Annotated in this window: 58 protein-coding genes and 2 pseudogenes (1 of these 60 running past the window's edge); 34 read left to right on the forward strand and 26 right to left on the reverse strand. The window is 63.4% G+C overall.

Going from position 1 to position 54441, the window contains the following annotated elements:
* The 3 genes and pseudogenes from SE91_RS07880 to SE91_RS34865 form a co-directional block, all read right to left on the reverse strand.
* Positions 1–212: pseudogene (locus tag SE91_RS07880) on the reverse strand (hypothetical protein); the annotation flags it as partial.
* Positions 213–231: 19 nt separating this feature from the next.
* Positions 232–558, reverse strand: coding sequence for a hypothetical protein (locus tag SE91_RS07885; RefSeq protein ID WP_008555682.1), 327 nt, complete (start codon positions 556–558; stop codon positions 232–234).
* 120 nt (positions 559–678) lie between these two features.
* Positions 679–879: a hypothetical protein gene (locus SE91_RS34865; RefSeq protein ID WP_063921345.1), complete on the reverse strand. Its 201-nt coding sequence runs from the start codon at positions 877–879 to the stop codon at positions 679–681.
* 129 nt (positions 880–1008) lie between these two features.
* On the opposite strand from SE91_RS34865, the gene SE91_RS07890 reads away from it, so the two are divergent.
* Positions 1009–1236, forward strand: coding sequence for a hypothetical protein (locus SE91_RS07890; RefSeq protein WP_008555679.1), 228 nt, complete (start codon positions 1009–1011; stop codon positions 1234–1236).
* A gap of 135 nt (positions 1237–1371) precedes the next feature.
* A complete protein-coding gene (locus SE91_RS07895; protein ID WP_061847167.1) occupies positions 1372–1563 on the forward strand; it encodes a Myb-like DNA-binding domain-containing protein in 192 nt (63 codons plus the stop codon).
* Between the two features lie 34 nt (positions 1564–1597).
* On the opposite strand, the gene SE91_RS07900 is transcribed toward SE91_RS07895, so the two are convergent.
* Entirely contained in the window at positions 1598–2368 is a 771-nt protein-coding gene (locus SE91_RS07900; RefSeq protein WP_061847168.1) for an EAL domain-containing protein, read from the reverse strand.
* A 333-nt stretch (positions 2369–2701) separates the two neighbouring features.
* On the opposite strand from SE91_RS07900, the gene SE91_RS07905 reads away from it, so the two are divergent.
* Positions 2702–2950 carry a hypothetical protein gene (locus SE91_RS07905; protein ID WP_061851038.1) on the forward strand — a complete coding sequence of 83 codons (249 nt, stop codon included), beginning with the start codon at positions 2702–2704 and terminating at the stop codon, positions 2948–2950.
* A 126-nt stretch (positions 2951–3076) separates the two neighbouring features.
* The gene (locus tag SE91_RS07910; protein WP_061851039.1) at positions 3077–3346 is read left to right on the forward strand and encodes a DUF6894 family protein; all 270 of its coding nucleotides are present in this window, start codon (positions 3077–3079) and stop codon (positions 3344–3346) included.
* Here SE91_RS07910 and SE91_RS07915 read toward each other — a convergent pair.
* Positions 3340–3546 (reverse strand): hypothetical protein, encoded by a 207-nt coding sequence (locus SE91_RS07915; protein WP_061847169.1) that lies wholly within the window; start codon positions 3544–3546, stop codon positions 3340–3342. The genes SE91_RS07910 and SE91_RS07915 overlap by 7 nt on opposite strands.
* The gene (locus tag SE91_RS07920) at positions 3543–3743 is read right to left on the reverse strand and encodes a hypothetical protein (RefSeq protein ID WP_061847170.1); all 201 of its coding nucleotides are present in this window, start codon (positions 3741–3743) and stop codon (positions 3543–3545) included. The genes SE91_RS07915 and SE91_RS07920 overlap by 4 nt, the downstream gene beginning before the upstream one ends.
* 342 nt (positions 3744–4085) lie before the next feature.
* Here SE91_RS07920 and SE91_RS07925 point away from each other — a divergent pair, with 342 nt between their 5' ends.
* Complete coding sequence (locus SE91_RS07925; protein WP_061847171.1) at positions 4086–4283, forward strand: hypothetical protein; 198 nt, start codon at positions 4086–4088, stop codon at positions 4281–4283.
* Here the strand turns inward: SE91_RS07925 and SE91_RS07930 are convergent.
* Complete coding sequence (locus SE91_RS07930; protein WP_061847172.1) at positions 4255–4452, reverse strand: hypothetical protein; 198 nt, start codon at positions 4450–4452, stop codon at positions 4255–4257. The two genes, SE91_RS07925 and SE91_RS07930, sit on opposite strands and share 29 nt — an antisense overlap.
* A 183-nt stretch (positions 4453–4635) precedes the next feature.
* Here SE91_RS07930 and SE91_RS07935 point away from each other — a divergent pair, with 183 nt between their 5' ends.
* Entirely contained in the window at positions 4636–5124 is a 489-nt protein-coding gene (locus SE91_RS07935; protein WP_061847173.1) for a DUF417 family protein, read from the forward strand.
* Here SE91_RS07935 and SE91_RS07940 read toward each other — a convergent pair.
* The 3 genes from SE91_RS07940 to ligD form a co-directional block, all read right to left on the reverse strand.
* Positions 5121–5783 (reverse strand): SOS response-associated peptidase, encoded by a 663-nt coding sequence (locus SE91_RS07940; RefSeq protein ID WP_061847174.1) that lies wholly within the window; start codon positions 5781–5783, stop codon positions 5121–5123. The genes SE91_RS07935 and SE91_RS07940 overlap by 4 nt on opposite strands.
* Before the next feature lie 15 nt (positions 5784–5798).
* The gene (locus tag SE91_RS07945) at positions 5799–6212 is read right to left on the reverse strand and encodes a hypothetical protein (RefSeq protein WP_061847175.1); all 414 of its coding nucleotides are present in this window, start codon (positions 6210–6212) and stop codon (positions 5799–5801) included.
* 541 nt (positions 6213–6753) lie between these two features.
* The gene (ligD, locus tag SE91_RS07950) at positions 6754–7677 is read right to left on the reverse strand and encodes a non-homologous end-joining DNA ligase (protein ID WP_061851040.1); all 924 of its coding nucleotides are present in this window, start codon (positions 7675–7677) and stop codon (positions 6754–6756) included.
* A 134-nt stretch (positions 7678–7811) separates the two neighbouring features.
* On the opposite strand from ligD, the gene SE91_RS07955 reads away from it, so the two are divergent.
* From SE91_RS07955 to SE91_RS07970, 4 genes are all read left to right on the forward strand, one after another.
* Complete coding sequence (locus SE91_RS07955) at positions 7812–8000, forward strand: DUF3606 domain-containing protein (RefSeq protein WP_061847176.1); 189 nt, start codon at positions 7812–7814, stop codon at positions 7998–8000.
* Between the two features lie 343 nt (positions 8001–8343).
* On the forward strand, positions 8344–8703 hold the full coding sequence (locus tag SE91_RS07960) for a hypothetical protein (protein ID WP_061847177.1): 360 nt from the start codon (positions 8344–8346) through the stop codon (positions 8701–8703).
* 870 nt (positions 8704–9573) lie between these two features.
* On the forward strand, positions 9574–10017 hold the full coding sequence (locus SE91_RS37525) for a hypothetical protein (RefSeq protein WP_063921291.1): 444 nt from the start codon (positions 9574–9576) through the stop codon (positions 10015–10017).
* A 772-nt stretch (positions 10018–10789) separates the two neighbouring features.
* Entirely contained in the window at positions 10790–12760 is a 1971-nt protein-coding gene (locus tag SE91_RS07970; protein WP_061847178.1) for a hybrid sensor histidine kinase/response regulator, read from the forward strand.
* A gap of 26 nt (positions 12761–12786) precedes the next feature.
* Here the strand turns inward: SE91_RS07970 and SE91_RS07975 are convergent, their stop codons facing one another.
* The 3 genes from SE91_RS07975 to SE91_RS07985 form a co-directional block, all read right to left on the reverse strand.
* Positions 12787–14319, reverse strand: a complete 1533-nt coding sequence (locus SE91_RS07975) for an FAD-dependent monooxygenase (protein ID WP_061847179.1) — start codon at positions 14317–14319, stop codon at positions 12787–12789.
* Positions 14320–14566: 247 nt separating this feature from the next.
* Complete coding sequence (locus tag SE91_RS07980; RefSeq protein WP_061847180.1) at positions 14567–14911, reverse strand: response regulator; 345 nt, start codon at positions 14909–14911, stop codon at positions 14567–14569.
* Between the two features lie 63 nt (positions 14912–14974).
* Positions 14975–15193, reverse strand: coding sequence for a hypothetical protein (locus SE91_RS07985; protein WP_061847181.1), 219 nt, complete (start codon positions 15191–15193; stop codon positions 14975–14977).
* Positions 15194–15614: 421 nt separating this feature from the next.
* On the opposite strand from SE91_RS07985, the pseudogene SE91_RS38135 reads away from it, so the two are divergent.
* The 6 genes and pseudogenes from SE91_RS38135 to SE91_RS08015 form a co-directional block, all read left to right on the forward strand.
* Positions 15615–15809: pseudogene (locus SE91_RS38135) on the forward strand (hypothetical protein); the annotation flags it as partial.
* Positions 15806–16105: a hypothetical protein gene (locus tag SE91_RS07995; protein WP_060737835.1), complete on the forward strand. Its 300-nt coding sequence runs from the start codon at positions 15806–15808 to the stop codon at positions 16103–16105. The pseudogene SE91_RS38135 and the gene SE91_RS07995, both read left to right, overlap by 4 nt.
* Positions 16106–16147: 42 nt before the next feature.
* Positions 16148–16576, forward strand: coding sequence for a GNAT family N-acetyltransferase (locus SE91_RS08000; protein ID WP_061847182.1), 429 nt, complete (start codon positions 16148–16150; stop codon positions 16574–16576).
* A 243-nt stretch (positions 16577–16819) separates the two neighbouring features.
* Positions 16820–18085, forward strand: a complete 1266-nt coding sequence (locus SE91_RS08005) for a CaiB/BaiF CoA transferase family protein (protein WP_061847183.1) — start codon at positions 16820–16822, stop codon at positions 18083–18085.
* Positions 18086–18231: 146 nt separating this feature from the next.
* The gene (locus SE91_RS08010; RefSeq protein WP_061847184.1) at positions 18232–19461 is read left to right on the forward strand and encodes an acyl-CoA dehydrogenase family protein; all 1230 of its coding nucleotides are present in this window, start codon (positions 18232–18234) and stop codon (positions 19459–19461) included.
* Positions 19462–19470: 9 nt separating this feature from the next.
* Positions 19471–20034 carry a flavin reductase family protein gene (locus SE91_RS08015; protein WP_061847185.1) on the forward strand — a complete coding sequence of 188 codons (564 nt, stop codon included), beginning with the start codon at positions 19471–19473 and terminating at the stop codon, positions 20032–20034.
* A 6-nt stretch (positions 20035–20040) separates the two neighbouring features.
* On the opposite strand, the gene SE91_RS08020 is transcribed toward SE91_RS08015, so the two are convergent.
* Positions 20041–20964 carry an NAD(P)-dependent oxidoreductase gene (locus SE91_RS08020; RefSeq protein ID WP_061847186.1) on the reverse strand — a complete coding sequence of 308 codons (924 nt, stop codon included), beginning with the start codon at positions 20962–20964 and terminating at the stop codon, positions 20041–20043.
* A 175-nt stretch (positions 20965–21139) separates the two neighbouring features.
* On the opposite strand from SE91_RS08020, the gene SE91_RS08025 reads away from it, so the two are divergent.
* The 6 genes from SE91_RS08025 (at position 21140) to SE91_RS08050 (ending at position 27485) form a co-directional block, all read left to right on the forward strand.
* A complete protein-coding gene (locus tag SE91_RS08025) occupies positions 21140–22123 on the forward strand; it encodes an ABC transporter substrate-binding protein (RefSeq protein WP_060736639.1) in 984 nt (327 codons plus the stop codon).
* A 72-nt stretch (positions 22124–22195) separates the two neighbouring features.
* Complete coding sequence (gene ilvD, locus SE91_RS08030) at positions 22196–23890, forward strand: dihydroxy-acid dehydratase (RefSeq protein ID WP_061847187.1); 1695 nt, start codon at positions 22196–22198, stop codon at positions 23888–23890.
* A gap of 125 nt (positions 23891–24015) precedes the next feature.
* Positions 24016–24861 (forward strand): ABC transporter ATP-binding protein, encoded by an 846-nt coding sequence (locus SE91_RS08035; protein WP_061847188.1) that lies wholly within the window; start codon positions 24016–24018, stop codon positions 24859–24861.
* Positions 24858–25643: an ABC transporter permease gene (locus tag SE91_RS08040; RefSeq protein WP_061847189.1), complete on the forward strand. Its 786-nt coding sequence runs from the start codon at positions 24858–24860 to the stop codon at positions 25641–25643. The genes SE91_RS08035 and SE91_RS08040 overlap by 4 nt, the downstream gene beginning before the upstream one ends.
* A complete protein-coding gene (locus tag SE91_RS08045; protein WP_061847190.1) occupies positions 25640–26407 on the forward strand; it encodes an ABC transporter permease in 768 nt (255 codons plus the stop codon). The genes SE91_RS08040 and SE91_RS08045 overlap by 4 nt, the downstream gene beginning before the upstream one ends.
* 31 nt (positions 26408–26438) lie before the next feature.
* Positions 26439–27485 (forward strand): 2,5-dihydroxypyridine 5,6-dioxygenase NicX family protein, encoded by a 1047-nt coding sequence (locus SE91_RS08050; RefSeq protein WP_061847191.1) that lies wholly within the window; start codon positions 26439–26441, stop codon positions 27483–27485.
* Here the strand turns inward: SE91_RS08050 and SE91_RS08055 are convergent.
* Genes SE91_RS08055 through SE91_RS08075 form a run of 5 tightly spaced genes read right to left on the reverse strand, consistent with a single transcriptional unit; the run spans position 27482 to position 33194 of the window.
* Positions 27482–28468, reverse strand: a complete 987-nt coding sequence (locus SE91_RS08055) for a 3-hydroxybutyryl-CoA dehydrogenase (protein ID WP_061847192.1) — start codon at positions 28466–28468, stop codon at positions 27482–27484. The two genes, SE91_RS08050 and SE91_RS08055, sit on opposite strands and share 4 nt — an antisense overlap.
* 3 nt (positions 28469–28471) lie before the next feature.
* Positions 28472–29560 carry an NAD/NADP-dependent octopine/nopaline dehydrogenase family protein gene (locus tag SE91_RS08060; RefSeq protein ID WP_061847193.1) on the reverse strand — a complete coding sequence of 363 codons (1089 nt, stop codon included), beginning with the start codon at positions 29558–29560 and terminating at the stop codon, positions 28472–28474.
* Positions 29557–31092: a class I adenylate-forming enzyme family protein gene (locus tag SE91_RS08065; protein WP_061847194.1), complete on the reverse strand. Its 1536-nt coding sequence runs from the start codon at positions 31090–31092 to the stop codon at positions 29557–29559. The genes SE91_RS08060 and SE91_RS08065 overlap by 4 nt, the downstream gene beginning before the upstream one ends.
* A gap of 2 nt (positions 31093–31094) precedes the next feature.
* Complete coding sequence (locus SE91_RS08070) at positions 31095–32384, reverse strand: acyl-CoA dehydrogenase family protein (RefSeq protein ID WP_061847195.1); 1290 nt, start codon at positions 32382–32384, stop codon at positions 31095–31097.
* A gap of 12 nt (positions 32385–32396) precedes the next feature.
* Entirely contained in the window at positions 32397–33194 is a 798-nt protein-coding gene (locus SE91_RS08075) for an alpha/beta fold hydrolase (protein ID WP_061847196.1), read from the reverse strand.
* A gap of 209 nt (positions 33195–33403) precedes the next feature.
* Here SE91_RS08075 and SE91_RS08080 point away from each other — a divergent pair, with 209 nt between their 5' ends.
* The 4 genes from SE91_RS08080 to SE91_RS08095 all read left to right on the forward strand — a co-directional run bounded on the left by SE91_RS08080 (position 33404) and on the right by SE91_RS08095 (position 38795).
* Positions 33404–34165: an SDR family NAD(P)-dependent oxidoreductase gene (locus SE91_RS08080; protein ID WP_061847197.1), complete on the forward strand. Its 762-nt coding sequence runs from the start codon at positions 33404–33406 to the stop codon at positions 34163–34165.
* Positions 34166–34207: 42 nt separating this feature from the next.
* The gene (locus SE91_RS08085) at positions 34208–35044 is read left to right on the forward strand and encodes an enoyl-CoA hydratase family protein (RefSeq protein ID WP_061847198.1); all 837 of its coding nucleotides are present in this window, start codon (positions 34208–34210) and stop codon (positions 35042–35044) included.
* Positions 35045–35141: 97 nt separating this feature from the next.
* Positions 35142–37493, forward strand: a complete 2352-nt coding sequence (locus SE91_RS08090) for a bifunctional salicylyl-CoA 5-hydroxylase/oxidoreductase (RefSeq protein ID WP_061847199.1) — start codon at positions 35142–35144, stop codon at positions 37491–37493.
* A 51-nt stretch (positions 37494–37544) separates the two neighbouring features.
* Positions 37545–38795 carry a flavin-dependent oxidoreductase gene (locus SE91_RS08095; RefSeq protein WP_061847200.1) on the forward strand — a complete coding sequence of 417 codons (1251 nt, stop codon included), beginning with the start codon at positions 37545–37547 and terminating at the stop codon, positions 38793–38795.
* Positions 38796–38804: 9 nt separating this feature from the next.
* Here SE91_RS08095 and SE91_RS08100 read toward each other — a convergent pair whose 3' ends face one another.
* Complete coding sequence (locus SE91_RS08100) at positions 38805–39260, reverse strand: cupin domain-containing protein (RefSeq protein ID WP_008555525.1); 456 nt, start codon at positions 39258–39260, stop codon at positions 38805–38807.
* A gap of 29 nt (positions 39261–39289) precedes the next feature.
* Positions 39290–40465, reverse strand: a complete 1176-nt coding sequence (locus SE91_RS08105) for an ABC transporter substrate-binding protein (RefSeq protein WP_061847201.1) — start codon at positions 40463–40465, stop codon at positions 39290–39292.
* 250 nt (positions 40466–40715) lie between these two features.
* On the opposite strand from SE91_RS08105, the gene SE91_RS08110 reads away from it, so the two are divergent.
* From SE91_RS08110 to SE91_RS08120, 3 genes are all read left to right on the forward strand, one after another.
* The gene (locus SE91_RS08110) at positions 40716–41234 is read left to right on the forward strand and encodes a MarR family winged helix-turn-helix transcriptional regulator (RefSeq protein ID WP_008568331.1); all 519 of its coding nucleotides are present in this window, start codon (positions 40716–40718) and stop codon (positions 41232–41234) included.
* Positions 41235–41379: 145 nt separating this feature from the next.
* On the forward strand, positions 41380–43071 hold the full coding sequence (locus tag SE91_RS08115; RefSeq protein WP_061847202.1) for a benzoate-CoA ligase family protein: 1692 nt from the start codon (positions 41380–41382) through the stop codon (positions 43069–43071).
* A 21-nt stretch (positions 43072–43092) separates the two neighbouring features.
* Entirely contained in the window at positions 43093–43551 is a 459-nt protein-coding gene (locus SE91_RS08120) for a RidA family protein (RefSeq protein WP_061851042.1), read from the forward strand.
* 26 nt (positions 43552–43577) lie between these two features.
* Here the strand turns inward: SE91_RS08120 and SE91_RS08125 are convergent, their stop codons facing one another.
* The 3 genes from SE91_RS08125 to SE91_RS08135 all read right to left on the reverse strand — a co-directional run bounded on the left by SE91_RS08125 (position 43578) and on the right by SE91_RS08135 (position 46928).
* On the reverse strand, positions 43578–44306 hold the full coding sequence (locus tag SE91_RS08125) for a CBS domain-containing protein (RefSeq protein ID WP_061847203.1): 729 nt from the start codon (positions 44304–44306) through the stop codon (positions 43578–43580).
* Positions 44307–44400: 94 nt separating this feature from the next.
* A complete protein-coding gene (locus SE91_RS08130) occupies positions 44401–45372 on the reverse strand; it encodes a CHAD domain-containing protein (protein ID WP_061847204.1) in 972 nt (323 codons plus the stop codon).
* Between the two features lie 11 nt (positions 45373–45383).
* Positions 45384–46928, reverse strand: a complete 1545-nt coding sequence (locus tag SE91_RS08135) for a bifunctional aminoglycoside phosphotransferase/ATP-binding protein (protein ID WP_061847205.1) — start codon at positions 46926–46928, stop codon at positions 45384–45386.
* Between the two features lie 317 nt (positions 46929–47245).
* On the opposite strand from SE91_RS08135, the gene SE91_RS08140 reads away from it, so the two are divergent.
* Positions 47246–49939 carry a bifunctional acetate--CoA ligase family protein/GNAT family N-acetyltransferase gene (locus tag SE91_RS08140; protein WP_061847206.1) on the forward strand — a complete coding sequence of 898 codons (2694 nt, stop codon included), beginning with the start codon at positions 47246–47248 and terminating at the stop codon, positions 49937–49939.
* Between the two features lie 6 nt (positions 49940–49945).
* On the opposite strand, the gene SE91_RS08145 is transcribed toward SE91_RS08140, so the two are convergent.
* Both SE91_RS08145 and SE91_RS08150 read right to left on the reverse strand, forming a co-directional pair.
* Complete coding sequence (locus tag SE91_RS08145) at positions 49946–50431, reverse strand: phage holin family protein (RefSeq protein WP_061847207.1); 486 nt, start codon at positions 50429–50431, stop codon at positions 49946–49948.
* Positions 50432–50707 carry a hypothetical protein gene (locus tag SE91_RS08150; RefSeq protein ID WP_060737833.1) on the reverse strand — a complete coding sequence of 92 codons (276 nt, stop codon included), beginning with the start codon at positions 50705–50707 and terminating at the stop codon, positions 50432–50434.
* A gap of 164 nt (positions 50708–50871) precedes the next feature.
* Between SE91_RS08150 and SE91_RS08155 the strand changes: the two genes are divergently transcribed.
* The 4 genes from SE91_RS08155 to SE91_RS08170 all read left to right on the forward strand — a co-directional run.
* Complete coding sequence (locus SE91_RS08155) at positions 50872–52008, forward strand: ABC transporter permease (RefSeq protein WP_008555475.1); 1137 nt, start codon at positions 50872–50874, stop codon at positions 52006–52008.
* 2 nt (positions 52009–52010) lie between these two features.
* Positions 52011–52778 carry an ABC transporter ATP-binding protein gene (locus tag SE91_RS08160; RefSeq protein WP_061847208.1) on the forward strand — a complete coding sequence of 256 codons (768 nt, stop codon included), beginning with the start codon at positions 52011–52013 and terminating at the stop codon, positions 52776–52778.
* Positions 52779–52781: 3 nt separating this feature from the next.
* On the forward strand, positions 52782–53885 hold the full coding sequence (locus SE91_RS08165) for an ABC-type transport auxiliary lipoprotein family protein (RefSeq protein WP_061847209.1): 1104 nt from the start codon (positions 52782–52784) through the stop codon (positions 53883–53885).
* Positions 53886–54028: 143 nt separating this feature from the next.
* Positions 54029–54441 carry the 5' portion of a helix-turn-helix domain-containing protein gene (locus tag SE91_RS08170; protein ID WP_061847210.1) on the forward strand. It continues 301 nt past the right edge of the window, so only the first 413 of its 714 coding nucleotides appear in the window; the start codon lies at positions 54029–54031; its stop codon lies beyond the right edge, outside the window.

The following is a 54441-nucleotide window of genomic DNA, read 5'->3' on the forward strand; positions in this document are numbered from 1 at the left end:
CCATCGCCCGCGCCCTCGGCGCGATCGTCGGTGCCGTCGCGGTCACGGTCGACCTTGCCGCCGGCGCTGCCGCGCGATGAGGAGTACCAATTGTCCGAATTGTTGGCGACGAGGCTGATGTCCGAGTGCGGCACGCCGGCGGCCTCGAGCCGCGCCACGGCCGTCTCGGCGTCGGAATAATTGTCGTACAGGCGAGAGATGGTGGTGGTCATGTGATGTGCTCCTTGATTCTTACTTCTTGCCTGCCGGGTTCACGTTGCCCTGGAAGTCGACGCTGACGTCGGTCTTCGTGCCGGCCTTGTCGGCCTTGCCGCGCCAGACGCCTTCATTGTCCTTCTGCAGGCCGGACACGTTGGTGTAGCCGGCGTCCTCGATCCGCGACTTCGCCTGTCCTTCGGTGAAGCTGTTGCGGCCGGCAACGGGCTTGTTGGAGTTGTTCTGGTCGGAGCTGTTGACCGCGTTGTTTTGCGGTCCGCTTTGCGCCGGCTGCGACTGGGCGCCTGCGGGCACCGAAGCCAGCAGCAGCAAGGTTGCGGCCAGCAGAGTTGAACGTTTCATCTTGTTGTCTCCTGCAAGTGATTGTGCGGGCGACAACAAGCGACGGTCGAAAAGGTTGCTAATGTTTCCCGGTTGTTCGGTGCGGCGTTTCGGACCGCCACAAGGTGCAGCGGCGCCGTGTCACTTCGAGGCGTTCGTCATCTCGCCCTGGCTGCGCGTTGCGGGCTCCCAGGGCGCGGGAAGGACGACGCGGATGGGGCGGGCTTCCGTGGCGCTTTGCCCTGCGACGGGCGCCTTGTCCTTGACCGGCTCGGCCAGCGCGACCGCCATCATCGCAATCAGCATGGCCGTAGACGTCGTGACTACCCGCAGATCCAGCATCGATACCTCCTGTTTGCGCACCAACGCCGGGCCACGGCGTTGGTTCGGGAGCGATCGGGAACAAGTGGCAATTTTTGTCGTTTGTAGATGACACGCCCGCACACCGGGCTGCTGGAGGAGGAAGACAAAATGAATATCAAGACGATCATTGCGGCCGCCGTGCTGACGTCGTTCGCGGCCCCCGCATTCGCGCAATCGTTCTACGTGGTGCAGGACGTCAAGACCAAGAAGTGCACCATCACCGAAGCCAAGCCGACCACCACGGAAACCACCGTCGTCAGCGGTGACACCGTGTACAAGACGCGCTCGGAAGCCGAAGCCGGCATGAAGACCGTCAAGGTCTGCACGTCGAACTGAGGAGGGCGATCGCGCAAGCGATCGACTGCGCAGGCCCGCGCGGAGCGATCCGTCGCGGGCCTTGCTTTGCGCGTTTTGGAACTTCAGGTCCGGCGGCCGATTGTCCTGCTTTGAACGCGGAAAACAGCTCCGATCATGCAATCACGCTATCCGTTGCTGAAGAAGTGGACAGCGGAGGAGCATGAGCAGTTGAAGGCCATGGCCGAAGCCGGCCGGCGGCCCGACGAGATCGCGCTCGCCCTCAATCGCAGCGAAGCGGCGGTGCGGGTGCGGGCCTGGCAGCACGGCATCGCGCTGCGCCTCGTCACATCGAAGCGCAAGAGGTGAGCGTCAGCGCGAGAGACCGCAGCGGTCGCGTTCCTCACACCGCCAGGGGCAGGTCGATCTTCTCAAGACCCCGCACCGCAGGCAGCGACATGAAGCCGGGCTTTGCGAAATAATAACCCTGGAACAGGCGGATGCCGGCGGCGCGCAGCGTGGTGAGCTCGGCCTCGCTCTCGACGCCCTCGGCGAGCAGGGTGATGTCCAGCTCGCGGGCAATTCCGGCAAGGGCGGACACGATCACCTGCTTGGGCTGGCTGAGATGGATGTCGCGCAAGAGCTCCATGTCGATCTTGATCAGGTTGGGCTGCAGCCGCGCCAGCAGGCTGAGGCCGGCATAGCCGGCGCCGAAATCGTCGAGCGCGGTCCAGAACCCGAGCGCCTTGTAGGTTCGGATGATGTTCTCGACATGCTTGGGATCGCTCATCCGCTCGTTCTCGGTGAACTCGAACATCAGGTTCGAGGCCGGAAAGCGCGCGCGGCTCGCCGCCTGAAGCGACTTCTGGATGCAGGCGCGCGGCTCGTAAACCGCGTTCGGCATGAAGTTGATGGAGAGGCGCGTATGCGGATCATCGAACAGCTGGCCGGCGGTCTCGATCGCCATCACCCGGGCATCCTGATCGAAGCGGTAGAGCTGCTCGTCAGTGAGCTGGCTCAGCACGCTGTGTGCACTTTCGCCCTCCGGCCCGCGCACCAGCGCCTCGTAGCCCCAGACACGGTGCTCGGCGACGTCGACGATCGGCTGGAACGCCATCTTGAACTTGAACGGCAGCTCCGTGCCGTCCCCGCATCCCTTGCACGCCATGGCCACCAGCTCCCTTGCCTGAAGGCGGGAAGGTAGCGGCATCGGGGTTAAGGAAGAGCGAAGCGGCGCAGCCCGCTGGGCCGGCCCTCAGCGGTCAGTGCGCGAGCGTCCAATTGTGCACATAAGCCCTCGCACGAAACACGGCTGAAACACTGCTGAAACCCGATTGTCTCGAACTCCCCGGCCGCGGCGCCCGACCAACGAAGCGAAAAGGAGAGACATCATGATCCAGATCGGTTCGAAGGAAGAAGTCGCGTTGCTGCTGGCCCTGTTCGGCACCCATACCCAGCCGGTGCGGAGGCCGAAGCCGAAATCCCCGCGCGGATGAGGCAGGATGACATGCCGGGCCTGGCCGATTGTGTGAGCCTGCTGCGGCTCCTGATTGCGAGGGGGGATCCCCAGGGAATTCCGCTCGCCGAAAATGCCATCGAGCAATATCTCGCGGTGACGCCGGCGGCCGCGCGCGGGCGCGGGCTGTGCGTGCTCCAGCTCGATGCGCGCGACCAGCACGTCGCCGCCGTTGGCGTGCAGCGCTCCTTTGCGGAGACGATCGACGCCTATATCGCGCGCAAGCTGGCAGAGGTGTGAGGCTTGGAGCCGGCGGCTTCGCCGGCAGCTTCGATGCTCCGTTCACTTTTTAACACATGCTAATTTTTTCGTCTTGCTAGAAACCTTTGCCCGCGCCGCGCCTAAATGGGCAAAGGACTTGCGACAATGACCCGATACTTTTTCGACTTGCGGGACGACAAGGGTACAGCGTTCGACGAGGAAGGACTGGAATTGGCGAGCCTGCGCGCCGTTCAGGCCGAGGCCGCCAAGTCCGTCGCCGACATGGCGCGCGACGCCGTGATCTCCGCCTCACCGGCCGACGGCAAGCAGAGCTTTGCGATCGACGTGCGCGACGAGGACGGCCCCGTGATGCACGTGCAGTTTTCTTTTGCGATAGAGAACTACAAGACGCGATCGCACGGGCGCGATCATTGACGCATCAACGAGCCCCGCGGCGCTTGCTCGGGCTCCAGCACTGCGATCTTGCGGCCGAGCTGCCAGACCTCGACCTTGCCGTGGCGCGTGAACTGCCGCGCGAAGGTGAGGGCGGTGGCGTCGGACGCCGCCTCGAACGCTTCTGCGGAACGGAAGACGCCATTCTCGCCGACGAGATAGGCACGGTATTGCTGAGTCATGTGGGAGCCCTCAGGCCCGGCGACTGCAGCCAGGCGTCGATCTGCATGGCGGTCTCGTCCTGCCGCGCCCGGCGCAGCAGCATCTCGCGGCGGCGCCCGGGCGACAGCGCGCGGGCTTCCTCGCGGCAGCGCGCAGCTTCGTCCGCGAGACGCTCGGCGAGAGTCTTGGTGTGTTTGATACGACGCCGCTTCAGCATGGCGCATCTCCCTTGTTCGCGTGAGGGCGGGAGCGCAACTGGCGTTCTCATCACCGATCTCATGCCACGGGCCTTGCGGTGATGAATCAACTCTACGACTCCGCAAGCAGAGAGTCGCTATCAAATGATAGTCCGCGAACACTTATTTTCGGAAGCGAATACAGCGCCTTGAGCGACTTACTCATTTGAGTAACCGGGGTCAAAGTTCACTTTTGAACATTCGCTTTGAACAATGGCAGCTTGTGGTAGTTTACAGTCATCACCGGCCGAGGATCTGCCCGTAGGCGTCGGTGGCTGAGAGACCGAGCGCGCTCCCGCCTGCAAAAGCAAGGGAGCACGGCCATGCCGGGCGGCAACACGCGCCTTCGCAACATTCATGACGAGATCGCCGCCATCGCGCGGCAGAACACCTTTGTGCGCGCGCTCATCGCGCGATCCTGTGAGATCCTGAAGCAGCCGGTGCCGGACACGTTTTTGGGCCGCAAGACCCACGAGCCTTTCCCCGAAGCGCTTAGCTCCGAGCCGGACGGGGAGCGTTGACCGTCAGCGCGATCGCGACCGGCGGATTCAGGCCGGTCTGCAGCGTGCGGGTCTGGGTGACATGGGCGCACATCGCCTCGGCGATCGCGCGCTGACGCATCAGCTCGAGGCGAAGCCTTTGGGCTTCCTGCAGCGCGGCATCGGCGCGTGCCAGCAGGGGATCGGTCATTGCTCCCGGCATTCCGCTCCAACTCGGCGTCTTGCCGCTTGTTCCTGCGTGACAGCCGCTGCCTTGCCGCCCACAAAACTGTGACCCTCGCGTGAGGCGGGCGGGCGTAACGGGCCGGACGGGCGCGCCGTATCACCGGCAACCCGCGACCAAGGCGGGGAGCGCAAGGGGAAGACCACGTCCATGAAAGCAGAGTTCAACATCGCCGAAGCCGGCCACGGATCCTATCGCCCGCTCGCCATCCTGCGCTGGGTCATGGTGATCATCTTCGTCTCGTTCGGCATGCAGAAATTCACGCCGCAATCGGCGCAGGGCATCGCGCAGTTCATCGCGAACAGCCCATTCATCTCCTGGCTGCAGGTGTTCGGCCTGCGCGGCGAGGCTTATTTTCTCGGCGTCACCGAATTCGCCATCGCCGCGCTGCTGATCGCCGGCGCCTTCTCGCCGCTGCTCTCCGCGCTCGGTGCCTTCATGGGCGTCGTCACCTTCTTCGTCACCTTCTCGTTCTTCTTCACCACGCCCGGCGTCGTGACATGGAGCCTCTCGGCTGACCCGATGGCGTGGACGCTCGCCGGCGAGTTCCTGTTCAAGGACATCGTGCTGCTGGCGGTGTGCGTGGTGCTGCTGCTGGCGTCGGTGCGGGGGATGGTGGGGAGGGGAAACCACTCCTAGGCAATCACGTCTTCCTTCTCAGTTCCTCTGGCGGCGATTATCAAGGAGTCATCGGGAAGCGGCCGCTGAAGCGCCTTGGCTTCATCCCAGGGAGCCCGCAGCCACACGTCCCATTCCTCGGCCGTTGTGAGGAGCACCGGCATTGCTTTCGGATGGATCGGTTCAACGACCGCATTCGGGTTCGTCGTGAGGAACCCATAAACTTGATGTGGTCCCGGAACGGGCTTCGACTTCGTGCCGCGATCACCATTGAACGTGGTCCAGATGCCAGCGAACGCAAACAGCGGCCGCTCTTTGGCGACCGCAAACCAAACGACATCCTTCTTCTTCGTCTCCGGGTTCGGCTCGGGCGCGTACTCAGCGAAGCTGTTGGCGGGCACGAGGCAGCGGTGCTCGGGCTTGAGCCAAGCCCGCCAATGGGGCGATGAGGTGTTGCGGATGTTCGTCACCGGCGGGCCGCCGGTGCGGGGCGGCGGTGGCATGCCCCAGCGCATCATCACCAACTCGCGTTCGCCGCCGCCTGCCTCGCGAATGACGGGGGCAGGGTAATCCGGAAAAACGCCGGGCATTGGCGGCAAATTGCCTTCGTAGCGACGGACAATGCGGAAGAGTTCGGCGATGGCGGCCTGATTGGTCGTGATCGAATAAAGATTGCACATGAAAACGATTGTCCCTTACCGCTCGCCCGGCCACCAGGTCGAAGGCGGATGGCTGGTTGAAATCTTTGTCAGCCTCAGCGCCACCAGCGAACTGCGCTTATACGGGTAGCCGCGGACCTGTGAACAGTCCTTGCAGCGCATATAGCGTTTGAGTTCGTGCACCGGCGTCGTCTTTGCGCGTCGTATGATCTCGAGTGCCACAGTTTGGTTGGTGTCGCAGCCATGGCAACGCACCTCCAAATATATGTATCCGGCATTGATCGCATCACCGATCGTCGGTGATGGCTGCGCGGGACCCTTGTAACCGAGCATGCGGTAGTTCCACGCTTCGCAGGCCAGCTTGTCGGCTTCCTTGCGAGCGGACGCGGCGCGCTCAGCCGACATCTTGATCTGAGTGCCATAGAGATATTGCCGCGATTTCGTGGACATCGGATCAGAAGACACGAGCCAACTGTGTTGGCAAATTATCGATTACTTGTGGGCGGTAAGGGAGTCTGGCTACTGCCGGTCGTGGCTGTGGAAAAAGAACGAGTCAGATGCTCACCAACTGCCGGCCTGTTCCTTTGCAATCAACGCACGCGCAATCTGGCCCAACAATTTCTGGTGCAAACTTGCCCCAGTTGCCGTCGCCGCCGCATTCGAGACACTGGATTTCTCCGGCGCCGCAACCGAGGTCTCTGACCTCTGTCTCAACCTCGGTGTTACAATCGCGGGCACAGTAGACGAGCATCATCGTCCGTAGCGCTCCTCAAAAGGTTGGAGTAGGCTAGGCGGTCGCGACGCGACTCAAGGCCAAGCTCTTTCGCTTTGCGCGCCACGTCGTCGATAGAGCCTCCTCTACAAAGAAGGCTTGCGGCATCCCGAATGGAGCCGCCGCGATTGAGCACGGCAGTTAGGTCGCGAATGTCTTCTGCATCCCATGGCTCGCCGTCGCGTAGGTCGTGGGATGGCGAATACACAAATGGCTTTCTCACAGATCCTCCCGCAATCCTTTGAAAAATGGATGCCGCACCTTTCCCTCTGCCGACTTGGCGCGGTACTCGATCTCAGCAAGCAGCTTCGGCTCGACCCATATGCCCTTATGCGCGATCCGCTTTGCGTAGGGCTGCGTCCTGCGCCGAAGCGGCTCCAGGCGCTTCCGCAGTTCGGCGGCTGATGTCTTGTCGAACCCGTGGTCCACCTTGCCGGCGTAGATCAGATCGTCGCCCTTGCGGCGGCCGAGATAGACGCCGTCCCATTTGCCTTCGTCGAGTGCGAAGCCTGCAATGGTAAGGGTCTCCCGCTGGGCGCAGGTTGTCTTGACCCAATTGTTGCCGCGGCCACTGCTGTAGACGCTGTCACGAACCTTGGAGACGACGCCCTCAAGCCCGACCTTGCAGGCATGGGCAAACATCTCGCGCCCGTCGATCTCGAAGCTCTCGCTGATCTGCACGTCGCTACCTGCGATGATCTTCTTCAATTCCGCCTTGCGCAGGAATAGAGGCAAGCTGCGCATATCGCGGCCGTTGAGATAGAGCAGGTCGAAAGCCACGAGCACGATCTTATCGGAGGTGCCCTTCAACTCGTTCTGAAGCACCGAAAAGTCTGTCGTGCCATCGGCAGCCGGGACAACGACTTCCCCGTCAATGATCGCCGCGCCCGCCTTGATGTGCCACGCGTCCTCAGCGACCTTCTTGAAGCGCTTCGTCCAGTCGTGGCCGCGGCGGGTGAAGACGGTCACGGCCTCATTGGCCAAATGGACCTGAACGCGATAGCCGTCGAACTTGATCTCGTGAACCCACCGCTCTCCGGACGGCACCCGGGGGACGGAGGATGCCAAGGCCGGCCCGATAAAGTCCGGGAAGGGCGCCTTGACGCCAATCGCCGGGGACTTCCGCTGACGCTGCGACGCCACCAAACAACTCCACGCAACAAACTCTTTTGATTCGAATCTTTGTCCGAGGATTCGTTCCGGCCCGACCGCGAAGGGGAGGCGCCGAAGGAACCAACTGAATCCTCTCGCGTTTTCGCAGCGCATGGAGGTGCAATATGGCTAAGGCGAAGAAGCAGACCGCTCGCGGTCGCAAGCAGGATCGCGCGCGCGTTGCGGGCGGGCAGGACTATGAGGTGAACTACGAGGCGAAGAAGACCCGCCGCTCGGCTTCGGCCGTGAAGAAGGCGGTCAAGAAGGTCGGCAGCAGCCGGAAGAAGGTCGAGAGCAAGCTGAAGCGGCGCTGATTCCGGCACGCTCAAGACGCTAAGTGTTCTCCTGTTGGACACCGCACTTATCCGGACTCCACATTTGTTGCCGTCTAGGTAGAACTACGCAGGCCGGGGCTGGCATTTGATCCCGAACATTCATTTCAACCGGCAAGGGGCTATCGCGAGGTAGCCCCTTTCTAGTGTTGGTCGCGCCAACGCTCTTCAAGAATCTCCGAAGGTCTGGAACTGCCACTATTGCAGTGGACTTGAGTCGGCGCTGGCTCGCCGCCAAGCTGGCGGAGCGGCCCCGGCCTTATCCCCGCTTATCCCCTGCGAGCCGGGGCCGTCTCTCCGCAGCGTCCAGTTTCGGAGTAAGCGTATGCGTTCATCGCCCTCGATCGTCCCCACCGACCGCCTCGACCGGGACATCTACCTGGTGCTTGAGGACTTCGGCGCGCGTGCCGGCTGCGCATGGCGCGAGACCGACGAGCAAGACACGGACCGCGAGACGATCATCCGCCACATGCTCTCTGGTCAGTATTCTTATCCGGTGCGGATCGTAATTTTCAACGCCATCGAGGGCTATGCTCGGGACGCCACAAGCGAGATCGCAGATGATTTGGCGGATGTCGTTGCCGGTGATGCGGAGATCACACCCGCGTTGCAGGCCTTCATCGAAGCCAACGCTACACGACCCTTCACTCAACAACTGATGCTTCCGCTACGCGGCGCGGCCTAGGTCATTGGCGCTTAAGGCGCCGTCGGTTCAAGAACGTGCGGAGCTCAAACAGGCCGACCATGGTCCCGACAAGGACGCTGCCACCCATTGTCATCAAGAGTACCATCTCCAGCATGCTCGCACGACTTCCTAATCTGGTAAGGGATTTCAAGACTGCCGTTTAAGCCGCCGGGGGGTCGAGAGGAGCTTCCTTTCGAAAGAGATCCTCCGCTGCAGCCGCCCGATCGTGAGTTCGGAGAAGTATGCCTCGCAGAAGCCGGCTTGCCGCCCTGAAGCGCTCGGCTTTTTCTGGTTCAACCTCGTCAGACCGCCCTGAGTGATGCATGGGAATCCATCAGTCAGGAGGCTGAAGGCCCGGCGAGCGGAGCCACTCGCTCATGTGCGAGCCTGTTTCGCACTGCCGCGCGCGACGAAGCAAATGCTCGCGCTCGATACCCGGCGGAGCCGCCTGGGCCTGTTCGCGGAGGCGTGCAGCCTCAAGCGCCAAGCGCTCTTCCAAGGTCTGCGTTTGCTTGGGACGTTGGCGCTCAGTCATAAAACAAGCCTCTATCCGCGGCAGGTGAACGTCGCGATGAGAGGTATGGGATGATTTCCCTGAAGGAAGCGAGAGTTTTATTTTGCTTCAATGTCCGGAACTAAAGACGAATGGCTCAAAATGAGTGAGCTGCGCTGACACATTCGCCGCCCTCCGCATCGTTAGGTTGCTGTGATGCTGGGCTGTAGGGTCACTGCCGATTTGACACGTCGGGCAAAACACCGGCAAAATAGCATCATCGAGACGAATGTGTTTTGCGCCCGCGCCGGAGTTGTCCGCCGCGGGTTTTTTGCGTCTCGATCAGAACCTTGTAACTTTTCAGACGGATTTTTCAGATGAATGAAGTGGTGCAACACAGTCTTCTATCCCAAAATGCTCTCGCCAGGGCGGCCGCACGTCGCGCTCTCAAGCAGCGGACGCTGACCGAGATCAAATCACTGGCGCGAACGCATACGAATGTCGCGATAAAAACGCTCGTGCAGATCATGCGCGACAAGGAAGCTCCCGCCCATGCCCGTGTTTTGGCGGCGAACGCCATCCTCGATCGGGGATGGGGCAAGCCGTTGCAGCCGATTGCGAGCGAAGACGACAAGCCGATCCAGTTCGTTCACCGTATCGAGCGGGTCATCGTGCATCCCGGCGACAACGTGGCGATGGAGGCGCAGATCGAGGAGAGCGTGCAGCTCGCATCAATCAGCGTCCTTGGCAGCCTCGGCGCGGTGCGCGACAGCGATGCCTCTCACGAAGAGCTTTGGCTGCAATCGCAGGAGCAGGCATGAGCGACATCCTGCAGAAGCTGCTGCTTCAAGCGCGTGCTAAACCGGAGACCAAACCTCAATGGCCGCGATGGATCGCCGAGGCGCTTGCATATAAGCCCGAGAGCGCTGCGCCCGTGAAAGCGCCGTCCAAAGCGGTCCCAGCGGCTCCGGACAGACGACAAGATTATCGGGTGTTGACCCGAGTAAGGAATACTTGAAGACAAAGGCCCGTGGCGGGCCGCGGGCTTTCTTTAGGCTCGGAGGGTTCACGGTCCGCCGGCAAAAAATTTTCAGACCGACCGGCAGCGCCGCTTTTGACCCATTGCAGACTTGGATGCTGCTTCTATGCACTTCCTTGAAGGAAGTGAACCAACGCTTGAAGGGCCAAGGCTTTTTTAACCCCGCGAACCGTCCGACGAATTGACTCGGATTTTAGATCAGCTCTAAACTCGTTCAACCTTGGGAAAGTAGCAGTTTGGGGCGGGATTGTGCCGACCTTTCGGGCTTACATCATCGACGCTGATGGGCACATACAGCGGCGAGTCGACCTTGAAGTCCCTAACGAATCAGCAGCGAAGGATAGGGCTCGGCAACTCGTCGATGGGCATGCGGTGGAGCTCTGGGATGGTGCAACCAAGCTCGCCCGGTTTGAGCCGATCCGCCTTGAGCCCTCTGTAAAACACTAGCTCTCGCATGCCATAACGGCACGGTTGAGACCTCTTGGTAATAAGGTAGGGAACAAACTGCTAAACTTGGTGTTTTGATACGCCTGCTACCTGTCGCCTCAGGAAAAATGAGCCAATCATCATTTGAACGCGTCGGGGATGCGCGCCGGTTCGAGCTGCTGGTAAATGCTATTGTCGATTACGCTATCTTCATGCTGGACAATGAAGGCCGCGTTCAGACGTGGAACGCGGGTGCGGAAAGGCTCAAGGGCTATTCTGCTGATGAGATCATCGGAAAGCCTTTCTCGACCTTCTATACGCCTGAAGAACGGCAAAAAGAAGCGCCGCAAGCTGCATTAGCTGCTGCACGCGAAGCCGGCCGTTTCCATTCCGAAGGGTGGCGAGTACGCAAGGACGGCACCAGGTTCTGGGCCCTTGTCGTGATCGACACTATCCGCGATGAAACGGGCGAACTGATCGGCTTCGCAAAGGTCACGCGGGACATCACCGAACGCCATCAGGCTCAGCTCAATCTCTTGGAGAGTGAGCGCCGCTATCGCCGTCTCGTCGAAGCGGTCGTTGACTATGCGATTTTCCAGCTCGACCCATCGGGTAATGTGAGCACCTGGAATCCCGGCGCGGAGCGGATCAAAGGCTATGCTCCATCCGAGATCATCGGGCGTCACTTCAGTCAGTTCTACACGCCGGAGGATCTTGAGCTTGGAATACCAAAACAGGCTCTCGCACAAGCCGCCGAGACTGGTCGCTTCGAGGCTGAGGGCTGGCGAATGCGTAAGGACGGCACTCGTTTTTGGGCCTCCGTTATAATAGATCGTATCTCGGACGAAGCGGGCAACCTCATTGGTTTTGCGAAGGTTACCCGTGATCTGACCGAGCGCAAAAAAGCGCAGGACGAGTTGCGCGCCGTCCAAGAACAATTGGCAGCATCCCAGAAACTCGAAGCAGTCGGCCAATTGAGCGGCGGCATCGCGCACGACTTCAACAACCTTCTCATGATCGTGCTTGGCAACATCGAAACGGCGGAGCGGCATAGTCGCCATCTTGCAGGCAGCGTTAACATCCAACGCGCGCTCACAAACGCGAAGCGAGGTGCACAAAGGGCTGCGGCACTGACCAGTCGTTTGCTGGCCTTCTCAAGACGACAGGCGCTCGATCCCAAACCAATCAATCTCAATACCTTTCTGACCGGCTTGCAGGACTTTCTGCAGCGCACGCTCGGGGAAGGTATCGAGGTGCAGACTGTGGGGAGCGCGGGCCTTTGGCAGATCGAGGCGGATACAAATCATCTGGAATCGGCGATCATCAACCTCTGCATCAATGCGCGCGATGCAATGCCCAGTGGTGGCAAGCTGACAGTAGAAGCGGTGAACGTTTCTGCCGATGATGACTATTCTCGAATTAATCCGGAGCTATCGCCTGGGCAATATGTGGTGGTGTGCGTGACTGACACCGGCACCGGCATGTCGAGCGACGTTTTAGAGCACGCGTTCGAACCCTTTTTCACGACAAAGGAGCCCGGACAAGGAACGGGACTTGGGCTCAGCCAAGTCTATGGCTTTGTCAAGCAATCGGGTGGTCACGTCAAGATTTACAGCGAGGTCGGCCAGGGCACCAGCATCAGAATGTACTTTCCTCGCTACTACGGGAGCAGTGTTCCGACTGAAACCGAAGCCGATGAAATAGTGCCCGAAGCCGAGAAGTTGGAAACTATTCTCGTTGTGGAAGATGATGCAGACCTCCGGGCCTACGTGACGGACGCCTTGAAAGACCTCAACTACCGCGTCATTTCCGCGCCCAGTGCCCAGGCCGCGCTCACCACTCTGCTGCAGGACACGCCCGGGATCGATCTTCTCCTTACCGATGTGGTGATGCCGGGGATCAATGGACGCGAGCTTGGAAGACGCGCCCAGCAGATCCGCCCCGGACTCAAGATCCTGTATATGACCGGATACTCGCGTAACGCAGTGGTCCACCAGGGTCGGCTGGAAGAGGGAGTGGACTTGCTGGAAAAGCCCATCTCCCTGGCAAAATTGGCCCTCCGCGTACGAGAGATGCTGGATCGTAAGGTTGTTGAATAGCGGCGCCACATCATACGAGACACGCTTTAGGATTTGCACGGCCCAAACCACCGCCTCAGCGCCTCCTCCAATCCGCGCTCACCCCCGTCTCCCACCCAGCCCACATGGCCGTCGGGCCGCACCAGCACCGCGCCGGGCGCTGGGACCTCGCCGATCGCCGGCAACTGCCATGGACCGTGATAGTCGGCATCGACGACGGCGATGCGATCGGCCCAGGGTGCTGCCTCGACTCTGACGCGCTCGCCGAAATTGAGCAGCACGCCGCGCGCGCCGTGCAGCAGCGTGAACAGGTTTCGCGTCTCGCCCGCAACGACGAGATCGAGATCGGGCATGCGGCGGCCGAGCAAAGGGTGGCCTTCGCCGAGATCATAGGCGATGTCGAGCCCGCTCATCATCGCGCCATAGCGCCGGCGGGCCGCGTCCAGGCCGAGCAGCTCGGCGACGGTCTCGCGCGCGGCCTTGAGGCCGTCGTCGCCGCGGCGGAGCAGGGCAATCTGCGCCATGGTGGTCTTCAAGACCCGCGCGGCGACGGGATGGCGCTCGGCATGATAGCTCTCGAGCAGGCTGTCCGGCGAGATGCCGCGCACCACCTGCGCCAGCTTCCAGCCGAGATTGACGGCGTCCTGCACACCGAGGTTGAGGCCCTGTCCGGCGACGGAGTGATGGATATGCGCGGCATCGCCGGCGAGCAGCACGCGGCCCTTGCGATATGAGGTGGCCTGCCGTGCCGCATCGGTGAAGCGCGAGATCCAGGCGGGGCTGTGCACGCCGAAATCGGTGCCGTAGACGGCATGGAGGGCTTCGCTGAGGTCGTGCAAGCCGGGCTCGCCTTTGCGATCGAGCGTGGCCTCGGTCACGACGACCAGCACGCGGCCGCTCTCGGTCTTGCTCAGACCGTGAAAGCCGAGCGAGTCGTGACGCAGGCCGAACTCGGGCTGCTCGCGCATCTCGACCTCGGCCATGAGATTGCTCAGCGTCGGCGCGAAGCCGGCGAAGTCGATGCCGGCGGCCTTGCGCACCACGCTGCGGCCGCCGTCGCAGCCGACGAGATAGTTTGCGCGCAGCACCTTGTTGCCGGAGAGCGTGACGTCGACGCCGGTCTCGTCTTGCGCGAAGCCCGTCACCTCGGCGTCGCGATAGACCGGCACGGCGAGCTCGGCGGCCCAATCGGCCAGGATGCGCTCGATGTGGGCCTGCCGCAGCGCGAGCCCGTAGGGATGGCGCGTGGGGAGATCGCTGATGTCGAGCCTGGTCCAGGCAAAGCCCGCGAGCTGGGTGATCTGGCCCTCGCGCAGGAAGCGATCGGCGATGCCGCGCTGGTCGAGGATCTCGATGGTGCGGGCGTGCAAGCCGCCGGCGCGGGTCTCGACCAGCGCCTGGCTGGTGCGCCGCTCGATCACCGCGACGTCGACCTTGGCGAGCGCGAGCTCGGCGGCCAGCATCAATCCGGTGGGACCGCCGCCGGCGATGAGGACGGCATGATCGGCGCTCGCCGCGGCGTTCGCGCCGTCGCGATGCGCCTCGTGGTTCGAACGCGACCTTGGAAGCAATATTGGCATGTCGTGACCCCCTTCGATGTCGTTGGCTGGGTCACGGCTTCTACGGCAGGAACGGGGGCTTGAAGCAAGCCCCTTGCGCACTACATATCAAGCTGGGAGGAAGGGCGCCTTCTTCCGCGTTCGCCGCGTTGACACGTCGGGCAAAACACCGGCATAATGGCATCATCGAAAGAGTTTGGTTCAGCCCGCGCGGACGCTATCCGCTGCGGGTTTTTCTGTTCTGGGGCGTTGTTCTCTTGCGCTGTGTTCAGCAGATGCCGGTGGTTCGGTGCATGATGTCGGCGAGCTCCTCGAACGAGAACGGCTTGCGGATCATCGGCAGGCCGCCGCGCCGCGGCTCGCGGCCCGACAGCTGCAGCACCTTCAGCTCCGGACGGACGCGCCGCGCCCGCTCGGCCAGTTCATGACCGTCCATGCCGGGCATGTTGATGTCGGTGATGAGGATGGAAATCTTTTCGTTGTGCTCGAGCCGGTCGAGGGCATCCGCGCCTCCTTGCGCGCTGAGCACCTCGCAGCCGAGTTCCTCCAGCATGTCCACGACCACGTCGAGGACGGCGGGGTCGTCGTCGACAACCAGGACAGTGTGGCTCATCTCACGAAGGTTCCTTCCAGCGAAGGAATTAACGCGCCGCTCGCCAGGGTGGTTCCTTCAAGCCTAATCGTCCTTCGACAAATCGCCCGGCTCGGCGGGAAGGTCGATGGCGCCGCCTTCGCCCTGCGAGAGATCGCGACCTCTGTCCTCGGTCTCGCCGGAATCTTCGACGATCGTCTCGTGCATCTCGCGCGCCTTGTCGATGTGCGGCTTGTGATCGCCGCGCGGCGGGCCGGCTCCGGCCCGGTTGCGCGATGCCTGTCGTGACGTCGTCCTGGACATGCGTTGATCCTCCTGATCGACTAACTCTCGCGAGACCCGCAGGTTCGTTTGACACGTCGGGCAAAACACCGGCATAATGACATCATCGAGACGAGTTTGGTTCACCCGCGCGGACGACATCCGCCGCGGGTTTTTTCGTTCTTTATTGCAGAATTGGACGGCGGCCCACGCATCACGGCCACGCACTTTGCTTGATACGCGTTCAGGGAGCGCCGATCGGCGTGCCGCCGTCCGAACCATTTGCTGGCCGTGCACGCGCGAAGGTGCCGGCCCGCGGCGCTGGGGCTTTGCCCGCGCCGCTGCGGTCTCCGGAGCCACGGAGATAGGGTTCGCGCCCGAAACGATCGCGCCTCATCGCCGCGATCTGCCGCGCATTTTCTTCTTTGGGAGGAATGATGACCGCTTACCTGATTTCGCTCGCATCTACGAGCCGGACAAATTGATGGGCTACTGCGTGGCGCTCTATTTCGCAAAGCTCCTGGTCTGGGACAAGGTTCTCGGCTTCGGCTCGACGGACGCTCTGGCGGGATTTGCGGCGATTACCGCCAATCTCGTGGTCTCCTTTTACTTCGCCAAGCGCGGCTTCGAAAACGTTGCAAGGATCATCAAGCGGTGAAGATCGTGAATGACGAAATCAGGGCGATCGTTGCTGAGACACTGGCCGAGCAGCACAGGCTCCAGCAGGAAAGCATCGATGCAATCGTGCTGAAGGCGGTGGCGTCGGTGCTGGCTTCTTTTGGAATTGAAGATGACGACCGGAAGGAGCTCCGAGCTGATTTTCAGCACCTGCGGCGCTGGCGAAAAAGCGTGGAGCAGGCGCAGAGCTACACCTTCAAGGCCGTCATCACGGTGATTGCGACCGGTCTGATGGGAGCGGTCTGGCTCGGTGTCAAAGTCGTGCTGGGCAAGTGAGTCTCGACGGCCCGACCCAAGATCCCCCACCAGGCTATTTCCATGTACAGAATTCGTACCGTCGATGCGGACGATGACGAGACTGCCGAGATCCTAGGCGATCTGCATCGGCTGACATTCTTCAATGGGGCCGCCATGCCGCAGTTCGGTTTGGGTACGTGGTGGCTCGCCTATCACGATGATGATCCGGTCGCCTTCGCCGGCGTCGTGCCGTCGACGCATGCGCGAAACAGTGGGTATTTTTGTCGGGTCGGGGTTTTGCAGCGGCATCGAGGACGGGGGCTTCAACTCAGATTGATGCGGGCGATCGAGGCGCAAGGGCGGCGTCTGGGGTGGAATAGCATCGTCTCCGATACGACGGACAATCCGGCATCTGCGAACAATTTCATCGAGGCGGGTTATCGGCTCTACGAGCCCGAGGCACCCTGGGCCTGGTCGCACACGCTGTATTGGCGAAAGCGGCTACGCTGAGCATCGCGGGCCTGTTCCTGCGGCGCGGAACGTGACTTCCTCAAACGAGAAGGGCTACGCAAGACGCGCGTGGCCTCCGCACGCGCTGAGCATCTACCGGCCCGGCAGCCTGATAGGCTGCCGGGCCTTTTTTGCGTTTGCGGCCATGCGGGCGAAGCACTTGCGAAGTCAGCGGCGTCGGGCTTTAAGTTTGCTTCTGCAGGAAATTCGGCGGCCACAAGCCGATGTAACGGAGCGCTATCGATGTCCACTAAGCCTCAATTGCCGGAACGTTCACCGCGTGCGACGGCAGCTCCGACTGCGCTCGACGGCTTGCTGGTCGTCGATTTCACGCGTGTGGTGGCCGGCCCAGCCTGCACACAGACGCTTGCCGATTTCGGCGCGCATGTCATCAAGATCGAGAATCCCGACGGTGGCGACGACACGCGTGCATATGAGCACGCCGAAATCGGCGGCGAAAGCGCCGCTTACCTCGGCCTGAACCGCAACAAGCGCGGGATAGCGCTCGACCTTGCTGTGCCGGAGGCTCGCGCGATTGCGCTCGACCTTATCCGCAAGGCGGATGTCGTCGTCGAGAATTTTTCCAGCGGGGTCATGAAGAAATTCGGCCTCGACTACGAAGCTGTCGCGCCGCTTAACCCGCGGCTGGTCTATTGCTCGATCTCCGCCTACGGACGCACCGGGCCGTTTGCTTCGCGTCCGGGCTTTGATCCGATCACACAAGCGGAAAGCGGCTTCATGTCGCTCAACGGGTTTGCCGACGGCCCGGCCGTTCGCACCGGCCCGCCGATCGTCGATATGGCAACGGGAATGTCTGCCTGCAACGCCATCCTGCTGGCGCTGCTGGCGCGGGACCGGCTCGGCCGTGGGCAGCATGTCGAGGTCGCGCTGTTCGACATTGCCATGGGAATGACCGGCTTCTACGGCATGGCCTATCTGATCAATGGCGAGAATCCCGGCCGGTTCGGCAATTCGCCGAGCGGATCTCCGACCGTCGGGGTGTATGAGGCCTCCGATGGGCCGCTCTACATGGCCTGCGCCAACGACCGGCTTTATCGCCGCTTGGTCGTCGAGGTGCTGAACCGGCCCGACCTCATTAACGATCCACAGTTCGCCACACGCAAAGCGCGCTCGGAGAACAAGGAGCTCTTGCGGGCAGCCATCGCGGAAGTCTTTGCCGGCGATACGCTCGAGAACTGGATGGCGAAGATGAAGCAGGCCAATATCCCGGTCGGATATCTCCGGACCGTCGAGGAAGGGTTCAATGCGCCCGAGGCGCGCGAGCGCCATCGGCTGAACCGCATACCGCATCCGACAGCGGAGTGGGTGCCCAACATCGAGCCGCCGATCGCAATGAGTCTGACCGGCGCGATCGATCCTGTTGCAGCTCCTCTGCTGGGCGAGCATACCAAAGCCGTCCTCCATGACGTGCTCGGTTATGATCAGCTTCGGATCACTGAGCTCACCGAAAAGGGAGTCTTTGGGACAGGCAAGGCGACGCCGGCTTGAGCACAAACGCCCAAAGAAGTGGAGGCATCGTCTCCCTCGGCTTGCCTTCAGGCAGTCTCCGCAAGGCCATTGCTTCCCCTTGATCTTGCATCGGCTTGATTTGGCGGTGGTCCGGCCGCATAAATGTGCCAAAACGAGGGACACCAATGGCGCCTGGTCGAGAGCCGAGCATCAGCGAGCCTGCCGGGCCGCAAGCCGGCGAGTTCGCCTATGCGAGCATAATGGCCAAGGCACGGGCGCTCCTGCCGCGACTGCGGGAGCGGGCGGCGCGGACGGAGGAGCTGCGGCACCTTCCGCCGGAGACCGAAAGGGAGCTTCACGATACTGGCCTGTTCCGGATGCTCCAGCCGAGCCGGATCGGCGGCGCGGAGCTCGACTACGTCTCGTTGATCGATTGCGCGGACCTGCTCGGGCAGGCGGACGCGTCGGTCGCCTGGAATCTCGCCAATCTGGCGAGCCATCATTGGATGCTCGGCATGTTCGAGCCGAAGGCGCAGGATCTGGTCTGGGGCCGGGATCCGGACGCGTTGATCGCATCCTCATTCATTTTTCCGGCTGGTCGCGCCACAAGGGTCGAGGGCGGGTATCGGCTGCATGGCAGCTGGCCGTTCTCCTCGGGCGTTGCTTCCTGCGAATGGAACATGCTGGCAAGCGTCGTCTACTCCGACGACGAAGCCGACGGCATCGAGTATCGGATCTTTCTGCTGCCGAAGGACGATTACAAGGTGCTCGACACCTGGAACGTCGCGGGACTGCGCGGGACCGGGTCTTGCGACGTGGAGGTCAGGGATGCCTTCGTTGCCAACCATATGACGGTTGCTGTCGGCGATCTCGCCGGGGGCCCGACGCCGGGCAGCAAGGTCAATCCAAATCCGCTGTATGCACTCCCTGTCTTTTCGCTGTTTCCTTACGTTCTCTCCGGCGTTGCGCTCGGAAATGCGCAGGCATGTCTTGACGACTATGCGGAGGTCGCACGTCATCGCATTTCAACCTACAACCGGGCCAAGCTGAGCGATTTTCAAAGCACGCAGATCAAGATCGCGGAGGCCTCGGCGAAGATCGACGCGGCGCGCCTGATCATGCGCTCGGCATGTCTGGATGCCATGGCAAATGCGCGACGCGGTCATAACGCTGACATGGCGACCAAGACCAGATATCGGCGCGATGGCGCCTTTTCGGTGAATCTGTGCACCGAGGCGGTCTCCATGCTGTTTGCCGCGAGCGGAGCACGTGGCCTGTTCACGACGGGCGTGCTGCAGCGGCAATTCCGTGATGCGCATGCGATCAACTCGCATCTGGCGTTCAACTTTGATGCGGCCGGGACCAACTATGGACGCGTGGCACTGGGCCTGCCGTCCGAGAATCTAACGCTGTGAGGCCGGCCGATGAATGACCTGCCGAAGCAGCCGGCCGCTCCCGATCCAGCCAACGAACTCGCGAGCGACAGCTCGTCGATCGATCCCCGCGATTTTCGCAACGCGCTCGGCACCTATGGGACCGGCGTGACAATCATCACGGCCGCGGCTGCTGACGGAAAGCCCTACGGCCTGACCTGCAACTCGTTCGCATCGGTCTCCCTGAATCCTCCGCTGGTTCTGTGGAGCCTCGTCGTCTATTCCTCGAGCCTGACCGTGTTCCAGAACGCCAGCCATTTCACGGTCAACGTGCTCGGCGCTTCTCAGCAGGCGCTTGCGAACAAGTTCGCCAAATCGTCCGATGACAAATTCACCGGCGTCGATTGGACGCCGGGGCTTGGCGGCGCGCCGGTGCTCGCCGACAGCGTCGCCAATTTTCAGTGCCGCTCGGTCAATCGCTACTATGGTGGCGATCACGTGATCTTTCTCGGCGCGGTCGAGGCTTATACGTACAGTGCGAAGGAGCCGCTGCTGTTCGCACGCGGGACGTTCGGCCGCTTTCTGGCCGACGACGAGCGCAAAAAAATCCCCTAATGCGGCTCAGGTCGCTTCGGACGGCTTGACACCCGCTGACAGCTTGTAGATCTCCAGCGCGTCGGCCTCCGCGCCTCGCGCCGCCTTCGCCAGCCTGAAAAGTTGTCCCGCAAGCGAAGCCATCGGCACCGGTGTCGATTTCGCCTGAGCGACATCGGCGACTGTATCGAGGTCTTTGAGCATCGTGGCGATGTGGCCGAGCGGCGGGCTATGAATGCCCTGAACCATGCGCGGCACGAAGAGCTGGAGCGGGATGGAATCGGCAAAGCCGCCAGCGAGCGCTTCGGGCAACCGGTTGGCGTCAATCCCCGCGTTCACGGCAAGGCGTGTTGCTTCCGCAAGAACGGCCATTGCGCATCCGACGATCACCTGATTGCACAGCTTCGTGGTCTGGCCGGCGCCGGTCGGGCCCATGTGAGTGAACCTGCGTGCCATGGACAGCACATAGGGCCGCACCCTCTCGATGTCGGCCGCTTCTCCGCCGGCCATGATCGCGAGTGTGCCTTCTTCGGCTCCCTTCGTGCCTCCGGACACGGGCGCATCGATCCAGCCTGCGCGGTTTGCATCTTTCAGTCGTGTTGCAAGGTCGCGGGCAGCGTCGGGATGGATCGACGAGAAGTCCACGACGAGCTTGCCGGCACCGGGAGCTGATGAAAGGCCCTCACGCCCGAAGATCACCTCTTCGACGGCGGCGGCGTCCGTCACGCACATGAAGACGATGTCCGAGCCCGCCATCACGTCGCGGGGTGTAGCGGCGGCAATTGCGCCGGCCTCGACGAGCGGGGCCATCTTACCCTGCGAGCGGTTCCAGACAGTGACCTGATGGCCGGCCTTGAGGAGGCGGCGGGACATGGGCGTCCCCATGAGCCCGAGGCCGAGATAGCCGAGCTTCGCAGCAACTTGCGGGTTCGTCTTGCTCGCATCAGCCATAGGTTGTCTCCTGCTGTCGCGGCGCAACGCAGCGCCACCGTTCCCTTACCTTACATGGTGCATCGCTTGGCGAAACCGCCGAGCCCGCATGGCTTGCCTGATTGTTTGAACCATGAAACATTTGGGCCGGTCGGGTTGGGGGCGCCCATCGGCGCCGGAGCACGGAGTGAGCACCATGCGAACCGTTTCGAGGTGGATCCTGGCATTGGGGGCGGTTGCGGCCGTGTTCTCGGGCTCGAGCCCGTTGCGGGCGCAGCAGACGATCCGCGTCGGCTGGACGATCCCGGCCGAGGAATCCAAGTACTGGATGATGCGCCGCGCGGCCGAGTTTCCCAACATCGGCAAGGCCTACAACATCGAATGGACCCAGTTTCAGGGCACCGCGCCGATGACGCAGGCACTGGCAGCCGGCGCGCTGGATTGCGCGACGCAGGCGCCCCTGTCGCTTTCCAATGGCGTGGTTGGCGGCAACCTCAAAGCCTATATCGTGGCGCAGCACGTGTTCGAAAAGCCCGGCGGCTTTTCGGTCTATTGGGCAGTGAAGGACGACTCGCCGATCAAGACCATTGCAGATCTCAAGGGCAAGACGGTCGGCATTTCCGTGATCGGCGGCGGAACACAGGGGCCATTCAACCTGCTGCTGAAGCAGAACGGCGTCGATCCGGCCAAGGACATCAAGCTGGTGGAGGTCGGCTTTGCCGTCTCTGAAGACGCGCTACGCCAGGGGCGCGTCGATGCCGTCAACATGAACCAGCCGTTTGCCGCGCGTGCCGAAGCGAAGGGCGGCACCCGAAAGCTGTTCTCGCTGTCGGAGGCCATGCCGAACATCGTGCATATCCTGGAGGCCTGTCGTGCCGATTTCGTCGACAAGAATCCGGAAGCGGTCAAGGCCTATGTCCGCGACATCACGTCGGGCATGAGGAAGGCGCTGGCGAACCGCGAAGAGACCTTGAAGGTCGTCAATGAGGTTCTCAAGGCGCCCATTCCGGTGCTCGAGACTTATCTGCTCAAGGACAATGATTTCGGGCGCGATCCCGGTGCAGCGCCGAATTTCCCTGCAATCCAGAAGATGCTGGACATCTATGCGGAGACAGGGATGCTGCCGAAGCTGGATGCAGCGCAGTTCAGACACCCGACGATCGTCGCGCCGCTGGAGTAAACAGGCAGGCGAGTTATCGCGGGATTGCGGCGTTCCGGATCGTCCGGGACGCTATATGAAGAAGATGCACGCATGAAGAAATTGCGATCACGGGTCACCACTGATGGTCTCGACCGAGCTCCGCATCGTGCCTTCATGCGCGCAATGGGGCTCGATGACGCCGCGATCGCCAAGCCGATGGTCGGCGTCGTCAGCATGAAGGGCGAGCAAACGCCCTGCAACATGACCCATGACTTTCAGGTCGCCGCAGCCAAGACCGGCATTGAGGAAGCCGGCGGCACACCGCGGGAATTCTCGACCGTCTCGGTTTCCGACGGCATCAGCATGAATCACGAGGGGATGAAGTTCTCTTTGTTCTCGCGTGAGCTGATCGCGGATTCGATCGAGGCCGTCGTCCATGGTCTCGCCTACGATGCGCTGATCGGTTATGGCGGATGCGACAAGACGCTTCCAGGCGTGATGATGGGCATGGTTCGCTGCAACGTGCCGTCCATCTTCATCTACGGCGGCAGCTCGCTGCCGGGGCGCGTGGACGGGCGGACGCTGACGGTGCTCGATTCCTATGAGGCTGTCGGCAGCTTCATGACCGGCGAGATCGACGGTGCCACGCTTGAGCGGATCGAGCGCGCTTGCCTGCCGACGATCGGTGCCTGCGCCGGCCAGTTCACCGCAAACACGATGGGGATGGTCTCGGAGGCGATGGGCCTCACCATCCCCAACGTCTCGATGGTCCCCGGCGTCTACGCCGAGCGGGCACAGATCTCGCGGCGCGCCGGCCGGCTGATCATGGAGATGCTGGAACGCGGCGGGCCGCTGCCGCGTGACATCGTGACGCAGAAATCCCTCGAGAACGGCGCGGCCATCGTGGCCGCGACGGGCGGTTCGACCAATGCCGCGCTGCATCTGCCGGCGATCGCGAACGAGGCGGGCATTGCCTTCACCATCGATGATGTCGGTGAGGTTTTTGCAAGGACACCGCTGATCGGCAACCTGCGGCCCGGAGGCAAATACACAGCGAAGGATGTCTACGACATCGGGGGCGCTGCGGTGATCATTCGCGAGCTGATCCAGAGCGGTCACGTCGACGGCAGCTGCATCACCATCACGGGCCGCACACTTGCCGAAGAATATGGCGCGGCCAACGCACCCGATGGTGAGATCGTTTACGCGTCCCGCGCGCCGATCATGCCCGATGGCGGTGTGGCGGTGCTGAAGGGCAATCTCTCCCCGGACGGCGCGGTGATCAAGGTCGCGGGTTTGAAGAGCCAGTTCTTCGAGGGCGTGGCACGGGTGTTTGAAGACGAGGAAGCCTGCGTCAAGGCCGTTCGCGACCGCAGCTACAAGGCGGGCGAGGTCCTCGTGATCCGCAATGAAGGACCCGTTGGCGGCCCCGGCATGCGCGAGATGCTCGGCGTCACCGCGCTGATTTATGGGCAGGGCATGGGCGAAAAGGTGGCCCTGATCACGGATGGACGGTTCTCGGGCGCGACCCGCGGCATGTGCATCGGCTATGTCTCTCCTGAGGCGTTCGTCGGCGGTCCGCTGGCGCTGGTCCGCGACGGCGATAGGATTCGGATTGACGCGGCAAACCGGCGAATGGATCTGGTGGTCGACGAGCAGGAGCTTGTGGCACGCAGGCGCGATTGGAAGCAGCGGCCTCCGCGACACCGCGCCGGCGCGCTCGCGAAATATGCGCGACTCGTCGGACAGGCGCCGGGCGGTGCCGTGACGCATGAAGGCCCGGCAGAATGGCCGTGGTTCGAATGACGCGCCGCATTCGCGCGAAAGCGGCGGCCAGTCTGGCAAGTTTCTTGCTAAGCTCGTGGCGCTGATGACGGACATTCAGCGGAGTTGTCGCGCGATGTCCGTGCGCGAGTGAGGCGAGAGACGCGATGAAGGTATTGCCTTCGAGATCGAGCGAATGGGTGAGACCGGTGACGCCACATGAGCCGGCTTCTGCGATCATCGAGATCGACCGCGTCTCGCAGGTCTTTCAGACCTCGGCACGTAAGGATCATGTGGCGCTATCGGGCATCTCGCTGACGATCGAGGAGGGGGCTTTTGTCTCCATCCTCGGTCCATCCGGCTGCGGCAAGTCGACCCTGCTCTACATCGTCGGCGGCTTCGTCAGCCCGACCAGCGGCGCGGCGAAGATGAAGGGACGAGCGATCACGGGGCCTGGTCCGGATCGCGGACCGGTGTTCCAGGAATTTGCGCTGTTTCCCTGGAAGACCGTGCTCGGCAATGTGATGTACGGACCGCGCCAGCAAGGCGTTCGCGCCACCGAAGCCGAAGCGCAGAGCCGGGCCTTGATCGAGATGGTCGGCCTCAAGGGCTACGAGAACTTCTATCCCAAGGAGCTCTCGGGCGGCATGAAGCAGCGCGTCGCGCTGGCGCGGACGCTCGCTTACCATCCCGAAGTGTTGTTGATGGACGAGCCGTTCGGCGCGCTCGACGCCCATACCCGGACCCGCCTGCAGAACGACCTGTTGAACATCTGGGAGCGCGATCGCAAGACGGTGCTGTTCGTCACCCATTCGGTCGACGAAGCCGTCTTCCTCTCCGACAAGGTTGTGATGATGTCGAAATCCCCCGGGCGCATCCGGCAGGTCATCGACATCGATCTGCCCCGGCCGCGCCGCCGCAGCGAGCTATTGCTCGATCCACGCTACCAAAAGTACGTCGTCGACATCGAACGCATGTTCGATGAGAGCGACGATGTCGGCGCGCCCGCATGATGTCGCCGGCTGCCATGGTCAAGCGCGCTGCCCCGGTGCTCGCCTGCATCGGATTGCTGGTGGTGTGGCAGGTCGCGTCTCTCGCCCTGAAGAACGACAGTTTTCCGACGGCGATCGAGGCGATGCGGGCGATCCCAGGCATTCTCGGCGACAAGGAATCCCTGATCAACATCCTGGCCTCGCTGCGCCGCATGGCAATCGGGTTCGGCCTGGCCGTACTGGTGTCGATTCCGCTTGGCCTCTTGATGGGACGCAGCACCGCGGTCGCCGCCTTCTTCAATCCGCTCCTGATGGTGATCTATCCGGTGCCGAAGGCGGCCTTGATGCCGATCATCATGCTGTGGCTGGGTGTCGGCGATGTCACGAAGACTCTGGTGATCTTCCTCGGCGTCAGCCTTCCCGTGATCTATCACAGCTTTGAAGGCGCCAAGGCGGTCGAGGAGAAGATGTTGTGGTCGGGCGCCGCGATGGGCCTCTCGCCGGGGCAACGCCTGGTGCGCATCGTGCTGCCGGCGGCGCTGCCGGAAATCCTCACGGGGTGTCGTACGGGATTGGTGTTGGCGCTGATCACGATGATCACCAGCGAGATGATTGCCCGCCAGTCCGGCGCCGGGAACATCCTGTTCAACGCGCTCGACATGGGTCAATACGATACCGTCTATGCGATGATCATCATCGTCGGCGCTATGGGAATCTGCCTCGATGCGGTTTTTGAGCGGGTCCGCGCAAGACTGGTGCGCTGGTCCGAGCCCCAGTTCGACATGCCGCTGAGCTTCACATGATGTCGCGCTTTCTCTCCCCAAACATCCTTCTTGGCATCGCGCCGATCGTGCTGGTGATCGCGTTGTGGCAGGGCCTGGTATCATTCGGCTTCGCGCCCGCAGTTCTGCTGCCGCCGCCAGGCTTCGTCTTCGGTCGGCTGCTGCAGCAGCTCGTGACCTCGACGTTTCAGCATGAGATCGCGGCAACCCTGATCCGGCTGTTCGCGGGGTTTTCGATTGCGGTCGTGCTGGGGGTCAGTCTCGGCATCGCGGCCGCGGCAAACCCCGCGATCAACGCCGTGGTTCGGCCGATCGTACGCGTCCTGGCGCCGTTGCCCAAGGTCGCGCTCTATCCAGCACTGCTGTTGCTGCTCGGCTTCGGTCACGGGTCGAAGATCACTCTGGTGGCCGCAGATGCACTCTTTCCCATCCTGTTGTCCACCTATTACGGCGCGTCGACCGTGGAGCAAAAGCTGATCTGGTCGGCGATGGCGGCGGGAACGCCGCGCCATCAGATCCTGTTCAAGGTGGTGCTGCCAGCGGCGATGCCGTCGATCCTGACGGGATGCCGGATCGGCCTTGTCATTTCCTGCATCGTGGTGTTTCTGGCCGAGATGATCACGTCGACGGACGGACTGGGTCATGCGCTCGTGACGGCGGCCCGGACTTTCCAGGCCGTGGACATGTTCGTCCCGCTGATCACGATATCGCTGCTGGGTTTGATCCTGAACGGCCTCTTGGGAGCCGTGCGATCGTACCTGCTCCGGGGCTTTCCCGAAGCGTAACAACAAGAATTCAGAAGACCGGGAGAGAACCATGCTGGCTGACCGCATCGAAGCAAAATGGATTGACGCATTCTGCGAGATCTTCGAGCGATGCGGCGTCAAGGCCGGCGATACCGCGGCGATCCTTTCGGAAACCCAGTCGCGTGCATTGAACGTGCATCTGGCGGAGCTTGCGCTGCTGCGCATGGGCGCGCGGCCGTTTCACGTGGTGATGCCGACTCCGCGCAACCGGAATATCGTTCCGGTTCGCTCGACCGGCGCGAGCGAGGCGATCCAGAAGCTTGGTCCCGTGATCACCGCGCTCCAGCAGGCTGGCTTCGTGGTGGATTGCACCATCGAAGGCCTAATGCACGCCGCCGAGACGCCCGAGATCCTCAAGGCCGGCGGACGGATACTGGTAATCTCGAACGAACATCCCGAGGCGCTTGAGCGCATGGTGCCGGATCTCGCGCTCGAGAAGCGCGTCCGTGCCGCGGCGAAGATGCTGCGCGGGACGAAGCGGATGCGGGTCACCTCGAAGGCCGGCACGGCGCTCGATGTCGACATGGTTGGGGCCTCCACAGTCGGCGTGTGGGGATGGACCGACAAGCCCGGCACGCTGGCGCACTGGCCCGGCGGCATCGTCGTCAGCTTTCCCAAGAGCGGGACCATCAATGGCACGCTGGTGATGGCGCCCGGCGACATCAATCTGACCTTCAAGCGCTACCTGACTTCTCCGGTGAAGATGACGCTGAAGGACGATTATGTCGTCGAGCTGGAAGGCGAGGGCACGGACGCCGCAATGATGCGCCGCTATCTCGCCGCTTGGGGTGATCGCGAAGCCTATGCGGTCTCGCATGTCGGCTTCGGCATGAATCCCGGCGCGCGCTACGAGGCGCTGTCGATGTACGATCAGCGCGACACCAACGGCACGGAGCTTCGCGCCGTGTCCGGCAATTTCTTGTTCTCGACCGGCGCGAACGAGTTCGCCGGCCGCTACACCGCGGGCCATTTCGACCTTCCGATGATGGGAACCACCATCGAGCTCGACGGCGTTGCGGTCGTGCGTGAAGGTGTGCTTCAGGACGTTTTCGGCTAATCGCGTACGGGCGGCCGCGCCAGGCCGAAATGGCGGAGCAGGTCAACCATGGCCTTGAGCCGCTCGACGCGATAGGCGTCGACATCGAGGCCGGAATAGTCGAGGAAGCCTGCGCCCGTCCGCAGGCCGATCCGTCCCTCGTTCATGTTGCGCGAGATCACCTCCGGCGCCCGATAGCGATCGCTGCCGAGTGCGCCTTCGAGATAGCGGCTGGCGTAATACAGGATATCTCCGCCGCCCCAATCGATGAATTCGAGCAGGCCGAGCACCGCGTAGCGAAAGCCGAAGCCATAGCGGATCGCCTTGTCGATCTCTTCAGCGCTGGCGACGCCTTCCTCGACCATGCGGGCAGCCTCGTTCATAGCGAGGGCCTGGATGCGCGGGACGATGAATCCGGGAGTCGCCGCGCAGACCACCGGCACCTTGCCAATGCCTTCGAGCAGCGCCTTGACCTCGTCGATGATCGCGGGGTCGGTGGCCTGGCCCGGCGAGACTTCGACCAGCGGGATCAGATACGCCGGGTTGAGCCAATGCACGTTGAGGAAGCGGCGAGGATTGACGATTGCGCCGGAGAGATCGTCGACGAGGATCGTCGACGTCGTCGATGCGATGATCGTGTCCAAGCCAACTTGCTTTGACGCAGCCCCCAGCACCTCCCGCTTGAGCTCGACCACCTCGGGAACGCCCTCGAACACCATACCGGCCTCCGAGAGCGCGGCGGCGCTTTGGCCAGCCGCGACCACCGAGACGCGCGCGATGAGCGGAGCAACGTCCGCTTCGGTCAGTAATCCTAGCTTCGACAGGCTGGCAAAGGTCTTTTTCACCTCGCCAAGCGCGTCCCCTTCCAGCCTGGTGAACTCCTCAGCCGAACGCGTCTTGATGTCGATCATCGTGACGCTGTGGCCGGCATAAGCGAAGGCGACGGCGATGCCGCGCCCCATCCGGCCGGCCCCGAGACAGACGATGTTGACGCGATGGGTCATCGATCAGAATCCATTGCGAAGGAGCGTCAGCAACTCGGCCTTGCCGAGATTGTCGAGCCCGAGCGTCTCAAGCGTTCGGCCGCCGCGCGCAAAATTCTCGCCGCAGATCGCGCCGCCAATCGACAGAAACGCTTTGGCCAGCGGCGTGTCCACGCCGGCAAGGCCCGCGACTGACACCAGTAGCGACAGCCCGAGCCGCAGGTCCTCGCGCATGTAGCGGTGCTCGGTCAGCACGATCCGTTCGCGCCAGTCGCCGGAATCCGTCAGCCGGTCGTGCGAGCCGCGGCCATACATCCAGATCTCGCCTTCCCTCGCGTAGTGATGAGCGAGCGGGAAATGCGGCGCGCCATAGCCGAGCGCTTCGCGGACCGCGATGCGTTCGGCGTCGAGCGCATCGGTAACCCGTCGGATCGCGGCTTGCGTGCCTTCCTTGTGAATGTCCCAGCGCTCGAAATGTTCGATCGGACCGGCGTTCATCACGATCAAGGGCGGATGGATGATGGGACCTGCATTCATCAGCGCCCCCGACAGTGCATCTCCGCAAGGCTCGATCACGTCGGGGAAAGCGCGTCCGATCACTTCGAGCGCATGTGGCGCCTGATCGAGCGGGAACACCCCGACTGGAAGCCGCTTGGCACGGATGGTGATCGCGACCTCGAACGGCCCGTGCTTGCGCGTCAGCCAGGGCAGTGTGCCGGTCTCGGCAAAGCTCGCCTTGGCAGCGTTGCCGGCATCCCGGGCCGCCTGGGCAAAGATCATCGAGCCGAACGTCGCTGGCGGCAGAAAGACGACCTGGCCGTCCCGCAGATGCGGCGCGAGCAGGCGGGCAATGTCCGGCTGCGCGAAGGCCGGCGCAGGGCAAAGGATCAGTTCGACGCCGCGAACCGCGTCAGCGATGTCGGGCGTGATCAGTACAAGCTTCACGTCGTGGCGGCCGTTGTGATCCTTGACCAGGATGCGCGAGCCGGCGGCGCGATGCGCAGCAACCTGATCGGCGTCGCGGCGCCACAGCCGGACCTCATGCCCAGCCAGCGCAAAATCGCCCGCGGCCGCGAAAGAGCCGTTTCCCCCACCCAGAACTGCAATCTTCAAGACGCTTCTCCTTGCGCGCGCGATTGCGCATCAAGCTGCTTCAGCAGGAAGTGCTGCACCTTGCCCAGCGCCGTGCGTGGCATGTCGGTGACGAAGACGATATCGCGTGGAACTTTGTAGCGCGCGAGCTGCGCCTGGACGTGCGTTCTGAGTTTTTCTGCTTCGAGCCGCGCGCCGGATCGCGGGATCACATAGGCGATGGGGACTTCGTCCCAGCGCGGGTCCGGCCGGCCGATCACGGCGCATTCGCTGACATCAGGATGCTCCAGCAGGACGCGCTCGACCTCCGCCGGATAAACATTCTCGCCGCCGGAAATGATCAGATTCTTCTTGCGGTCGCGCACCCAGAAATAGCCGTCGGCATCGCACAGGCCGATATCGCCGGTCCGATACCAGCCGTCGTGAAGCGCATCGCGCGTGGCGGCCTCGTTGCCCCAATATTCGAAGAAGACGTTGGCGCCGCGCACCGCGATCTCTCCCGGTGTGCCCGCCGGCACCACGTTGCCGGCCTGATCGATGACCTTCGCCTCGCAGCACAGGCCGGCGAGTCCGGTCGATCCAACCCGTGAGAGATCGCCGCCGAGGCGGGTGTAGACTGCGATAGGGCAGGTTTCGGTGGAGCCGTATACCTGAAGCACGGGAACGCCGCGCGCGGTGAAACGGTCGATCAGGTGCGGCGGCACGATGGTCGAGCCTGTCGCAACGGCTTTCAGTGATGAGAGATCGGCCGCTGCCCAGGCAGGATGCTCGCTCACGGCCTGGATGATCGCTGGCACCATCACCGTCAGCGTCGGCCGCTCCTGTTCGATCGCCGCGAGCGCCGTGTCCGGCGCAAACCGCGCGTGGATCGTGACGGTTGCGCCCAGCTGCAGCGCAGGCGTGGTCTGGATGTTGAGGCCGCCAACGTGGAAGAACGGCAGCACCGTCAGCACATGATCGTCGGAGGTCATGTTGTGCATGTGCTGGCTCATGACGCCGTTCCAGAACAGCGCCTCCTGCCGCAGCACCGCGCCCTTCGGCCGCCCCGTCGTTCCCGAGGTGTAGACGATGAGGAGTGGGCAGGAGAGGTCAGTGTGCGGGTTGCGGCCGCTGCCCTCGCTGCAAGCCAACAGGTTTTCGAATGTCGTGCCGCGCGGTGGGGCGAAATCGAGGCCGACGACGGATGTCCCAGGCGCGGTCCTTTCAAGTTCGGTGAGCACGCCTTCAAATGCCTGTTCGAGCACAAGAACCTTGGCGCCGGCATCGCTCAGAATGAACAGCTGCTCGGCCACGGCCAGCCGCCAATTCAGCGGCACCAGCATCGCCCCGAGCCGCGCGCAGGCGTACAGCAGAACCAGGTAGTCGGGCCGGTTCAGGCTCAGGATCGCGACACGGTCGCCGCGGCTGACGCCCAGCTCTTGCTTCAGGGCGGTGGCGGTCCGTTCGATGCGCGCGGCGAACGCCGCATAGCTCAGCCGTTCCCCCTCGAAGGCAATGGCGGTCTTGTCTGGCGCGAACGCCGCGTTGCGGTCGATCAGACTACAGAGGTCCACAATCAGTCGTCCGTCTCGCCGGCCTCGTAAAGTGCCTCGCGCCCGATGCGGTCGAGGCAGAGCTCGGCGGTCCAGGGCAGCATCAGCGAGCCGCAGCGGCTGTCGCGGTAGATCCGCTCCAATGGCAGTGACCGCAACATGGCTTGGCCGCCGCAAGTGCGGATGGCGAGCGCGGCGAGCTCGTTGGCACCCTCCATCACCGAATATTGTGCGGCATAGGCCCGCAGAACCTGTTCCTTGCTCGGATTGGCGCGAGCTTCGGTGACGGCCTGAAACCAGATCGCCTTGATCTGCTCGAGCTTGATCTGCATCTGCGCCACCGCGATCTGCTTGGTCGGATACATCCTGCGCTTCACCGGCGGCATCCCTGGCACCTCGCCGCGCAGATAGCGCACGGTGAAGTCGTAGGCGGCTTGTGCGAGGCCCATATAGGTCGGCGACAGCGTCAGGAACATGTGCGGCCACCGCATCGCGGCCTGGAAATAGACGCCGCGCGGCATCAGCGCCGCATCCCCCGGCACGAACACGTCCTTGAACAGGAGCGTTCGCGACACTGTTCCGCGCATGCCGAGCGGATCCCAGTCGCCGACGACCGAGACGCCCTCCGACTTGGCCGAGATAGCCAGATAAAGCGTGTTGCGGCGCGAGGCCTTCTCGCCTTCCTCGATCTCGGTGCAGAGCACGCCATAAAAGTCGGCGTGGCCCGAGAGCGAGGCAAAGATCTTCTTGCCGTTGACGATCCAGCCACCATCGACCGGCCTTGCCTCCGTGCCGAATGCGACTCCGCCCGCGGCCGCCGCACCGCCTTCGGAGAACGGCTGCGAATAGATCGCGCCGTCCTCGACGATGCGCTTGTAGTGAACCGCGCGCCGCCGCTCGTGCTCGGCGCGGGTGTCCGCGTCCATGTCGAGATCGTCGGCGAGGGGACCCGACCACAGGGTCGAGCAGACATGCATGTTCCAGGTCAGCGCGGTCGCGCCGCAATAGCGGCCGATCTCGGCCGCCGCCAGAGCATAGGTCTGGTAGTTCGCGCCGAGGCCGCCGTGCTTCTTGGGCACGGCAATGCCGAGCAGCCCGACGCGATGCAGATCGCGATAGTTCTCGGTCGGGAAGATCGCTTCGCGATCGTAGGTGGCGGCGCGGCCCGCGAACACGCTCTGACCGATCTCGCGGGCGCGCGCGATGATGCCGGCCTGCTCGTCGCTCAGGCGGAATGCGACGGGATCGAAGATCGGCGCATCCAGCGCAACCTTCTCGGTCGTGCTCATGGTCTTGTTGACTTGCATGGTCATTGCGCAGTCACCTTACGCTTTGTTCGCGAGAGAGTTCAGGAACCGCCCAAGGGCCTCGTCGAAGGCGTCAGGGCGCTCGAGATTGGCGAGATGGCCGACGCCGGCAAGCTCGACATATTCGGCTCCCGGGATGTAGGTCGCCGTCTTCGCCATCATCGGCGCAGGCGCGTTGTTGTCCTTCGAGCCCGACAGCAGCAGCGTCGGGATGGAAATATCCTTGAGCGTGCTGCGCTGATCGAACCCCATCAATGCCAACATCATGGCGCGATAGCTTGCCTCCGGCGCGCTTGCCATGCACTCGCGCGCAAGGTCCATCCCCCTTGGATCCGGATCGTCGCCGACCAGCTCCCTCACCAGCGAAGGTGCCAGCGACTTCATCGTCTCGCCGCGATCGAGCGGACCGAGCCGCGCTGCAATGAACGACTTCTGCCAGTCACCATCGGCCTTGCCGAAGGCAGGGCTGGTCTGCGCCAGGACGACCGCGCGCGCCAGTTTCGGTGACTGCACCAGCCATTTCTGGACGATCATGCCGCCGATCGAATGACCGACCAGCACAGGCCTGCTTGCACCAAGCTGATCGATGAATTGCTGGAGCGCATCCGCCAGGGCAGCGATGCTGACGCTGGCGAGCGGCGCCGAACCGCCATAGCCCGGCATATCCCATGCGATGGCGCGGAAGCGGGTGCCGAATGTGGCAAGCTGGCGCCGCCAGGCCCGCGCCGCGCCGCCAATACCATGCAGGAAGATCAAAGGTGTTGCGCCCGGATCGCCCGCGGCTTCGTAGGCGAAGCGTCCGTCTTTTGTTATCATTGGCGAAGGCTGCGACACGCGACATCCTTTTGCTTGGCCCCTTGATGCTAACAGGCTTGCGGGCGATGGGAAGTGATAATTTTAGGCTTAAAGCAATTTTCGGGCCGGGCACTGTGCCGGCTCTCGCCAAGTCGATCAGTGCTTTCGTTGCAAAAATTTGAAGGTTAAAATATATCGAGGAAACGATCTGCATCCCAGGGAGCCAGCGCATGTCCGGATTGCCGCATTCGCCGCACGCGCTGGTGACCGGTGGCGGTCGCGGCATCGGCCGCGCGATAGCTGGCTCTCTCGTCGGTGCCGGCGCGACCGTCACCGTGCTCGGCCGGAATGCGGCGAGCCTTGCCGAGGCCGTGGACGCAGGCGCCGCGCATTTTTCGGCTGTTGCCGACGTCTCTGACGAGGCGTCGTTGAAGGCCGCCATACGTGAAGCGAGTGCGCGGCAGCCGATCGACATCCTGATTGCTAACGCAGGCAGCGCTGAATCGGCGCCGTTCGCGAAATCGGACAGCGCGCTGTTCAGCCGGATGATGGATGTCAATTTCATGGGGGTCGTGCATGCCGTCCAGGCTGTGCTGCCAGGCATGAAGGATCGTCCCTACGGCCGCATTGTCGCGGTGGCATCCACCGCCGGGCTCAAGGGCTACGCCTATGTCAGCGCCTACGTTGCCGCGAAGCACGCCGTGATCGGCCTCGTGCGTTCCCTTGCCCTCGAAATGGCCGGAAGCCGTGTGACCGTGAATGCGGTGTGCCCCGGTTTCACCGACACCGATCTGGTCGCCGGCAGCATTGAGAACATCATGAAGAAGACCGGCCGAACCCGCGAGCAGGCGATCGCCGAGCTCGCGAAGCACAATCCGCAAGGAAAACTCATTACGCCGCAGGAGGTGTCCGACGCGGTGCTCTGGCTGTGCGGCGAGGGCGCCAGCGCAATCACCGGACAGGCGATCGCGGTTGCGGGCGGTGAAATCTAACATGGCAATGCAGGCCCGGATCAAGACATCCAAGGAGATCGCATGAGCAGACCAGCCAATCCCGTCACCGTGCCGCTCGCTGATTATTCGCCGCAGCACTTCCTGCTGGCCGTCGTCGAGGGCGTCGCGACAGTCACGCTCAATCGCCCAGAGCGGAAGAATCCGCTCACCTTCGAGAGCTACCGGGAACTGACCGATTTCTTCCGCGCCTGCGCCTTCGACGATGCGGTCAAGACCATCGTCGTCACCGGCGCCGGCGGAAATTTCTCGTCGGGCGGCGACGTGTTCGAGATCATCGGCCCGCTCGTGAAGATGGACACCAAGGGGCTGACAGCGTTCACGCGCATGACGGGCGACCTCGTCAAGGCGATGCGGGCCTGTCCGCAGCCGATCGTGGCCGCCGTCGAGGGCATCTGCGCCGGGGCGGGGGCGATCATCGCCATGGCCTCGGACATGCGCCTCGCGGCGAGTGGCACAAAGGTCGCGTTCCTGTTCAACAAGGTTGGCCTTGCCGGCTGCGACATGGGCGCCTGCGCGATCCTGCCGCGGATCATCGGCCAGTCGCGCGCCTCCGAACTGCTCTACACCGGCCGGTTCATGACCGCCGAGGAGGGCGAGCGCTGGGGCTTCTTCAGCCGGCTCGTCACGCCGGAGCAGCTGCTGCTCCAGGCGCAGGTTCTGGCGAAGCAGATCGCGGAAGGGCCGACCTTCGCCAATACCATGACCAAGCGGATGCTGGCGATGGAATGGGCGATGTCGGTGGAGGAAGCGATCGAGGCGGAGGCCGTCGCCCAGGCACTCTGTATGACCACGGCGGATTTCGAACGCGCCTTCGAGGCGTTCGCGAACAAGGTCAAACCGGTCTTCAGGGGCGACTAGGGCGGTCCTCTTTCCGGGAAGCCGCGACAGGGGGCTTGCGCGAAATTATTTTAGGCTTAAAATAGTTTCCGTGGCCGGGTGAATTGGCGAGGCTCCCATGAAAGTCGCGATCATCGGTGGCGGACCTGCGGGTCTCTATGCTGCGATCCTGCTCAAGAAGCAGCGGCCGGGCGCCGAAGTCACGGTGTATGAGCGCAACCGGGCCGATGATACTTTCGGCTTCGGCGTGGTGTTCTCAGACGCCACGCTGGACAATTTCGAGAAGCACGATCTTCCGAGCTACCGCCGCATCACCCAGGAATTCGCCTATTGGGACGACATTGCCGTGCATTTCCGCGGCACGGTGCACCGGGTCGGCGGCAACGGCTTTTGCGGCTGCTCGCGGCAGAAGCTGCTGCTGATCCTTCAGGAGCGCGCCCGCGAGTTGGGCGTCGCCCTGCATTTCGAAGTGGATATCGACGACGAATCCCGCTTTGCGGATGCCGATCTCATCCTTCTCGCGGACGGCATCAACAGCCGCTTTCGGGAGAAACATATTGATCATTTCCAGCCCGAGGTCGATGTCCGCTCCAACAAGTTCGCCTGGATGGGCTCGACCAAACCGCTCGATGCCTTCACCTTCATCTTCCAGGAAACCGAGTGGGGCCCGTTCATCGCCCATGCCTATCAGTATGAGGCTGGGCATTCGACCTGGATCTTCGAGACGGATCCGGAGACGTTCCAGCGCGCCGGGCTGACCGGGCTGGATGAAGCCCAGTCCGCCGCGCGCATGGCCGAGATCTTCGGCTGGTTCCTCGGCGGGCATAAGCTGCTGACCAACCGCTCGATGTGGCGCAACTTCCCGATGATCCGCAGCAAGCGCTGGGTCAAGGACAACATGGTCCTGCTCGGCGACGCCAAGGCGAGCGCGCATTTCTCGATCGGCTCAGGCACCAAGCTTGCGATGGAGGACGCCATCGCGCTGGCCCAGGCGCTGGAAAAGGCGCCCAGCATCAAGGCGGCGCTGGAGATCTATGAGCACGGCCGCCGCGAGGAGGTCGAGAAGACCCAACACGCCGCCGACGTCTCGCTGGTCTGGTTCGAGCATGTCGATCGCTTCTGGGACTTCGATCCCGTGCAATTCGCCTTCGGTGTGATGACGCGCTCCAAGGCGATCACCTATGACAATCTGAAGCTCCGCGCGCCGGATTTCGTGGCCGAGGTCGAGAAGACGTTCGCCAGGCAAGTGCGCAGCAGCGGCTTCGATGTCGACATAGACCGGCCGATGGTGCCGCTGTTCCAGCCGTTCCGATTGCGCGAGATGGAGCTTGCCAATCGCGCGGTGGTTTCGCCGATGTGTATGTATTCGGCCAGGGAGGGCGTGCCGACCGACTTTCACCTCGTGCATTACGGCTCGCGCGCGATCGGTGGCGCCGGGTTGATCTTCACCGAGATGACCTGCGTCAGCCGCGATGCCCGGATCACGCCCGGTTGCGCCGGCCTGTGGAACGACGAGCAGGAGGCTTGCTGGCGTCGCATCGTGGACTTCGTCCACGGCAATTCGGCCGCCAAGATCTGCCTGCAACTGGGTCACGCGGGCCGCAAGGGCGCAACCAAATTGATGTGGGACGGCATGGACCGTCCCCTGGAACAGGGCGGCTGGGATATCTTGTCGGCATCGCCGCTGCCCTATTTCCCCGACAGCCAGGTGCCGCGCGAGCTCGATCGCGCCGGCATGAATGCCGTGAGGGACGCTTTCGTCGCAGCGGCCGAGCGCGGCGAGCGCTGCGGCTTCGACATGCTCGAACTGCACTGCGCCCACGGCTATCTGCTCGCGAGCTTCATCTCGCCCCTGACCAATACCCGCACTGACGAATATGGCGGCTCGCTCGAAAACCGTCTGCGGTTCCCGCTCGAAATTTTCGAGGCGCTGCGCGCGGCGTGGCCGTCACACAAGCCGATATCGGTGCGCATCTCCGCAACCGACTGGGCTGACGGCGGCATTACCGGCGATGATGCCGTCGCCATCGCCCGCGCTTTTGCAGAGGCGGGCGTCGACCTCGTCGACGTCTCGACCGGCCAGACCGTGCGCGACGCGCAGCCGGTTTACGGGCGCATGTTCCAGACGCCGTTTTCGGACCAGGTCCGCAACGAGGCGCGGGTGGCCACCATGTGTGTCGGCAACATCACCACGGCGGACCAGGCCAACACCATTCTGGCCGCAGGCCGGGCGGACCTCGTCGCGCTCGGACGTCCCCATCTCGTCGACCCCTTCTTCACCATGAAGGCGGCGGCCTGGTACGGGGCAAACGAGGCCTTCTGCCCCCCGCAATATCTGCCCGGAAAAGATCAGATCTTCCGCAACAGCGTCCGCGACCGGCAGGATCTCGAGGAGCTCAGAGTTAAGGCTAAGCCCAAGACCCGGGCCGAGCTCAAGGCGGAGGCGACAAAGCCGCTTGCGGCGGAGTGACCGCCCGTGCGACGTTAACCCATTGCCTGTGTTTCCAGTGGAGTTTGGGCGATGAAGGCGATTATCGTCGGTGGCGGTATCGGTGGTCTCACCACGGCATTGATGCTGCGCTCGCGCGGCCTCGATTGTGAGATCTTCGAGCAGTCCGACACCATTCGCGAGCTCGGCGTCGGCATCAACACGCTGCCGCATGCCATGCGCGAACTGGCCGGCCTCGGCCTGCTTCAGAAGCTCGACGACGTCGCGATCCGCACCGATCAGCTCTATTATCTCAACCGCCATGGCCAGGAGGTCTGGCGCGAAGCGCGCGGCATCGACGCCGGCCATGACGTGCCGCAATTCTCGATCCATCGCGGCCGGCTTCAGGGCGTCATCCATCGTGCGGTCGAGGAGCGGCTCGGGCGGGAGGCGATTCACACCGGCTGCCGGCTCGGCGCATTCACGCAGGACGAAGGTGGTGTCACCGCCTATTTCTTCGATCGCGGCGGCTCGCACGTCCGCACCGCGCGCGGCGATATCCTGATCGGCGCCGACGGCATTCACTCGCGCGTCCGCGAGACGCTGTTCCCGAACGAAGGGCCGCCGTGCTGGAACGGCCTGATGCTGTGGCGCGGTGCCCGCGACTGGCCGCTGTTCCTCACCGGCAAATCCATGATCGTGGCCGGCGGGCTCAATGCCAAGGTGGTGATCTATCCGATCGCGGAAGGATCCAGCCCGGCGAGCCGCCTGACCAATTGGGCGGTGCTGGTGAAGGTCGGCGAGGGCAACGCTCCGCCGCCGCGGAAGGAGGACTGGTCGCGGCCGGGCCGCCGCGAGGAGCTGATGCCGCACGTGGCGCGCTTCTCGATCCCCCATATCGACGTGAAGAGCCTGATCTCGGCGACGCCCGAATTCTACGAATATCCGACCTGCGACCGCGATCCCTTGCCCTATTGGTCGGCGGGGCGCGTCACGCTGCTCGGCGACGCCGCGCATCCGATGTATCCAGTCGGATCGAACGGTGCCTCGCAGGCGATCCTCGATGCGCGCTGCCTCGCCGATGCGTTGGTGCGCGCCGAGCATCCGCGCCAGGCGCTGCTCGAATACGAGAAGAAGCGCCTGCCGATGACGGCCGAGATCGTCCGCTCGAACCGGCGCGGCGGTCCCGAAGGCGTCATCGACGCCGTCGAGCAGCTTGCGCCTGACGGTTTCGACAACGTCGACAACGTGCTGAGCTATTCCCAGCGCGAAGCCATCGTGCGCGGCTACGCCACCAAGGCGGGCTTCGCCGCAGTGCCGGGTCTCGCGGCGGTGCGCGCCTGACGCGCGACGCTAGCCGCCGGGTGGCGGCGGCAGGAAGTGGATGTTGAACTCGGCGGCCATCGCCACCACGTCCTCGGGCTTCTGCTCCTTCATGTTGTGAAGGCCCCAGAACAGGTCGAAGAGCTTTTTGGTCGGCGACACCCAGAACAGCACTTTGGCGGTCTGTTCCGACTTGTTGAAGATGCCGTGCGGCACGCCCATGCCGAGACGGATCAGGTCGCCGGCGGTTGCCTGCGATTCCGAATTGCCGAGCATGAAATCGAGCTTGCCCTCCAGCATATAGAGATACTCATCCTGGTCGGGGTGAATGTGCGGCGGCACGAAGGTGCCCGGCGGCAGTGTCGCATGCCAGGAGAAGCTGTGCTCCGTCTTGCTTTTCGGCACATAGGTCTGGCCGAGAATGTTCCAGGAAATGCCCTGGATGCCCTCATTGGCCCGCGTGATGCCGGTGATTTCGCTGCTCATTGAAGTCCTCCCTTGACGCGACGCTCGGCTTAGTTCGCCGCCTTGCAGTCCTTGGCATAGCGGTCGCCGTAATTTTCGAACACCTTCTGCACGATCTCAGTCTGGAACTTGCCATCCGGTCGCTTGGCAACCTTGGTCAGGTAGAAATCCTGGATCGGATAGCCGTTGGTGTTGAACTTGAAGGCGCCGCGCAGCGAGGTGAAGTCGGCCTTCTTGAGCGCCGCCCGAACGGCGTCCTTGTTCGACAGATCGCCCTTCACCGCCTTGACCGCGCTGTCGATCAGCATCGCGGCGTCATAGGCCTGGAAGGCGTAGGTGCCGGGCACGCCGTTATAGGCGGCCTCATAGGCGGCAACGAACTTCTTGTTCTGCGCGTTGTCGAGATTGGGTGCCCAGTTCGCGCCGCCGAACATGCCGACCGCGGCATCCTGCTGCGCCGGCAAGGTCGATTCATCGACGGTGAACGCCGAGAGCACCGGAATGGTGTCGGCGAGGCCCGCCTGCCGGTACTGCTTGACGAGATTGACACCGAGGCCGCCCGGCATGAACGTGAACAGCGCATCGGGCTTCTGCGATGAGATCTTGGACAACTCCGGCTGGAAGTCCAGCGTGTTCAGCGGCATGTAGGACTCCTCGACGATCTCGCCCTTATAGTCGAGCTTGAATCCCGCCACCGAATCCTTGCCGGCCTGATAGTTCGGGACCATCAGGTACATGCGCTTGTAACCGCGATCCTGCGCCACCTTGCCGAGGATCTCGTGCACCTGATCGTTCTGGTAGGAGGTCACATAGAAGAACGGGTTGCAGTCCTTGCCGGCGAATGTCGACGGGCCGGCATTGGGGCTGATCAGGAAGGTCTTCGATTCCGTGATGGGCCTGTGGATCGCCTGGAGGATGTTGGAGAAGATCGGGCCGACCACGAAGTCGACCTTGTCGCGCTCGAGCAGGCCCTTGACCTTGGTCACCGCCGCATCCGGCTTCAACTCGTCATCCGCGACGATCAACTCGACATCGCGGCCGCCCATCTTGCCGCCGAGATCCTTCACCGCGAGCGCAAAGCCGTCGCGCACCTGCTGGCCCAGCGCAGCGGCAGGCCCCGACAGGGTCACGACGACGCCCAGCTTGATCCTTTCCTGGGCGAGGGCAGGGCTCGTCGCGGTGCCGAGCAGCATGGCGGCTGCGGCGAAGGTCATTTGCGTCTTCATGATCTGTCCCCTCGTGACGAACGGCCTGCGATGCAAGCCCCGTACTGCAATCCAAGCTTATGCCGATGATGACCGCCGCGGCAAGCCGCGCTCACGACGTCGCATCTGCGGGCAGCGGCGCATGCAAGCGGCGCGCCAATTATTTGAAGCCTAAAGAAATCGACATGCGGTCGATTGTTGCAGCTTTGGACTTGCGGTCGGCTCCGATTTATTTGAAGCTCAAAACGTTGGGGAATCCGTGCGGGCGCGAATGCCGGCCGTGAGTGACTGCATCAACATGCTCGATTCCGAGACCAAGGCCGTCGAAACGCCGGAGGACCATGCCGAAGAGCTTCGGCTGTGGCTGCGGCTCCTGACCTGCACGACCCTGATCGAGGGCGAGGTTCGCGGGCGGCTGCGGCAGCGGTTCGACGTCACATTGCCCCGGTTCGACCTGATGGCGCAGCTCGACAAGGCACCTGACGGCATGACGCTGTCCGACGTCTCCAAGCGCATGATGGTGTCGAATGGCAATGTCACCGGCCTCGTCGAGCGTCTCGTGGAATCCGGTCATCTCGACCGGCGCACCTCGGAGACCGACCGCCGGGTCCAGGTGATCCGCCTCACGAAACTCGGGCGCGCCGAGTTTCGCAGGATGGCTGCGGAACACGAAACCTGGATCGCCGATCTCTTTGCCGACCTGACGCCGAAGGATGTGCGCGAATTGATGCGGCTGCTGGCCAAGACCAAGGCGTCTGCGCAGAAATCGGCCGCCCGCCGCCGGCCGTAGCCGCGCGGACGACAGGCCGCCAAACCCTTTTGCCGCATGAAAAAGCACGCAATGCCCAAAATCCCCTATTGCGCCGAATTGTTTTAAGCCTAAAATGTTTTCAGATCGTGCTGCCGGGTGCAATCCATGCTGAAAGGAGCGTGCGATGGCCAACGCCGCCAAGGTTCAAGTGTCGGGCTCGTGTGACGGCAATGCTGCATCGGCCCATGTCGATACGTTCGCGCGGCAACATCTGCCGCCGCGCGAGCTCTGGCCCGAATTCATCTTCACGCGGCCGGAGCTGCGCTATCCATCGCGATTGAACTGCGTCAGCTACTTCCTCGATCGGTGGGTCGAGCAGGGCCACGGCGATGCGCCCTGCGTCATCAGTCCTGCGGTCAGCTACAGCTATCGCGAGCTGCAAGCTCTTGTGAGCCGCATCGCCAACGTGCTCGTCGACAAGCTGGGTCTGGTCACCGGCGGTCGCGTCCTGCTGCGCTCGGCCAACAACCCGATGATGGTCGCAACCTATCTCGCCGTCATCAAGGCCGGCGGCATCGTCGTCGCCACCATGCCGCTGCTGCGCGCCAAGGAGCTGTCCTATCCGATCCAGAAGGCGGAGATCTCGCTCGCGCTGTGTGACGGGAAGCTCTCCGAGGAGATGGAAAAGGCGAAAGCCGCGGCGCCCGGCCTCAAGCATGTGGTGTATTGGGGCAATGGCACCCCGGATTCGCTCGAAGCGCTGATCGCGGATGCGAGCCCGGAGTTCAGGGCTGTCGACACCGCGTCGGACGACGTCTGCCTGATCGCCTTCACCTCGGGCACAACGGGCGATCCCAAGGGCACCATGCATTTCCACCGGGACATGCTGGCGGTGTGCGACGGCTATGCGCGCAACATCCTGCGCGCCGAGCAGAATGATCGCTTCGTCGGCTCGGCACCGCTTGCCTTCACCTTCGGTTTTGGCGGCGTATTGTTTCCGATGCATATCGGCGCATCCTTCGTGGTGCTGGAGAAGACGACGCCAGACGACATTCTCAATGCGATCGAGCAGTACAAGGCCACGGTCTGCTTCACGGCCCCGACCGCGTACCGGGCCATGCTCGGCAAGCTCGCCGGCCGCGACATCTCTTCGCTGCGCAAATGCGTTTCCGCGGGCGAGACGCTGCCCAAGCCGACATTCGACGCCTGGCTCAAGGCCACCGGCATCAAGCTGATGGACGGCATCGGCTCGACCGAGCTGCTGCACATCTTCATCAGCGCGACCGAAGACGAGATCCGGCCCGGCGCGACCGGCAAGCCGGTGCCGGGCTATGAGGCCAAGATCGTCGATGATGAGGGCCACGACGTGCCTCCGGGCACGATGGGCCGCCTGGCCGTGCGCGGGCCGACCGGCTGCCGTTATCTCGCCGACGAGCGGCAGCGGAAATACGTCCAGAACGGCTGGAACATCACTGGCGACACCTACCTGATGGATGCCGATGGGTATTTCTGGTACCAGTCGCGTTCCGACGACATGATCGTGTCGGCTGGCTACAACATCGCGGGGACCGATGTCGAGGCGGCGCTGCTCACCCATCCCGCGGTCGTCGAATGCGGTGTGGTCGGTGCCCCGGACGAGGCCCGCGGCATGATCGTGAAGGCGTATGTGATTGCCGCCCCCGGCGTGACGACCGATGCGCAACTCGTCGCCGAGTTGCAGGAGCATGTCAAACGCGAGATCGCGCCGTACAAATATCCGCGTGCGATCGAGTTCGTGACGCAATTGCCCAAGACCGAGACCGGCAAGTTGAAACGATTTGCCCTGCGTCAGCTGGCGCAGGCCGCAGCGACGTCCTCAGGCGTCGCGGCGGAATGAGAGAAGGATAGAGAATTGTCCGTGACAACGCCCAAAGGTCCGCAGCTCGCGGTGCTGCCGGCGGCAGCCGAGCACGAAACCCGTCCGAAGGCGCAGGTCCTGCAGCCGTCCGGCTGGCCGCTGCCGAAGGGCTATGCCAACGGCATGGCTGCCGAGGGACGCATCGTCGTCACGGGCGGGGTGATCGGCTGGGATGCTGAAGAGCGTCTTGCGGATGGCTTCGTCGCGCAGGTGCGCCAGACCTTGGCTAACATCGCAGCGATCTTGGCCGAGGCCGGCGCGCGACCCGAACACCTCGTGCGCCTGACCTGGTACGTCGTCGACATGGACGAGTACCTGGCCAATCTGAAGGAGCTGGGCAGGATCTATCGCGACATCTTCGGCGCGCACTATCCCGCGATGGCGCTGGTCCAGGTCGTCCGGCTGGTCGAGAAGGCGGCGCGCGTCGAAATCGAGGCCACCGCCGTCATTCCTCGCTGAGACCTGCTGCGATCGGCTCGCGCTGGTTAGCCCGCTTTGGCAAGCCTGTCGTCCTCGGGCGAGTTGAGATAGACGCCCGATATGGTGTCGACCCAGCAGAGATGGTCGTGCACCTTCTTCACGCCCGCAACGTTCTCCGCGGCGACGACCGCGGCCTGCCGCGTGCGCTCCTCGGTGATGACGCCGCTGAGGTGAACGATGCCGTCGCGGACGATGACGTTCAGCCCGAACGGGCACCAATCGTTCTTCTCCATGGTCTCGATGATACGGCTGCGAATGTGATCGTCGTCCGCCGTCGGATCCGGCACCTCGCCGGCGAGCCCCGCCACCGCCTGTAGCAGATTGGCGCGGGAGACGATCCCGACGACCTTGTCGCCGCGCACCACCGGCAGCCGCTTGACGTTATTGCGCTCCATGAGATCGACGATCTCCGCGAGCGCCGTGTCTTCGGTGATGGTCACGACTGATTCCGTCATCACCTCCGAGACCCTGCGGCCGTGCTCGTGGACGAAGTCGCTGGCCGATTTGCCCGGACCGAGGATGAATCTCAGCCACCGTCCGCGCTTGCGGCCGGTGCCGATTTCGCTGCGGCGGATGAAATCCCCTTCCGAGACGATGCCGAGCAGCCTGCCGGTCTCGTCCACGACCGTGAGGCCACTGACATGCCGCTTCAGCATGATGTTCGCGGCCTCGACGATGCTCGTGTCGGGAGTAACCGAGATGACCGATCGGGTCATGATCTGATGGGCGCGCATCGGGAAGCTCCGCGAGTTCACACTGATATCGATGTGCGAAGCTTAGATCATCGGGAGAGGCTGGATTTGACGCAAGTCAAGCGGGGGCGAGCACCTAATCCTCAGGCTCCGGGTTCGGCACAAGGTCCGACGACCGGAACGGCTTGGCCTTATCCAGCTTCCGGTACGCCGCTGACGCCTTTCGCAACAGCTTCTTTTCCCGCTTGTGGTCGAGGAAGCGAATGCCGGCTTCCGGGCCGGCGCCGCTCAGCGACGCGGCCAGCGCCTGCCCGCGCGCATCGTCGTTCAACTGCCCGAGGGACTTCTGTGCCTTGCGCAATTGCTTGAGGATGGACTTCTGCTTCGCCGCCGCCCCGTCGGCGAACAAATCCGCGAGCGATTCGACCGAATAGGTCATCCGCTTGTTCAGGAGCCGCAGCTTGTGTCGTTTCTCGACATCGAGCTTGCTCAGCTTCCGGGCCTTCTTGAGCAGCGTCTTTTCCCACGCTGTCAGCCGCTCCGTTGCGTGGTCGGCGAGCGAGCAGCGGCGCAGTCGGATGGCTTCCTTGCTGCGGCGGGTCGACCAGGGGCCGCTCTCGATCCAGGCCGAGGTCTGCTCGACCAAGCGGCGATAGCGCGCCGATTGCAGCGCGCGCGCCAGCAGGCGATGGCTCTCGGCACGCTTCTCGTCCCAGTGCTGGAGCTCGGCGATCACGGCGAGTTCGTCACCGCTTTCGGCGACGACACGCTCGATCGCTACGTCGAGATCTCGCACCATGCCAAGCTGACTGTTGAGCCATTTCAGTTCGGCCCAGACATGCGGCCGCAGCGGGTCGTCGACCATCGGCGAGAAAAATCGGATGGCGGTGCGAAGATGCGTCAGCGCGATCCGGATCCGGTGCAGCGCGTCAGGATCGCCGCGGCAGGTGCCGTCGTGTTGGGCGAGCACGGTATCGAAATGACGGCGGGCGATGATCCGGAACGCCGTGTCGCAGGCCATGCCGGGACTGAGGCGGCCGGGGAGGGCGCTACGTCGCGTCGTCGGCATGGCGCGTGCGGCCGTCGAGGTCGTGCTGGGTCGCGCCATCCTTGCCCGCGTCAATCAGATTGCCTTATGCCCTCAGCAATTGCATCCCGGCAGCTCTGAAGCGTCCGCTCTGGCGTCCCGGATGCATCGATGCTCGCCCAACCGACACGGCCGATATTATAGTGCTCCTGCTGCGCGGCAACCTCTTGCGTGGCGTCGGATGCATCCCCCCGGCGGCTTCCGATCCGCGCCTGCCGGGTTGCGAGGTCCGCAACCAGGAATAGGCCGTTCAACGGCACGTTGCATTCGCGCGCCATCGCAGTGATCGCCTCTCGTTCCTCCTCGCGGGCGAATACGCCGTCGATGATCGCCGAATGACCTTGCGCCAGCACCCGCCGGGCCTGCCGGGCCAAGGTGTCATAAACGCGGGCCGTGACATCAGGCGTGTATGCGGATGGCGGCAGCCGCTGCGTGTCCTCGAGCCCGAACATCTGCTTGCGGACGACGTCGCTGCGCAGCACGATTGCGCCCGGCTGTGGCGCGACGCTTGGCGCGAGCGCGCGCGCCAAAACCGTCTTTCCGGTGCCGGACAGTCCGCCGACGGCGATCAGCCGGGGAGCGGGTGCACGGATCAGCATGCGGGCGAGGCCGAAATAGCGCCGTGCATCCCCAAGGATGTCGGTATCTTCAGAACCTGGCGGCTTCAGACGTGCCAGTGCAACTTGCGCGCGGATCGCCGCCCGGATCGACATGAAAAGCGGCAGGGTGGAGAGCGCATCGAGATTGTCGGGCGGCGTCGCGGCGAAATATCTGTTCAGGACGATGTTGGCCGCGCGTGCCTGATCGTGGCGCAACAAGTCCATCAGCGTGAATGCGAGATCGTAGAGAACGTCGACAGTTGCCATTTGGGGATCGAATTCGATGGCATCGAACAGCACCGGCCGCCCGCCGATCGACACGATGTTGGCAAGATGCAGGTCGCCGTGGCAGCGGCGCACGAAGCCCTGGCGGCTGCGCTCTTCGAGCAACGGCCGGAGGTGCAGGAGCATCACGTGCGAAGCCTCGGCAAGCTGCGCGATTTCATCAGCGTCCAAGCGATTGCCGGTTCCCAGGCCTTTGCTGTTGCCGTCGATCAGGCCGGGGATGGCGAATATCCACGCCTTGCCTTCGGCGCGCTCTGCCGCCGCATGCGCGGCCATGATAGCGTCGGCGGTAGCCAACGCGAGAGCCTCATCCAGCGGGCCGGCCTTGGCCAAATGATCCAGCGTCTGGCTTTCGTCGAAGCGCGACATGTCGACCGCATATTCGATCGACCGGCCGGGCCCGTCGATCTGCACCGACCCATCGGTCTCCTCCGTGATCGCTACGACGCCATGGTAGATCTGCGGCGCCAGCGGCCGGTTGATCCTGATCTCCTCCTCGCAGGCTGCCTTGCGCTTGTCGAGCGTCGAATAGTCGAGGAACGGAAATTTCACGGCCCGCTTGATCTTGAGCGCGCGATCGCCGTCGAGAAACACGGAGGCTGCGTGCGTATCGATCCGCCTCACGCCCGGATGCAGGGCGGGATCGGTGAGGACCGCAAAGATCCGATCCTGGGTCGCAGACTCGTCCGTCATTCCTGCTGCACATCCAGATGCGTTGAAGCGGAGCGGGTCCGCAACGCAGTTAATTCCTAAAGCGAGATCGCGGCCAGTCCTTGACGCCGGTCAATCGCCGTCCCGAGCTGCCTGTCGCAATTCTGCTGCTTGACCAGGATCAACCGTCCCGACGAAACCCGGCCTATTCTGGTGGCAAGGAGAGATCATTTGGGGCGGTGTGACGAAGACCGTCATTGGCCAGCCACCGTGATGGGTTATGATTTCACACGAGACTCGCAGTTTTCGCCCTGATCATCCACCATCGGAACCGCCAGCGACCGGGCGCATTTGCTTTCATGTCGACTTACCGCCTGAAAAACCTGCTGTCGCCTCGCTCTGTCGCGCTGGTCGGCGCAAGTGCCCGCCCGGTATCGGTCGGGCGTGCCGTTCTGGAGAACATCCGCAGCGCGGGGTTCAAGGGAGAGTTTGGCCTCGTCAATCCGCGCCATGCCGAGATCGGCGGCATCGCCGCCGTGAAGAGCCTGGACAGGTTGGATTTCGTGCCGGAGCTCGTGGTCATCACCGCGCCGGCGCGCGAGGTTCCCGGCATCGTCGACCAAGCCGGACGTCGCGGCTCGGCGGGCGCGCTGATCGTCTCGGCCGGGCTCGGCCACGGTCCGGGATCCCTGTACGAGGGCACGATCGCTGCGGCCCGCAAACATGGCATGCGGCTGATCGGGCCGAACTGCCTCGGCATCATGATGCCCGCGGTCAGCCTCAATGCCAGTTTTGCCGCGCACATGCCGGGACCCGGCAATCTCGCGCTGATCTCGCAATCGGGCGCGATCGCGGCCGGCATGGTCGATTGGGCGGCGCAGCGCGGGGTGGGCTTCTCCGGCATCGTTTCGATCGGGGACCAGATCGACGTCGACCTTGCCGATCTGCTCGACCATTTCGCGATGGATCACAAGACCCGCGCGATCCTGCTCTACATCGAGGCGATCAAGGACGCGCGCAAGTTCATGTCGGCGGCGCGCGCCGCCGCGCGCGTGAAGCCGGTCGTCGTGGTGAAGTCCGGCCGCATGGCGCAGGGTGCGAAGGCCGCGGCCACGCATACCGGTGCGCTTGCCGGTGCCGACGCGGTCTATGACGCCGCGTTCCGCCGCGCGGGTGTGCTGCGCGTCTCCGACCTGCGCGAGCTGTTCGATTGCGCCGAGACGCTCGGCCGTGTCGAATCGCCGGCGGGGAAGCGCTTGGCCATCCTGACCAATGGCGGCGGCATCGGCGTCCTCGCCATCGATCGATTGGTCGAGCTCGGTGGAATTCCGGCCTCGATCTCGGCCGACGTCCGCAAGAAACTCGATGCCGCGCTGCCGCCGACCTGGTCCGGTGCAAATCCCGTCGATATCGTGGGCGACGCTGATGCTGTGCGCTACGCCGCGGCGCTGGAGCTGCTGCTCGCCGATCCCGATAACGATGCGGTCCTCGTCCTCAATGTGCAGACGGCGATTGCCTCAGCCGCCGAGATCGCCGCGACCGTGACGGAGCTCGTCGGAAAATACCGTGAGCAGCATCGCCGATGGGCGAAGCCTGTGCTCGCCGCGTGGGTCGGGGCCGATCAGACCATCATTCAGGCCCTCTCCAACGCGGGCATTCCCAATTACCCGACCGAGGACGATGCGGTGCGCGGCTTCATGCATCTGGTCCGGCACCGCGAGGTGGTGGAAGAACTGAGCCAGGTTCCGCCCGCGATGCCTGATACGTTCGTGCCGGACGCCCGAGCCGCCAGGCAGATCGTCACCGCGGCGATCGCGGACGGCCGCCAATGGCTCGAGCCTGTCGAGATCAAACACCTGCTCGAAGCCTACGATATCGCGATGGTGCCGACCTATGCCGCTGCTGATGTCGAGCAGGCGGTGGCCTGCGCGAAGGAGATATTCGCGCAAGGCGGGACCGTGGTGCTGAAGATCCTGTCGCGCGACATCGTCCACAAGTCGGATGTCGGGGGCGTCGTCCTCAATCTGACCACGCCGGATGCTGTGCGCGCGGCCGCCACGGATATTCTCGATCGCGCGAGGAAGCTGCGGCCCGAAGCCCGTATCGGCGGCGTCATCGTGCAGGCCATGGTGGTCAAGGCGAAGGCGCGGGAGCTCATTCTTGGTCTTGCCGACGATCCCACCTTCGGAACCGTCGTGGTCTTCGGCCGAGGCGGGACGGCCGTGGAAATCATCAACGACAAGGCGCTGGCGCTGCCGCCACTCGATCTGCAACTCGCCCGCGACCTGATTGACCGCACACGCGTGTCGCGGCTGCTAAAGGCCTATCGTGACGTGCCGGCGGTGAAGCCGGATGCCGTCGCCATGGTGCTGGTCAAGCTGGCGCAGATGGCCGCTGACATTCCCGAGATCCGCGAATTCGATATCAATCCGCTGCTCGCGGATGAGACCGGCGTGACTGCTGTCGACGCCCGCGTCGCCGTGGGGCCGCCGCAACGGAAATTCGCCGGCTCCGGCCCGGCCAATTTCGCCGTTAGAGCCTATCCGTCGCAGTGGGAGCGCCGCCTCAAACTCAAGGACAGCTGGCGCATCTTCGTGCGGCCGTTGCGTCCCGAGGACGAGCCGACCATCCACGAATTCCTGCGTCACGTGACCGCGCACGATCTCCGCCTGCGCTTCTTCGCACCGATGAAGGAATTTACCCACGAGTTCATCGCGCGCCTGACCCAGCTCGATTATGCGCGCGCGATGGCCTTCATTGCCTTCGACGAGGAGACCAGCGAGATGGTCGGCGTCGTCCGGCTGCATTCGGACTCGATCTACGAGAGCGGCGAGTATGCCATCCTGCTGCGGTCCGATCTCAAGGGCAGGGGCCTGGGATGGGCCTTGATGCAGCTGATCATCGACTACGCGAAGTCGGAAGGGCTGAAGACCATATCGGGCGACGTGCTCCAGGAGAACATCGTCATGCTCGAGATGTGCCGGCAGCTCGGCTTCGAGGTGAAGCCGGACCCGTCAGAGCCTGACATCTGCGACGTCAGGCTCAAGCTTTGAACGGGGTTAGGATCCCGCCTCAGCCGGCGAGGAGGCGGACTCCTTGGCCGTCTTCCGCAGATTCCTGACGATGATCGCGATCAGCGGCAGCAGCACCGGCACGATCGTGCTGAGCGGATGATGCACGGCACCCGACACTTGGGCCTGGAGCGCGCGCGCCTCGAGCTGGAGCGCTTCGATGGAGGCGTCATGAATTTCATTGGCGAACTCGATGTCACGCCCCGACGGAGCGCGGCCGGCGATCACGAACAGTACCGCGGCGATGACGAAGTTGACGGCGCCGAGGATGGCGGCCGCGGCAATCGCGCTCCAGATCTGCACCAGGGCGAAATAGGCCGACAGCTCCAGCATGAGCAGCCCGAATGCCGCAATCAGCGCCGCGAAGGCGCGAAGGCCAAGCCCCATCGCCAGATGGCGCAGCCTGATGTCCGCGATGATCCTGTCGGTGCGCCACAGCACGCGCAGATGTTTGACGACATTCTCGGTATTCACCTAATGTCTCCTCAGCATGAAGCCGACCACCACGCCGAGCGCGAAGGCGGAGGCGAGCGACGTGATCGGCCGATCCGCAATCAGGCCCTGAAGCTGCTCCTGCTCTTGCTCGGCGGTCTCACCGAGTTCGGCGAGCGCCTCCTTGATCTGGTCGGCCAGCGCCTCGGCGCGATCTTTCGTGGTGTCGTAGATCTGCTCGCCGGCGGTGCTCAAAAGACGCGTGACGTCAACCTTCAGCGCGCGCAGTTCGTCGCTCATCCTGTCGCTGTCGAACATGGATTGGGTATCCTCGCTGAATGCCGGCAACCTAGGACCCGCGGCCGCAGCCCTGCTTGATTTGTGTCAAGGGGTGTCATCTTGAGACAGGTCAATCCGGCCGCCACATGCTGGCCTAGAAATGCCGGCTGAATGGGCACCAGTCGGCCCGATGAGGTGGAAGCGTGAACTCCGAACCGCTGTTGCTGGCAACGCCGTCCGGCGACCTGCTGAAATTGCGCCCGGAAGGGCCGTGGACCGCAGCGAATGTGGTGAGGCTCGAAACATTGTCCCGGTCGGTTGGGGCGGATGTCGAACGATCCAGGGCCGTGACCCTCGACATGTCCGGCGTCAGCGCGCTCGATACGCTCGGTGCCTGGGTCCTGGAGAAGCTGTCGCGCCGGGCTGCATCGTCAGGCAGATCGGCTGAATTCGTCGGCGTCGCCGACCATTTCAGCGGCCTGATGGACGAGGTGCGCCAGGTCAATCGCGACACCCCTGCGCCGGCGGCCCGGTCAAATCCGGTCCTGCTCAGACTGGGCGATCTCGGCAAGGCAACTGTCGGTGCGCGCGAAGACATCACGATCTTTCTTCAATTGCTCGGCGCGTTGTTCATGGCCGTGATCGGCGTGCTGCGCCGGCCAAAATCGCTGCGGCTGACCTCGCTGGTCTATCAGCTCTATCGTATCGGATGGCAGGCGATTCCCATCGTCGTGCTGATCACCTTCCTGATCGGCGCCATCATCGCCCAGCAGGGATTCTTCCATTTCCGAAGGTTCGGCGCGGAGTCCTACACCGTCGATATGGTCGGCATCCTGGTCCTGCGCGAGCTCGGCGTGCTGATCGTCGCCATCATGGTCGCGGGCCGTTCTGGCAGCGCCTACACCGCCGAGCTCGGCTCGATGAAGATGCGCGAGGAGATCGACGCGCTCTCGACCATGGGCCTCGATTCCGTCGACGTCCTGATCCTGCCGCGTGTTGCCGCCCTCGTCATCGCGCTGCCGATCCTCGCCTTCATCGGGTCCATCGCCGCGCTCTACGGCGGCGGGCTGGTTGCTCAGTTCTACGGCGACATGGGACCGGCGATCTACATCGCGCGGCTGCATGACGCCATTTCCATCACCCATTTCGAGGTGGGCATCCTGAAGGCGCCGTTCATGGCGCTGGTGATCGGGATCGTCGCCTGTAGCGAGGGTTTGCGCGTGAAGGGCAGCGCGGAATCGCTCGGACGGCAGACCACGACGTCCGTGGTGAAGTCGATCTTCCTGGTGATCGTGCTCGACGGCCTGTTCGCGATCTTCTTCGCGTCGATCGGAATGTGACAATGGCCGAACCACAGCAGGAGTTCGCGATCCGCGTCCGCGACCTCGTGGTCGGCTTTGGCCGCCAGACCGTGCTCGACCGATTGTCGCTCGACGTCCGCCAAGGAGAGATCCTCGGGCTCGTTGGGGCGTCAGGCGGCGGCAAGTCGGTGCTGATGCGCACCATCATCGGCCTCATTCCGCGCCGGAGCGGTACCATCGAGGTCATGGGACGGCCCATCGATGGTCGAGCTCATGGCGCCGCCACGACATGGGGCATCCTGTTCCAGCAGGGCGCGCTGTTCTCGTCGCTGACGGTGAGACAGAACGTCCAGTTTCCCCTGCGCGAGAATCTGGTCCTGTCGCAGGAGCTGATGGACGAGATCGCGATCGCCAAGCTCGAGATGGTCGGGCTGCGGGCGCAGGACGCGGACAAATATCCGGCGGAGCTGTCGGGCGGCATGACCAAGCGCGTGGCGCTGGCGCGCGCGCTCGCGCTCGACCCGCCGATCCTGTTCCTGGACGAGCCGACCTCCGGCCTCGACCCGATCGCCGCCGGCGATTTCGACGCGCTGATCAAGACGCTGCAAAAGACCCTGGGGCTGACCGTGTTCATGGTCACCCATGATATTGCCAGCCTGACGACGGTCTGCGACCGCGTCGCCGCACTCGCCGACGGCAGGATCGTCGCGATCGGCCCGATGCGCGAGCTGCTGCAATCCGAGCATCCCTGGGTGCGCGCCTACTTCCACGGCAAGCGCTCGCAGATGCTGCAACACGAAATGAGATGACATATGGAAACCCGCGCTCCCTACGTCCTGATCGGCACCTTCGTGCTGGCTGCGATCCTCGCGGTATTCGGCTTCGTCTATTGGCTGAACAACACCGGCGGCATCGGCCCGCGCACGAACTACCACGTGCAATTCCGGGGGGCCGTGCCGGGCCTGCTGGTCGGTGCCGGCGTGCTGTTTAACGGCATCCGCGTCGGTGAGGTCAGCCAGCTCGGGCTCGCGTCGGATAACCCGCGCTTCGTCAATGCGACGATCTCGGTTGCCGCGGCGACGCCGGTGCGCGCCGACACCAAGGTCGGGCTCGATTTCCAGGGCCTGACGGGCGTCCCCGTGGTGACGCTGGAAGGCGGCATGATCGTCGCCAAATCCGGCGAGCCGCTGACCTTGATCGCAGAGGCCGGCGCAGGCCAGAGCATGACGCAGGCCGCGCGCGATGCGCTGCGGCGGGTCGATACCGTGCTGGAGGACAATTCAGGCCCGCTGAAGGACACCATTGCCAATCTGAAGACGTTCTCCGATGGGCTCGCGCGCAACACCGGCAAGATCGACGGCATCCTGGCGGGCCTCGAGAAGATGACGGGCGGCGGAACGCCCGCGCAGAAGATCACCTACGACCTGCGCACGCCGCAGAATCTGGGGCCGGCTGGCAAGACGCTGACGGCGTCGCTGGCCATTCCCGAGCCGACCGCGGTCGCGATGCTCCAGACCCAGCGCATGCTGTTCTCACCCAGCGGCAGCAATCCGGGCTTTGCCGACTTCCTCTGGGCCGACAGCATTCCAAAGCTGGTGCAGGCGCGCCTGATCGACAGTTTCGAGAATTACGACATCACCCACGCGCCGCTGCGCACGAGCGATCTCGGGCCGGCGGACTACCAGCTCCTGATCGACATCAGGCGGTTCGGGATTGCCACCGACGTCGGCACGCGGGTCGAGATCGCACTGTCGGCACGGATCGTCGACAAGAACGGCAAGGTGATCGCCTCGCGCCTCATCGAGGCCAGCGAGAAGCTCGACAAGGTCGAGCCCGCGTCGGCAGTTGCGGCATTCGATGTGGCCTTCGCCCGCCTTGCGAAGGAGCTGATCGGCTGGACCGTGCAGGCGGTGTAACGGCCGACCTCTTCGCGAGAAATAGAGTGGTGAGGTTCGCCGGATTTGATCTGAGTCAATCGCCTTTGCCACGGCGCAGTAAAATGCAGGTGCGTGGCAACTCGGCCGGGAGGCGGAGCCAAGGCCGGCGTTTGGAGCGATGGATGAAGCCTTCGGTGGTCGCGATTGAGCCGAACGGACATGTCTGTGACGATTGCGCCGTCCGCGGTGCAGCGGTTTGCGCGTCGCTGGATGCCGCCGAACTCCGGGAGTTCGAGCATCTGGCACGCCGTGTCCGTTTCGACTCGGGCGAGACCGTGTTCTCCGAGGAGGACATCACCACCTCGTTCTACAACGTCCTGGAAGGCGTCATGCGGTTGTACAAGCTGCTGCCTGACGGCCGGCGGCAGATCGTAGGCTTCGCCTTGCCCGGCGATTTCCTGGGGATGAACTTGTCCGGCCGCCACAATTTTTCGGCCGACGCGATCGGTGCGGTGACAGTGTGCCAGTTCGGCAAGGCAGCGTTCGGCCGTTTCATCGAGGACCGGCCGCGACTGCTGAGGCGGATCAACGAGCT

Source organism: Bradyrhizobium sp. DOA1, assembly GCF_001593325.1.
Classification (GTDB): Bacteria; Pseudomonadota; Alphaproteobacteria; order Rhizobiales; family Xanthobacteraceae; genus Bradyrhizobium.

What these genes read in the sequence shown, in the direction of transcription:
- SE91_RS07885 (WP_008555682.1), bottom strand. Translation starts at nt 558, where the DNA reads ATGAAACGTTCAACTCTGCTGGCCGCAACCTTGCTGCTGCTGGCTTCG.
- SE91_RS34865 (WP_063921345.1), bottom strand. Translation starts at nt 879, where the DNA reads ATGCTGGATCTGCGGGTAGTCACGACGTCTACGGCCATGCTGATTGCG.
- SE91_RS07890 (WP_008555679.1), top strand. Translation starts at nt 1,009, where the DNA reads ATGAATATCAAGACGATCATTGCGGCCGCCGTGCTGACGTCGTTCGCG.
- SE91_RS07895 (WP_061847167.1), top strand. Translation starts at nt 1,372, where the DNA reads ATGCAATCACGCTATCCGTTGCTGAAGAAGTGGACAGCGGAGGAGCAT.
- SE91_RS07905 (WP_061851038.1), top strand. Translation starts at nt 2,702, where the DNA reads ATGCCGGGCCTGGCCGATTGTGTGAGCCTGCTGCGGCTCCTGATTGCG.
- SE91_RS07910 (WP_061851039.1), top strand. Translation starts at nt 3,077, where the DNA reads ATGACCCGATACTTTTTCGACTTGCGGGACGACAAGGGTACAGCGTTC.
- SE91_RS07915 (WP_061847169.1), bottom strand. Translation starts at nt 3,546, where the DNA reads ATGACTCAGCAATACCGTGCCTATCTCGTCGGCGAGAATGGCGTCTTC.
- SE91_RS07920 (WP_061847170.1), bottom strand. Translation starts at nt 3,743, where the DNA reads ATGCTGAAGCGGCGTCGTATCAAACACACCAAGACTCTCGCCGAGCGT.
- SE91_RS07925 (WP_061847171.1), top strand. Translation starts at nt 4,086, where the DNA reads ATGCCGGGCGGCAACACGCGCCTTCGCAACATTCATGACGAGATCGCC.
- SE91_RS07930 (WP_061847172.1), bottom strand. Translation starts at nt 4,452, where the DNA reads ATGACCGATCCCCTGCTGGCACGCGCCGATGCCGCGCTGCAGGAAGCC.
- SE91_RS07935 (WP_061847173.1), top strand. Translation starts at nt 4,636, where the DNA reads ATGAAAGCAGAGTTCAACATCGCCGAAGCCGGCCACGGATCCTATCGC.
- SE91_RS07940 (WP_061847174.1), bottom strand. Translation starts at nt 5,783, where the DNA reads ATGTGCAATCTTTATTCGATCACGACCAATCAGGCCGCCATCGCCGAA.
- SE91_RS07945 (WP_061847175.1), bottom strand. Translation starts at nt 6,212, where the DNA reads ATGTCCACGAAATCGCGGCAATATCTCTATGGCACTCAGATCAAGATG.
- SE91_RS07955 (WP_061847176.1), top strand. Translation starts at nt 7,812, where the DNA reads ATGGCTAAGGCGAAGAAGCAGACCGCTCGCGGTCGCAAGCAGGATCGC.
- SE91_RS07960 (WP_061847177.1), top strand. Translation starts at nt 8,344, where the DNA reads ATGCGTTCATCGCCCTCGATCGTCCCCACCGACCGCCTCGACCGGGAC.
- SE91_RS37525 (WP_063921291.1), top strand. Translation starts at nt 9,574, where the DNA reads ATGAATGAAGTGGTGCAACACAGTCTTCTATCCCAAAATGCTCTCGCC.
- SE91_RS07970 (WP_061847178.1), top strand. Translation starts at nt 10,790, where the DNA reads ATGAGCCAATCATCATTTGAACGCGTCGGGGATGCGCGCCGGTTCGAG.
- SE91_RS07975 (WP_061847179.1), bottom strand. Translation starts at nt 14,319, where the DNA reads ATGCCAATATTGCTTCCAAGGTCGCGTTCGAACCACGAGGCGCATCGC.
- SE91_RS07980 (WP_061847180.1), bottom strand. Translation starts at nt 14,911, where the DNA reads ATGAGCCACACTGTCCTGGTTGTCGACGACGACCCCGCCGTCCTCGAC.
- SE91_RS07985 (WP_061847181.1), bottom strand. Translation starts at nt 15,193, where the DNA reads ATGTCCAGGACGACGTCACGACAGGCATCGCGCAACCGGGCCGGAGCC.
- SE91_RS08000 (WP_061847182.1), top strand. Translation starts at nt 16,148, where the DNA reads ATGTACAGAATTCGTACCGTCGATGCGGACGATGACGAGACTGCCGAG.
- SE91_RS08005 (WP_061847183.1), top strand. Translation starts at nt 16,820, where the DNA reads ATGTCCACTAAGCCTCAATTGCCGGAACGTTCACCGCGTGCGACGGCA.
- SE91_RS08010 (WP_061847184.1), top strand. Translation starts at nt 18,232, where the DNA reads ATGGCGCCTGGTCGAGAGCCGAGCATCAGCGAGCCTGCCGGGCCGCAA.
- SE91_RS08015 (WP_061847185.1), top strand. Translation starts at nt 19,471, where the DNA reads ATGAATGACCTGCCGAAGCAGCCGGCCGCTCCCGATCCAGCCAACGAA.
- SE91_RS08020 (WP_061847186.1), bottom strand. Translation starts at nt 20,964, where the DNA reads ATGGCTGATGCGAGCAAGACGAACCCGCAAGTTGCTGCGAAGCTCGGC.
- SE91_RS08025 (WP_060736639.1), top strand. Translation starts at nt 21,140, where the DNA reads ATGCGAACCGTTTCGAGGTGGATCCTGGCATTGGGGGCGGTTGCGGCC.
- ilvD (WP_061847187.1), top strand. Translation starts at nt 22,196, where the DNA reads ATGAAGAAATTGCGATCACGGGTCACCACTGATGGTCTCGACCGAGCT.
- SE91_RS08035 (WP_061847188.1), top strand. Translation starts at nt 24,016, where the DNA reads ATGAAGGTATTGCCTTCGAGATCGAGCGAATGGGTGAGACCGGTGACG.
- SE91_RS08040 (WP_061847189.1), top strand. Translation starts at nt 24,858, where the DNA reads ATGATGTCGCCGGCTGCCATGGTCAAGCGCGCTGCCCCGGTGCTCGCC.
- SE91_RS08045 (WP_061847190.1), top strand. Translation starts at nt 25,640, where the DNA reads ATGATGTCGCGCTTTCTCTCCCCAAACATCCTTCTTGGCATCGCGCCG.
- SE91_RS08050 (WP_061847191.1), top strand. Translation starts at nt 26,439, where the DNA reads ATGCTGGCTGACCGCATCGAAGCAAAATGGATTGACGCATTCTGCGAG.
- SE91_RS08055 (WP_061847192.1), bottom strand. Translation starts at nt 28,468, where the DNA reads ATGACCCATCGCGTCAACATCGTCTGTCTCGGGGCCGGCCGGATGGGG.
- SE91_RS08070 (WP_061847195.1), bottom strand. Translation starts at nt 32,384, where the DNA reads ATGACCATGCAAGTCAACAAGACCATGAGCACGACCGAGAAGGTTGCG.
- SE91_RS08075 (WP_061847196.1), bottom strand. Translation starts at nt 33,194, where the DNA reads ATGATAACAAAAGACGGACGCTTCGCCTACGAAGCCGCGGGCGATCCG.
- SE91_RS08080 (WP_061847197.1), top strand. Translation starts at nt 33,404, where the DNA reads ATGTCCGGATTGCCGCATTCGCCGCACGCGCTGGTGACCGGTGGCGGT.
- SE91_RS08085 (WP_061847198.1), top strand. Translation starts at nt 34,208, where the DNA reads ATGAGCAGACCAGCCAATCCCGTCACCGTGCCGCTCGCTGATTATTCG.
- SE91_RS08090 (WP_061847199.1), top strand. Translation starts at nt 35,142, where the DNA reads ATGAAAGTCGCGATCATCGGTGGCGGACCTGCGGGTCTCTATGCTGCG.
- SE91_RS08095 (WP_061847200.1), top strand. Translation starts at nt 37,545, where the DNA reads ATGAAGGCGATTATCGTCGGTGGCGGTATCGGTGGTCTCACCACGGCA.
- SE91_RS08100 (WP_008555525.1), bottom strand. Translation starts at nt 39,260, where the DNA reads ATGAGCAGCGAAATCACCGGCATCACGCGGGCCAATGAGGGCATCCAG.
- SE91_RS08105 (WP_061847201.1), bottom strand. Translation starts at nt 40,465, where the DNA reads ATGAAGACGCAAATGACCTTCGCCGCAGCCGCCATGCTGCTCGGCACC.
- SE91_RS08110 (WP_008568331.1), top strand. Translation starts at nt 40,716, where the DNA reads ATGCCGGCCGTGAGTGACTGCATCAACATGCTCGATTCCGAGACCAAG.
- SE91_RS08115 (WP_061847202.1), top strand. Translation starts at nt 41,380, where the DNA reads ATGGCCAACGCCGCCAAGGTTCAAGTGTCGGGCTCGTGTGACGGCAAT.
- SE91_RS08125 (WP_061847203.1), bottom strand. Translation starts at nt 44,306, where the DNA reads ATGCGCGCCCATCAGATCATGACCCGATCGGTCATCTCGGTTACTCCC.
- SE91_RS08130 (WP_061847204.1), bottom strand. Translation starts at nt 45,372, where the DNA reads ATGGCGCGACCCAGCACGACCTCGACGGCCGCACGCGCCATGCCGACG.
- SE91_RS08135 (WP_061847205.1), bottom strand. Translation starts at nt 46,928, where the DNA reads ATGACGGACGAGTCTGCGACCCAGGATCGGATCTTTGCGGTCCTCACC.
- SE91_RS08140 (WP_061847206.1), top strand. Translation starts at nt 47,246, where the DNA reads ATGTCGACTTACCGCCTGAAAAACCTGCTGTCGCCTCGCTCTGTCGCG.
- SE91_RS08150 (WP_060737833.1), bottom strand. Translation starts at nt 50,707, where the DNA reads ATGTTCGACAGCGACAGGATGAGCGACGAACTGCGCGCGCTGAAGGTT.
- SE91_RS08160 (WP_061847208.1), top strand. Translation starts at nt 52,011, where the DNA reads ATGGCCGAACCACAGCAGGAGTTCGCGATCCGCGTCCGCGACCTCGTG.
- SE91_RS08165 (WP_061847209.1), top strand. Translation starts at nt 52,782, where the DNA reads ATGGAAACCCGCGCTCCCTACGTCCTGATCGGCACCTTCGTGCTGGCT.